The 57,671-nt window shown below is 36.0% G+C and carries 49 protein-coding genes, 1 pseudogene and 1 riboswitch (1 of these 51 running past the window's edge); of the genes and pseudogenes, 37 read left to right on the forward strand and 13 right to left on the reverse strand.

The window, feature by feature from the left end:
• The first annotated feature begins 201 nt into the window (after window positions 1-201).
• From fosM to purD, 14 genes are all read left to right on the forward strand, one after another.
• Window positions 202-624, forward strand: a complete 423-nt coding sequence (fosM, locus tag FS935_RS19630; protein ID WP_146950343.1) for a FosM family fosfomycin resistance protein — start codon at window positions 202-204, stop codon at window positions 622-624.
• Between the two features lie 300 nt (window positions 625-924).
• Complete coding sequence (locus FS935_RS19635) at window positions 925-1,125, forward strand: NETI motif-containing protein (protein WP_146950344.1); 201 nt, start codon at window positions 925-927, stop codon at window positions 1,123-1,125.
• A gap of 85 nt (window positions 1,126-1,210) precedes the next feature.
• Window positions 1,211-1,312, forward strand: a riboswitch (purine riboswitch).
• A gap of 118 nt (window positions 1,313-1,430) precedes the next feature.
• Complete coding sequence (gene purE / locus FS935_RS19640; protein WP_146950345.1) at window positions 1,431-1,919, forward strand: 5-(carboxyamino)imidazole ribonucleotide mutase; 489 nt, start codon at window positions 1,431-1,433, stop codon at window positions 1,917-1,919.
• Complete coding sequence (gene purK / locus FS935_RS19645) at window positions 1,906-3,033, forward strand: 5-(carboxyamino)imidazole ribonucleotide synthase (protein WP_146950346.1); 1,128 nt, start codon at window positions 1,906-1,908, stop codon at window positions 3,031-3,033. The genes purE and purK overlap by 14 nt, the downstream gene beginning before the upstream one ends.
• A 15-nt stretch (window positions 3,034-3,048) precedes the next feature.
• Entirely contained in the window at window positions 3,049-4,341 is a 1,293-nt protein-coding gene (purB, locus tag FS935_RS19650) for an adenylosuccinate lyase (protein WP_146950347.1), read from the forward strand.
• A 126-nt stretch (window positions 4,342-4,467) separates the two neighbouring features.
• On the forward strand, window positions 4,468-5,199 hold the full coding sequence (gene purC / locus FS935_RS19655) for a phosphoribosylaminoimidazolesuccinocarboxamide synthase (protein ID WP_146950348.1): 732 nt from the start codon (window positions 4,468-4,470) through the stop codon (window positions 5,197-5,199).
• Window positions 5,187-5,441 (forward strand): phosphoribosylformylglycinamidine synthase subunit PurS, encoded by a 255-nt coding sequence (purS, locus tag FS935_RS19660; protein WP_146950349.1) that lies wholly within the window; start codon window positions 5,187-5,189, stop codon window positions 5,439-5,441. The genes purC and purS overlap by 13 nt, the downstream gene beginning before the upstream one ends.
• Entirely contained in the window at window positions 5,438-6,121 is a 684-nt protein-coding gene (gene purQ, locus FS935_RS19665) for a phosphoribosylformylglycinamidine synthase subunit PurQ (protein WP_146950350.1), read from the forward strand. The genes purS and purQ overlap by 4 nt, the downstream gene beginning before the upstream one ends.
• Window positions 6,105-8,333 carry a phosphoribosylformylglycinamidine synthase subunit PurL gene (gene purL / locus FS935_RS19670; RefSeq protein ID WP_146950351.1) on the forward strand — a complete coding sequence of 743 codons (2,229 nt, stop codon included), beginning with the start codon at window positions 6,105-6,107 and terminating at the stop codon, window positions 8,331-8,333. Before purQ ends, purL begins: the two co-directional genes overlap by 17 nt.
• Complete coding sequence (purF, locus tag FS935_RS19675; protein ID WP_146950352.1) at window positions 8,309-9,721, forward strand: amidophosphoribosyltransferase; 1,413 nt, start codon at window positions 8,309-8,311, stop codon at window positions 9,719-9,721. Before purL ends, purF begins: the two co-directional genes overlap by 25 nt.
• Window positions 9,722-10,099: 378 nt before the next feature.
• Complete coding sequence (gene purM, locus FS935_RS19680; RefSeq protein WP_146950353.1) at window positions 10,100-11,140, forward strand: phosphoribosylformylglycinamidine cyclo-ligase; 1,041 nt, start codon at window positions 10,100-10,102, stop codon at window positions 11,138-11,140.
• A complete protein-coding gene (gene purN, locus FS935_RS19685) occupies window positions 11,137-11,703 on the forward strand; it encodes a phosphoribosylglycinamide formyltransferase (protein WP_146950354.1) in 567 nt (188 codons plus the stop codon). Before purM ends, purN begins: the two co-directional genes overlap by 4 nt.
• Window positions 11,704-11,721: 18 nt before the next feature.
• Entirely contained in the window at window positions 11,722-13,260 is a 1,539-nt protein-coding gene (purH, locus tag FS935_RS19690; protein WP_146950355.1) for a bifunctional phosphoribosylaminoimidazolecarboxamide formyltransferase/IMP cyclohydrolase, read from the forward strand.
• Window positions 13,261-13,275: 15 nt separating this feature from the next.
• The gene (gene purD, locus FS935_RS19695; RefSeq protein WP_146950356.1) at window positions 13,276-14,547 is read left to right on the forward strand and encodes a phosphoribosylamine--glycine ligase; all 1,272 of its coding nucleotides are present in this window, start codon (window positions 13,276-13,278) and stop codon (window positions 14,545-14,547) included.
• Here purD and FS935_RS24405 read toward each other — a convergent pair.
• Together FS935_RS24405 and FS935_RS19700 are read right to left on the reverse strand one after the other, a co-directional pair.
• A complete protein-coding gene (locus tag FS935_RS24405) occupies window positions 14,525-14,629 on the reverse strand; it encodes an EYxxD motif small membrane protein (protein ID WP_338036586.1) in 105 nt (34 codons plus the stop codon). The two genes, purD and FS935_RS24405, sit on opposite strands and share 23 nt — an antisense overlap.
• Window positions 14,630-14,861: 232 nt before the next feature.
• On the reverse strand, window positions 14,862-15,143 hold the full coding sequence (locus tag FS935_RS19700; RefSeq protein ID WP_146950357.1) for a YgaP family membrane protein: 282 nt from the start codon (window positions 15,141-15,143) through the stop codon (window positions 14,862-14,864).
• Between the two features lie 112 nt (window positions 15,144-15,255).
• On the opposite strand from FS935_RS19700, the gene FS935_RS19705 reads away from it, so the two are divergent.
• The 9 genes from FS935_RS19705 (at window position 15,256) to pruA (ending at window position 28,008) form a co-directional block, all read left to right on the forward strand.
• On the forward strand, window positions 15,256-16,998 hold the full coding sequence (locus FS935_RS19705; RefSeq protein ID WP_146950358.1) for an adenine deaminase C-terminal domain-containing protein: 1,743 nt from the start codon (window positions 15,256-15,258) through the stop codon (window positions 16,996-16,998).
• A 73-nt stretch (window positions 16,999-17,071) separates the two neighbouring features.
• Window positions 17,072-18,082, forward strand: coding sequence for a DUF3048 domain-containing protein (locus FS935_RS19710; protein ID WP_146950411.1), 1,011 nt, complete (start codon window positions 17,072-17,074; stop codon window positions 18,080-18,082).
• A 13-nt stretch (window positions 18,083-18,095) separates the two neighbouring features.
• Window positions 18,096-18,407: a YerC/YecD family TrpR-related protein gene (locus tag FS935_RS19715; RefSeq protein WP_146950359.1), complete on the forward strand. Its 312-nt coding sequence runs from the start codon at window positions 18,096-18,098 to the stop codon at window positions 18,405-18,407.
• Window positions 18,408-18,967: 560 nt separating this feature from the next.
• A complete protein-coding gene (locus FS935_RS19720) occupies window positions 18,968-19,327 on the forward strand; it encodes a DUF3888 domain-containing protein (protein WP_146950360.1) in 360 nt (119 codons plus the stop codon).
• Between the two features lie 498 nt (window positions 19,328-19,825).
• The gene (pcrB, locus tag FS935_RS19725) at window positions 19,826-20,509 is read left to right on the forward strand and encodes a heptaprenylglyceryl phosphate synthase (RefSeq protein WP_146950361.1); all 684 of its coding nucleotides are present in this window, start codon (window positions 19,826-19,828) and stop codon (window positions 20,507-20,509) included.
• An 85-nt stretch (window positions 20,510-20,594) separates the two neighbouring features.
• Window positions 20,595-22,832: a DNA helicase PcrA gene (gene pcrA / locus FS935_RS19730; protein WP_146950412.1), complete on the forward strand. Its 2,238-nt coding sequence runs from the start codon at window positions 20,595-20,597 to the stop codon at window positions 22,830-22,832.
• A gap of 99 nt (window positions 22,833-22,931) precedes the next feature.
• A complete protein-coding gene (gene ligA, locus FS935_RS19735; protein ID WP_146950362.1) occupies window positions 22,932-24,938 on the forward strand; it encodes an NAD-dependent DNA ligase LigA in 2,007 nt (668 codons plus the stop codon).
• 15 nt (window positions 24,939-24,953) lie between these two features.
• Window positions 24,954-26,147: a CamS family sex pheromone protein gene (locus FS935_RS19740; RefSeq protein WP_146950363.1), complete on the forward strand. Its 1,194-nt coding sequence runs from the start codon at window positions 24,954-24,956 to the stop codon at window positions 26,145-26,147.
• 313 nt (window positions 26,148-26,460) lie between these two features.
• Window positions 26,461-28,008, forward strand: a complete 1,548-nt coding sequence (pruA, locus tag FS935_RS19745; protein ID WP_146950364.1) for an L-glutamate gamma-semialdehyde dehydrogenase — start codon at window positions 26,461-26,463, stop codon at window positions 28,006-28,008.
• Window positions 28,009-28,096: 88 nt separating this feature from the next.
• Here pruA and FS935_RS19750 read toward each other — a convergent pair whose 3' ends face one another.
• Entirely contained in the window at window positions 28,097-28,534 is a 438-nt protein-coding gene (locus tag FS935_RS19750) for a hypothetical protein (protein WP_146950365.1), read from the reverse strand.
• Window positions 28,535-29,090: 556 nt separating this feature from the next.
• Between FS935_RS19750 and putP the strand changes: the two genes are divergently transcribed.
• The 6 genes from putP to FS935_RS19780 all read left to right on the forward strand — a co-directional run bounded on the left by putP (window position 29,091) and on the right by FS935_RS19780 (window position 35,339).
• A complete protein-coding gene (gene putP, locus FS935_RS19755) occupies window positions 29,091-30,554 on the forward strand; it encodes a sodium/proline symporter PutP (RefSeq protein ID WP_146950366.1) in 1,464 nt (487 codons plus the stop codon).
• Window positions 30,555-30,672: 118 nt separating this feature from the next.
• Window positions 30,673-31,050: an Hsp20/alpha crystallin family protein gene (locus tag FS935_RS19760; protein WP_158638664.1), complete on the forward strand. Its 378-nt coding sequence runs from the start codon at window positions 30,673-30,675 to the stop codon at window positions 31,048-31,050.
• Window positions 31,051-31,389: 339 nt separating this feature from the next.
• The gene (gene gatC / locus FS935_RS19765; protein ID WP_146950368.1) at window positions 31,390-31,680 is read left to right on the forward strand and encodes an Asp-tRNA(Asn)/Glu-tRNA(Gln) amidotransferase subunit GatC; all 291 of its coding nucleotides are present in this window, start codon (window positions 31,390-31,392) and stop codon (window positions 31,678-31,680) included.
• Window positions 31,681-31,693: 13 nt separating this feature from the next.
• Window positions 31,694-33,151 (forward strand): Asp-tRNA(Asn)/Glu-tRNA(Gln) amidotransferase subunit GatA, encoded by a 1,458-nt coding sequence (gene gatA / locus FS935_RS19770; protein WP_146950369.1) that lies wholly within the window; start codon window positions 31,694-31,696, stop codon window positions 33,149-33,151.
• A gap of 15 nt (window positions 33,152-33,166) precedes the next feature.
• On the forward strand, window positions 33,167-34,597 hold the full coding sequence (gene gatB, locus FS935_RS19775; RefSeq protein WP_146950370.1) for an Asp-tRNA(Asn)/Glu-tRNA(Gln) amidotransferase subunit GatB: 1,431 nt from the start codon (window positions 33,167-33,169) through the stop codon (window positions 34,595-34,597).
• A gap of 259 nt (window positions 34,598-34,856) precedes the next feature.
• Entirely contained in the window at window positions 34,857-35,339 is a 483-nt protein-coding gene (locus FS935_RS19780; RefSeq protein ID WP_146950371.1) for a hypothetical protein, read from the forward strand.
• Window positions 35,340-35,422: 83 nt separating this feature from the next.
• Here the strand turns inward: FS935_RS19780 and FS935_RS19785 are convergent, their stop codons facing one another.
• From FS935_RS19785 to FS935_RS19805, 4 genes are all read right to left on the reverse strand, one after another.
• The gene (locus FS935_RS19785) at window positions 35,423-36,934 is read right to left on the reverse strand and encodes a potassium/proton antiporter (RefSeq protein ID WP_146950372.1); all 1,512 of its coding nucleotides are present in this window, start codon (window positions 36,932-36,934) and stop codon (window positions 35,423-35,425) included.
• A 17-nt stretch (window positions 36,935-36,951) separates the two neighbouring features.
• Window positions 36,952-37,509: a tyrosine-type recombinase/integrase gene (locus tag FS935_RS19790; protein WP_146950373.1), complete on the reverse strand. Its 558-nt coding sequence runs from the start codon at window positions 37,507-37,509 to the stop codon at window positions 36,952-36,954.
• 147 nt (window positions 37,510-37,656) lie between these two features.
• The gene (locus tag FS935_RS19795) at window positions 37,657-38,310 is read right to left on the reverse strand and encodes a hypothetical protein (protein WP_146950374.1); all 654 of its coding nucleotides are present in this window, start codon (window positions 38,308-38,310) and stop codon (window positions 37,657-37,659) included.
• Between the two features lie 299 nt (window positions 38,311-38,609).
• On the reverse strand, window positions 38,610-39,368 hold the full coding sequence (locus FS935_RS19805) for an AAA family ATPase (RefSeq protein WP_146950376.1): 759 nt from the start codon (window positions 39,366-39,368) through the stop codon (window positions 38,610-38,612).
• A 309-nt stretch (window positions 39,369-39,677) separates the two neighbouring features.
• On the opposite strand from FS935_RS19805, the gene FS935_RS19810 reads away from it, so the two are divergent.
• The 3 genes from FS935_RS19810 (at window position 39,678) to FS935_RS19820 (ending at window position 44,246) form a co-directional block, all read left to right on the forward strand.
• Complete coding sequence (locus FS935_RS19810; protein WP_146950377.1) at window positions 39,678-40,589, forward strand: diacylglycerol kinase; 912 nt, start codon at window positions 39,678-39,680, stop codon at window positions 40,587-40,589.
• A 435-nt stretch (window positions 40,590-41,024) separates the two neighbouring features.
• Window positions 41,025-42,413, forward strand: coding sequence for a 23S rRNA (uracil(1939)-C(5))-methyltransferase RlmD (rlmD, locus tag FS935_RS19815; protein WP_146950378.1), 1,389 nt, complete (start codon window positions 41,025-41,027; stop codon window positions 42,411-42,413).
• Between the two features lie 222 nt (window positions 42,414-42,635).
• A complete protein-coding gene (locus FS935_RS19820; protein WP_146950379.1) occupies window positions 42,636-44,246 on the forward strand; it encodes an ATP-binding protein in 1,611 nt (536 codons plus the stop codon).
• 630 nt (window positions 44,247-44,876) lie between these two features.
• On the opposite strand, the pseudogene FS935_RS19825 reads toward FS935_RS19820, so the two are convergent.
• From FS935_RS19825 to FS935_RS19835, 3 genes and pseudogenes are all read right to left on the reverse strand, one after another.
• Window positions 44,877-45,302 (reverse strand): annotated as a pseudogene (locus FS935_RS19825) (ATP-binding cassette domain-containing protein); the annotation flags it as partial.
• The gene (locus FS935_RS19830) at window positions 45,299-45,856 is read right to left on the reverse strand and encodes a methyltransferase (protein ID WP_338036939.1); all 558 of its coding nucleotides are present in this window, start codon (window positions 45,854-45,856) and stop codon (window positions 45,299-45,301) included. The pseudogene FS935_RS19825 and the gene FS935_RS19830, both read right to left, overlap by 4 nt.
• 144 nt (window positions 45,857-46,000) lie before the next feature.
• Window positions 46,001-47,554, reverse strand: coding sequence for an ABC-F family ATP-binding cassette domain-containing protein (locus FS935_RS19835; protein WP_146950380.1), 1,554 nt, complete (start codon window positions 47,552-47,554; stop codon window positions 46,001-46,003).
• Window positions 47,555-48,052: 498 nt separating this feature from the next.
• Between FS935_RS19835 and FS935_RS19840 the strand changes: the two genes are divergently transcribed.
• Together FS935_RS19840 and FS935_RS24300 are read left to right on the forward strand one after the other, a co-directional pair.
• Window positions 48,053-49,036, forward strand: coding sequence for a tRNA dihydrouridine synthase (locus FS935_RS19840; protein WP_146950381.1), 984 nt, complete (start codon window positions 48,053-48,055; stop codon window positions 49,034-49,036).
• A gap of 338 nt (window positions 49,037-49,374) precedes the next feature.
• A complete protein-coding gene (locus FS935_RS24300; protein WP_275669636.1) occupies window positions 49,375-50,439 on the forward strand; it encodes a pectate lyase in 1,065 nt (354 codons plus the stop codon).
• Between the two features lie 149 nt (window positions 50,440-50,588).
• Here the strand turns inward: FS935_RS24300 and FS935_RS19850 are convergent, their stop codons facing one another.
• The 3 genes from FS935_RS19850 to FS935_RS19860 are packed head-to-tail and all read right to left on the reverse strand — an operon-like array spanning window position 50,589 to window position 54,379.
• Entirely contained in the window at window positions 50,589-51,680 is a 1,092-nt protein-coding gene (locus FS935_RS19850; protein WP_158638665.1) for a GerAB/ArcD/ProY family transporter, read from the reverse strand.
• Window positions 51,681-51,693: 13 nt separating this feature from the next.
• Window positions 51,694-52,890 (reverse strand): Ger(x)C family spore germination protein, encoded by a 1,197-nt coding sequence (locus FS935_RS19855; protein WP_146950384.1) that lies wholly within the window; start codon window positions 52,888-52,890, stop codon window positions 51,694-51,696.
• Between the two features lie 10 nt (window positions 52,891-52,900).
• Window positions 52,901-54,379 carry a spore germination protein gene (locus FS935_RS19860; RefSeq protein ID WP_146950385.1) on the reverse strand — a complete coding sequence of 493 codons (1,479 nt, stop codon included), beginning with the start codon at window positions 54,377-54,379 and terminating at the stop codon, window positions 52,901-52,903.
• A gap of 316 nt (window positions 54,380-54,695) precedes the next feature.
• On the opposite strand from FS935_RS19860, the gene FS935_RS19865 reads away from it, so the two are divergent.
• The 3 genes from FS935_RS19865 to sstT all read left to right on the forward strand — a co-directional run.
• Window positions 54,696-55,427, forward strand: coding sequence for an MEDS domain-containing protein (locus tag FS935_RS19865; RefSeq protein ID WP_158638666.1), 732 nt, complete (start codon window positions 54,696-54,698; stop codon window positions 55,425-55,427).
• Window positions 55,428-55,997: 570 nt separating this feature from the next.
• The gene (locus tag FS935_RS19870; protein WP_146950387.1) at window positions 55,998-57,173 is read left to right on the forward strand and encodes a cation:proton antiporter; all 1,176 of its coding nucleotides are present in this window, start codon (window positions 55,998-56,000) and stop codon (window positions 57,171-57,173) included.
• 347 nt (window positions 57,174-57,520) lie between these two features.
• Window positions 57,521-57,671, forward strand: the 5' end (the start) of a protein-coding gene (gene sstT, locus FS935_RS19875) for a serine/threonine transporter SstT (protein ID WP_146950388.1). 1,088 nt of this gene lie beyond the right edge of the window; only the first 151 of its 1,239 coding nucleotides appear in the window; its start codon is at window positions 57,521-57,523; the stop codon falls past the right edge of the window.

Consider the following 57,671-nt stretch of genomic DNA (forward strand, 5'->3'; position numbering starts at 1 on the left):
AGCGCCGATGGTAGTTGGGGGTTTCCCCCTGTGAGAGTAGGACATCGCCAAGTAAAGAGTGGGAAAGATCAGTAGAGATACTGGTCTTTTTTTGTTTCTAAAAAAGCATTAACATAGTAAATTAATAATAATGAATTACAATAATATACTCTATATTTTTTCTTGGAAAATTACCCACAAACTAAAAAAGAAGGTGAACAGATGAAAATTAAAGGTATTAATCATTTATTATATTCCGTATCTAATTTAGATAAGTCGATCGAATTTTATAAACAGGTTTTTGATGCAAAGCTATTAGTCAAAGGAGTATCAACTGCTTATTTTGATTTAAACGGATTATGGCTTGCTCTTAATGAGGAAAGTGATATTCCACGTAATGAGATTGAACATTCTTACACTCATTTAGCATTCACGATTGAAGAAAAGGATTTTACAGCTATTTATAACAAATTGGTTGAATTAAAGGTGAATATATTAACAGGTCGTGAGAGAGATAAACGAGATAAGAAATCTATATATTTTACTGATTTAGATGGACATAAGTTTGAGTTTCATACTGGTACTTTACAGGATCGATTAGATTATTATCAAAATGAAAAATCTCATATGCAATTTTATAATTGAGGTTATCGTACAAGGCGCTATACTCCATTATTCCTTCTGTTGTTGGTTAACACTATAGTGAAGCGTATTGAAATGATTTCATTTCTACTAACTTAAAGTATAAAAAACAAGCAATAATCAAATACTAAATTTATTTCGTAGAAAAGCACAAGGGAATTTGTTAGATGTTGTTGATTTTGAGGATAGTAATTGTTACTCTATATAAACTAAAGTGAAGACAACTATCTACATACTATTAATACCAAGGGAAATCTATAATGATTTATACATAATCAGGATCAGATAAAGGGAGTAGAAAAGATGACAAGTAAACCAAGTAAGAAGAAATTTATTGTTGAAGAAAATGAAACAATTGATGATTGTTTGCAAAGAATGAGTGATGAAGGCTATTTTCCTGTGAGAAGAACTGAGCAGCCGATATTCAAGGAAGAAATGAAAGAAAATATGGTAGAAAATGTACCATGTGGTAGAAAGATCGTTTTTGAAGGAAAGTTAGTGTAAAAGACGAACATTAAATTATATATTAAATAAATCGTTCGATTTTACGTTGACATCGAATAGCTTCATTGTTAATATAAAACATGTAAATAATAATTAACGGTAACCTCATATAAAATTGGGAATATGGCCCAGAAGTTTCTACCCGCTGACCGTAAATCATCGGACTATGAGGGAAAGTGTAAGTATAAACGATTCGGTATTTAGTTAGATCCGAGCCCGATATACTAGCTTTCTCTTTTTTTATGAGAAAGTTAGGTATCGGGCTATTTTTATAGGATGAAGATATGTAAAAGGTGGGGAATAGATTGGATCCGGTTGTTGGAGTTATTATGGGAAGTACATCTGATTGGGAAACAATGAAGCATACTTGTGACATACTTGATGAATTAAATGTTCCTTATGAAAAAAAGGTAGTTTCTGCTCATCGTACTCCTGATTATATGTTTGAATATGCTGAGACTGCTAGAGATAGAGGATTAAAGGTTATTGTTGCTGGTGCGGGTGGTGCAGCACATTTACCAGGAATGGTTGCAGCAAAAACGACGTTACCAGTTATCGGAATTCCGGTTCAGTCAAAAGCATTAAATGGTATGGATTCATTGCTTTCAATTGTTCAGATGCCTGGTGGTGTACCAGTTGCAACTGTAGCGATTGGTAAGGCAGGTGCTACAAATGCAGGCTTGTTAGCAGCACAATTTCTCTCAGCGTTTGATGAGCAATTAGCAGCTGTATTAGATAATAGAAGAAACGAGCTGCGTGTAAAGGTACTAGAAAGTAGTGATGAGCTTGAATAAGCAAATTCTACCTGGTCAAACAATAGGAATCATTGGTGGCGGTCAATTAGGTCGTATGATGGCAATTGCTGCTAGACAGCTAGGTTATAAGATTGCTGTACTAGATCCAACAGAGGATTGTCCTTGTGGCCAACTAGCAGATATAGAGATTACTGCAAGTTACGATGATTTAGCTGCTATAAAAAAATTAGCGAGCGTAAGTGATGTGATCACATACGAGTTTGAAAATATAGATTATACAGCACTGAAATGGTTAGAGGAGCATGCATATCTTCCTCAAAAAAGCTCTTTATTATTATTAACTCAGGATCGTGAAACTGAGAAGGCTGCGATTGTAAATGCTGGCTGTGAAGTAGCTCCTTACCGAATTGTTCAAAATGAAGATGAATTAACTGACGCTGTAGAGCTTCTTCAATACCCAAGTGTGCTTAAAACGTGCAGAGGTGGCTATGATGGTAAAGGTCAAGTTGTTCTCCGTTCAGACCATGATTTAGCAGAAGCAATCCAATTACTTAACCAAGGAACTTGTATTTTAGAAAAATGGGTTCCTTTTGAAAAAGAAATTTCAGTTATTGTGACAAGATCTGTTAATGGTGAAACAAAAACATTTCCGGTGGCTGAAAATATTCATAAAGAAAATATTTTATATCAAAGTATTGTACCAGCTCGTGTTGAAGAAGAGGTTATTTCTAACGCAGAGAAGCTAGCAATTAAGCTTTCACATAGCTTTGAATTAGTAGGGACATTGGCAGTTGAAATGTTCTTGACGGAGACTGGAGAGCTTTATATTAATGAATTAGCTCCACGTCCTCATAATTCGGGTCATTATTCGATTGATTTATGTGAAACAGATCAGTTTGAACAGCATGTTCGTGCTATTTGTAATCTACCATTGGGTCATACTACGTTAAGACAGAGTGGTGTGATGGTGAATTTGTTAGGTGACGATTTATCGGTGGTTAATGAACATCTTTACTTATTGGAAAGATCTAAGCTTCATCTTTATGGTAAAAAAGAGCCAATCGCTAAGCGTAAGATGGGACATATAACGGTTATGAGTGATTTTATTGAAAAAGAAATAGAATTGATAGATCAAATTTGGGGTTTAAAATAGGACGGAGGCAAATTAATGATTGAGCGTTATACTAGACCAGAAATGGGTGCAATTTGGACTGAAGAAAACAAATTTAAAGCATGGCTAGAGGTTGAAATTTTAGCATGTGAAGCTTGGGCAGAGTTAGGTGTTATTCCTAAAGAAGATGTTGAGCTTCTTCGTAAAAATGCATCATTCGATGTGGATCGTATTAATGAAATTGAATTAGAAACTCGTCATGATGTTGTGGCATTTACTAGAGCAGTTTCTGAAACACTTGGAGAAGAGCGTAAATGGGTACATTATGGATTAACATCAACTGATGTTGTAGATACAGCTCTTTCTTATTTATTAAAGCAAGCAAACGACATTCTTTTAAAAGATATTGAGAACTTTGTGCAAATCTTAAAAGAAAAAGCTCAAGAACATAAATATACAGTGATGATGGGCCGTACTCATGGTGTTCATGCAGAGCCTACTACTTTTGGTTTAAAGCTTGGTCTTTGGTATGAAGAAATGAAGCGTAATTTAGATCGCTTCAAGCGTGCAGCAACTGGCGTAGAGTTTGGGAAGATTTCTGGAGCAGTTGGCACATATGCAAACATCGATCCATTTGTTGAAAAATATGTTTGTGAAAAATTAGGTACACAACCAGCACCAATTTCAACTCAAACATTACAACGTGATCGTCATGCAGAATATATGGCAGCTATCGCATTAGTTGCAACATCTATTGAAAAGTTTGCTGTAGAAATTCGCGGATTACAAAAAAGTGAAACGCGTGAAGTGGAAGAAGCATTTGCTAAAGGTCAAAAAGGATCTTCTGCAATGCCACATAAACGTAATCCAATTGGCTCTGAAAACATGACAGGTCTTGCACGTGTGATTCGTGGCTATATGTTAACAGCTTATGAAAATGTTCCTTTATGGCATGAAAGAGATATCTCACATTCATCTGCTGAGCGTATAATCTTACCAGATGCTACGATTGCTCTTAACTATATGTTAAATCGTTTTGGAAACATCGTGAAAAACTTAACAGTATTCCCTGAAAATATGAAGCGTAATATGGATCGTACACAAGGGTTGATCTACTCACAACGTGTGTTACTTGCTTTAATCGATACAGGCATGACAAGAGAAGAAGCGTATGATCTTGTTCAACCAAAAGCAATGGAAGCTTGGGAAAAGCAAGTTCCATTCCGTGGACTAGTTGAAGGAGAAGAGAAAATCACTTCTCGTTTATCTGCTGAAAAAATAGAAGATTGCTTTGATTATAACTACCATCTAAAAGGTGTAGACGCAATTTTTGAACGTCTAGGTCTTTAAAACAGAAATAGCAAGGGTCTACGAAAGCCCTTGCTATCTATTTGATCAAAAAACTTGGTTAGAAAATGTAACAGTATCATCATTTTTAAAGTGAATGTTCCCAAAATTCTGTTTAGGAGGGCTTTTATGAACACAGAAAAGCTTGAATTATTATACGAAGGAAAAGCAAAGCGTATTTATAAAACAAATGAGCCTAATATTTTACTAGTTTCTTATAAAGATTCTGCTACAGCCTTTAATGGTGTGAAAAAAGAAGAAATTACTGGTAAGGGTCGTCTAAACAATGAGATTTCAACATTGATTTTTGAAAAGCTTACAGCGAACAATATTGAAAATCATTTTGTGAAAAGATTATCTGAAACAGAGCAGCTTGTGAAATCAGTAACGATTATCCCACTTGAAGTTGTTGTAAGAAATGTTGTGGCAGGAAGTCTTTCTAAGCGAATTGGAATTGAAGAGGGAACAGAAATTAAAAACCCACTTGTTGAGTTTTACTATAAAGATGATGAATTAGGTGATCCATTGCTTACTGAGGATCATATTGCACTTTTAGAAGTGGCAACACCTGAGCAAGTAGCAACATTAAAAACACTTGCTAGAAAAGTAAATGACGTGCTAAAAGCACATTTCCAAGCTTGTGATGTTCGTTTAATTGACTTTAAGCTTGAGTTTGGTATCACTGAGGATGGAAACATTATTTTAGCTGATGAAGTTTCACCAGACACATGTCGTTTATGGGATATCAATACAAATGAGAAATTTGATAAAGATGTTTTTAGAAGAGATATTGGTAGTTTAACAGATGCATATGAAGTTATTTTAACTAGACTTGGAGGACAATCAACATGTACAAAGTAAAAGTTTATGTCACGTTAAGAGAAAGTGTATTAGATCCACAAGGAACAGCGGTTAAGAGTGCTCTACACAGTATGTCATATAATGAAGTACAAGACGTTCGTATCGGTAAATATATGGAATTAACAATCGAGAAAGCTGATCGTGATTTAGATGTGATTGTTCGTGAAATGTGTGAGAAATTACTTGCTAATACAGTGATTGAAGACTTTAGCTATGAGGTACAGGAGGTTGTCACAAAGTGAAATTCGCTGTGATTGTTTTCCCAGGATCTAATTGTGATGTTGATATGTACCATGCTATTAAAGATGAGCTAGGTGAAGAAGTAGAATATGTATGGCATGATGCAACAGACTTAAGTGACTTTGACGGAATTCTTTTACCTGGTGGTTTCTCTTATGGAGATTACTTACGTTCAGGTGCTATTGCTGGATTTTCTAATGTAATGAAGGAAGTGGTAAAAGCAGCTGAAGCTGGTAAGCCAGTTCTAGGTGTGTGTAATGGATTCCAGATTTTATTAGAAGTAGGTCTGCTTCCTGGTGCTATGAAAAGAAATGAAAATTTAAAGTTTATGTGTAGACCAGTTCATTTAAAGGTTGCAAATAATAACACTGCCTTTACTTCAGCTTATGATAAGGATGAGGTTATCTCAGTTCCTATCGCACATGGAGAAGGGAATTATTATTGTGATGAAGAAACACTTCAAACGCTTAAAGAAAACAATCAAATTGTGTTTACGTACGAAGAAAATCCAAATGGCAGTTTAGTAGATATTGCTGGAATCACAAATGAGCGCGGAAATGTATTAGGGATGATGCCACATCCTGAGCGTGCAGTTGATGAATTACTTGGAAGTGCTGACGGATTAAAATTATTTCAATCGATCGTGAAAAACTGGAGGGAATCTCATGTCACTACTGCTTGAACCAACTAACCAGATGATTAAAGATGAAAAAGTTTACAGACAAATGGGTGTAAGTGATGACGAGTTTGCTCTGATTGAAAAAATAATTGGTCGTTTACCAAATTACACAGAAATCGGTATTTTTTCTGTTATGTGGTCTGAGCACTGCAGTTATAAAAACTCTAAGCCTATTTTAAAGAAATTTCCTGTTACAGGTGAAAAGGTTCTACAAGGACCTGGAGAAGGAGCGGGGATTGTCGATATTGGTGACAATCAAGCGGTTGTTTTCAAAATTGAAAGTCATAACCATCCATCAGCTATTGAGCCTTACCAAGGAGCTGCAACGGGTGTAGGTGGAATAATCCGTGATGTATTCTCGATGGGAGCAAGACCAATTGCAATCTTAAATTCTCTACGTTTTGGAGAGCTAAAAACTCCACGTGTGAAGTATTTGTTTGAAGAGGTTGTTGCTGGTATTGCAGGATATGGTAACTGTATTGGAATTCCAACTGTTGGTGGAGAAATTCAATTTGATGATTCTTATGAAGGAAATCCCCTTGTTAACGCTATGTGCGTAGGGTTGATTAACCATGAAGATATTAAAAAAGGTCAAGCAAAAGGTGTTGGCAATACTGTGATGTATGTTGGTGCTAGAACTGGTCGTGATGGAATTCATGGTGCAACATTTTCTTCTGAAGAGTTATCCGACGATTCTGGTGCAGATCGTTCAGCAGTCCAAGTTGGCGATCCATTTATGGAGAAGCTATTATTAGAAGCTTGCTTGGAAGTTATTAAAAATGATGCGTTAGTTGGGATCCAAGACATGGGAGCGGCTGGATTAACAAGTTCTTCAGCAGAGATGGCAAGTAAAGCTGGTTCTGGTATGGAAATGGACCTTGATCTTATTCCACAACGTGAAGCAGGAATGACTCCTTATGAAATGATGCTTTCTGAATCTCAAGAAAGAATGCTACTTGTTATTGAAAAAGGCAGAGAGCAAGAAATCGTTGACCTTTTCGAAAAATATGATTTAGAAGCAGTTTCAGTTGGTAAAGTAACAGACGACAAAATGCTTCGTCTTTTCCATAATGGTGAAGTGGTATGTGAGCTTCCAGTAGATGCATTAGCTGAAGAAGCACCTGTTTATCATAAACCTTCAAAAGTACCTGCGTATTATGAAGAGTTCCAGCAAATGGACGTAGCGCCTATTACAGTAGATAACTATAAAGAAACTCTTATCAATTTATTACAACAACCAACAATTGCAAGTAAAGAATGGGTTTATGATCAGTATGATTATATGGTTCGCACAAACACAGTTGTTGCACCAGGATCAGATGCTGCCGTTGTTCGTATACGTGATACAAAGAAAGCTTTAGCAATGACAACTGACTGTAACTCTCGTTATCTTTATTTAGATCCAGAGGTTGGTGGAAAAATTGCCGTAGCAGAAGCTGCTCGTAACATCGTATGTTCAGGTGCAACACCACTTGCGATTACAGATAACTTAAACTTTGGTAATCCTGAAAAGCCTGAAATTTTCTGGCAGATTGAAAAATCAGCAGATGGAATCAGTGAAGCATGTCGCGTGTTAGATACACCTGTTATTGGTGGAAACGTATCTTTATACAATGAAACAAACGGAACAGCAATCTATCCAACACCTGTAATCGGTATGGTTGGTTTAATTGAAGATACAGATTATATTACAACGCAAGACTTTAAAGAAGCTGGAGATCTTATTTATTTAATCGGTGAAACAAAGCCTGAGTTCGGTGGAAGTGAGCTTCAAAAGCTTACTTATGGTAAAATCTTTGGTCAATCTCCAGAGCTTGATTTAGCAAAAGAAAGAAAAACGTTGAATCAGCTACTATCAGCGATTCATGCTAAAACTGTCGCATCAGCTCATGATGTTTCAGAAGGTGGAGTAGCTGTTGCACTAGCAGAGCCATTATTTGGTGCTAAAAACTTAGGAGCTGAAGTGACACTTACTGGTGATGCAACTGCAGCACTATTCAGTGAATCACAAACTCGTTTTATCATATCAGTGAAAAAAGAAAATCAACAAGCATTTGAACAATTGGTTGATGCTGTATGTATTGGTGAAGTAACTGATTCTGGCAAGCTTGTTATTACAAACACAAACAATGAAACTCTTGTAGATGCATCTGTAGAAGAACTTAAGGCTGCATGGAAAGGGGCTATCCCGTGCTTACTGAAATCAAAGGATTAAATGAAGAATGTGGTGTCTTCGGAATTTGGGGTCATAAAGACGCTGCTCAAATTACGTATTATGGCTTACACAGTCTACAGCATAGAGGTCAAGAAGGCGCAGGGATTGTTACAACTGATGGTGAAAAGCTAACAAGTGCAAAAGGTCTAGGTCTGATCTCAGAGGTTTTTGCTAATGGAAGACTAAATGAATTATCAGGTAAGGCAGCTATTGGTCATGTTCGTTATGCAACGGCAGGTGGGGGCGGTTATGAAAATGTTCAGCCCCTTTTCTTTAAATCACATAGTGGTGGCTTAGCGCTTGCTCATAACGGTAATCTTGTGAATGCTACACAGCTTAAGCATCAGCTTGAGAGCCAGGGGAGTATTTTCCAAACAACTTCAGATACAGAGGTGTTAGCTCATCTTATTAGAAGAAGTGGCTATCAAGATATGAAGGAAGCTGTGAAAAGTGCATTAACAGTCATTAAAGGAGCATATGCTTTTTTAATCATGACAGAAACGGAAATGATGGTTGCGCTAGATCCTAATGGATTGCGCCCATTGTCTATTGGAGTTTTGGGAGATGCTTATGTGATTGCTTCTGAAACATGTGCATTTGATGTAGTTGGAGCAAAATATGAAAGAGATGTTCAACCAGGTGAATTATTAATAATTAATGACGAAGGAATTCGCTCTGAGCGTTTTTCAATGAATATTAATCGTTCAATTTGTAGTATGGAATACATCTATTTCTCTCGTCCAGATAGCAATATTGATGGAATTAATGTTCATACAGCACGTAAAAACTTAGGCAAACGTTTAGCGGTTGAATCTGAGGTTGCTGCTGATGTTGTGACAGGTGTTCCTGATTCAAGTATATCAGCTGCGATAGGGTTTGCTGAATTAACAGGCATTCCATATGAGCTCGGATTAATCAAGAATCGTTATGTTGGTCGAACGTTTATTCAGCCTTCACAAGAACTACGTGAACAAGGTGTGAAAATGAAGCTTTCAGCCGTTCGTGGTGTTGTAGAAGGAAAACGTGTTGTTATGGTTGATGACTCAATTGTCCGTGGCACAACAAGTAAACGAATCGTAACAATGCTTCGCGAAGCAGGTGCTAAAGAGGTTCATGTTCGTATTAGTTCACCACCAATTGAAAATCCTTGTTTTTACGGAATTGATACATCAACACATGAAGAATTAATTGCTTCAAATCATTCAGTAGAAGAAATTCGTAAGCTTATCGGTGCAGACAGCCTTGCCTTTTTAAGTGTAGAGGGATTATTAGAAGGAATTGGTCGTCCATATGAAGGTGAATTCAAAGGACAATGCTTAGCATGCTTCACAGGTCGTTATCCTACTGAAATTTACCCAGATACAGTTTTACCGCACGAAAAAGCTTAAATAGAAAAGCGGAAGCGCCTTGATCAGCTCCGACAAGCATAAGAAGCACATGAAAGGAAGGCGTTCTTTGCCTGCCATTCATGTGAAGCTTATGACCTCGAGGAGCTAGGCGCTGGAGCTGGACAAAATAGAAAAGCGGAAGCGCCTTGATCAGCTCCGACAAGCATAAGAAGCACATGAAAGGAAGGCGTTCTTTGCCTGCCATTCATGTGAAGCAAATGACCGCGGGGGAGCTAGGCGCTAGCTAGACAATAGAGAAGCGGAAGCCATAAGGTTTTCACAATAATAAAAAATTGATAGGAATCGATATTTCGATTCCTGTTCTACATTAGATGAGAGTTAGTTGTATTTACTAAGGTTTTTAAGGAGGAAGCAGGCATGTCTGACGTTTATAAGCAAGCTGGTGTCGACATTGAAGCAGGCTATGAAGCTGTTTCAAGAATGAAGAAGCATGTTGAAAAAACAATGCGTTTAGGTGTAATGGGTGGTCTTGGCGGTTTTGGTGGAATGTTTGATTTAAGTGAGTTAAATTATAAGAAGCCAGTACTTGTGTCTGGTACAGATGGTGTCGGGACGAAGTTAAAGCTTGCTTTTATGGCTGACAAGCATGATTCCATAGGTGTTGATGCTGTTGCTATGTGTGTCAATGATATATTAGCTCAAGGTGCGGAACCACTATTTTTCTTAGATTATTTGGCTTTAGGTAAAGCGATCCCAGAGAAAATCGAGCAAATCGTTAAAGGAATTGCTGATGGTTGTGAGCAATCTGGTTGTGCCTTAGTTGGTGGCGAAACTGCTGAAATGCCTGGGCTATATGAAGAAGATGAATATGATGTGGCAGGATTTTCTGTGGGTGTTGTTGAAAAAGACAATATTGTAACAGGACAGAATATTGAACCAGGTCATGTATTAATTGGTCTTACATCAAGTGGTATTCATAGCAATGGTTTCTCATTAGTTCGTAAAGTTTTATTAGAAGATCAAAAGCTCGATTTACAAAAAGTATATGAGCCGTTCACTGAAACGTTAGGTGAAGTGCTACTCACACCAACGAGAATTTATGTTAAACCAGTTCTTGATGTGATTAAAAAGTATCAAGTTGATGGTATGGCACATATTACTGGTGGCGGTTTTATCGAAAACATCCCAAGAATGTTACCTGAAGGAACGGGTGCTGAAATCGATTATGGTTCATGGCCAATACCGAAGATTTTCGATTTCTTAAAAGAACAAGGACAGCTTAAAGGTGAAGATTTATTTAATGTCTTTAATATGGGAATCGGTTTTGTTCTTGCGATAAAAGAAGAGCTTTTACATGATGTGATTGGACAATTAGAGGAAAATGGTGAGAAGGCTTATATAATTGGTCGTGTGACAAAGGGCACTGGTGTTACATTTGGCGGAGGCTCGATTGCATGAAAAAACTAGCTGTTTTTGCATCAGGAAATGGCAGCAATTTTCAAGCAATTTTTGATTCGATAAAGCTTGGTGAAACAGACGCAGAGATTAGTCTTGTTGTTAGTGATAAACCACAAGCTGGTGTGATTGAGCGAGCTAAATCTGTCAATGTTCCTGCGTATTGTTTTATTCCTAAAGAATACGAAGCAAAAGCGGATTACGAACATGCAATCTTATCTGTTTTAGAAAACAACAAGATTGATTTTGTGATTTTAGCTGGGTATATGAGGTTAATTGGAGATACTCTTTTAAATGCCTACGAAAATAGAATTGTCAATATTCACCCTTCCTTATTGCCTGCATTTCCTGGTAAAGATGCTGTAGGACAAGCATTTCAAGCCGGTGTAAAGGTAACAGGTGTTACGGTTCATTTTGTTGATGCAGGAATGGACACAGGCCCGATTATTGCCCAAAAAGCAATTGAGATTGAAGCTGAAGATACAATAGAAGCAATAGCTAAGAAGATCCATAAAGTTGAACATATGTTATACCCTAAGGTTATCAAAGAATTGGTGTCAAAATAAAGCTAGAGGTGAAAAAATATGTCAGTGAAACGTGCGCTTGTTAGTGTGTCTAATAAAGAAAATCTTGTTCCTTTTGTAAAAGAATTAATCGATTTAGGTGTTGAGGTTATCTCAACTGGTGGGACGAAATCATTACTTGAGGAAAACGGATTAAACGTAATCGGTATTTCTGAAGTAACTGGATTCCCAGAAATTATGGACGGACGTGTTAAAACACTACACCCTAATATTCATGGTGGATTATTAGCTGTTCGTAACAATCCTAGTCATATGGATCAATTAAAAGAAAACAACATTGAAACAATTGACTTGGTTGTTGTGAATCTTTATCCATTTAAAGAAACGATTTCAAAGCCTGATGTTGAGTTCCAGGATGCAATTGAGAACATCGATATCGGTGGTCCTTCAATGCTACGCTCTGCTGCAAAAAATCATGAAGATGTAACAGTACTTGTTGATCCACAAGATTACAGTGGAGTTTTAGAAGAATTAAAAGCTTCTGGAGAAGTTTCATTAAATCAAAAGCAACGTTTAGCAGCAAAGGTATTTAGACATACAGCTGCATACGATGCTTTAATTGCTGAATTCTTAACAAATAAAATTGGTGAAGAAGATCCAGAAACAGTTACATATACGTTTGAGAAAAAGCAATCTCTACGTTATGGTGAAAATCCTCATCAAAAAGCAACGTTCTATCAAAAGCCATTTGTTCCAGTAGCATCAATTGCAAATGCAAAACAGCTTCATGGAAAAGAGCTTTCTTTTAACAACATTAAAGACGCAGATGCTGCTTTACAAATTGTTCGTGAATTTACAGAGCCAGCAGCAGTTGCCGTTAAGCATATGAATCCATGTGGAGTTGGTGTTGGAACATCAGTGTTTGAAGCATTTACTCGTTGTTATGCTGCAGATCCAACATCTATTTTTGGCGGAATTGTAGCAGTAAATCATGAGGTTGATGCCCAAACAGCTCATAAGCTTCATGAAATTTTCTTAGAAATCGTTATTGCTCCATCATTTAGCCAAGAAGCATTAGATATTTTAACAAGCAAGAAAAACCTTCGTTTGTTAACAATTGATGTAACGGCAGCTTCTAAGGCAGATAAACAGCTTCAATCAGTTCACGGTGGTTTACTAGTACAAGACGAGGATACACTTTCACTTGATGATGTAGAAGTAACAATTCCAACAAAACGCGAGCCTTCAGAAGATGAGTGGAAGGATCTTAAGTTAGCTTGGAAGGTTGTTAAGCATGTTAAATCAAATGCGATTGTGTTAGCAAAAGATGAAATGACAGTTGGTGTTGGTGCAGGTCAAATGAATCGTGTAGGCGCAGCGAAAATTGCGATTGAACAAGCAGGTGAAAAAGCACAGGGTAGTGCACTAGGCTCTGACGCATTTTTCCCTATGAGTGATACAGTTGAAGCGGCAGCTAAAGCTGGGGTTACAGCTATTATTCAACCAGGTGGATCAATTCGTGATGAAGATTCAATTCGTATGGCTGATGAATATGGAATAACAATGGTCTTTACAGGAGTACGTCATTTTAAACATTAAGAAGAGGTGTAAAGCATGAAAGTACTGATTATTGGACAGGGCGGACGTGAGCATGCACTTGTTTGGAAAGCCGCACAAAGCAAGCTTGTAGAGGAAGTATTTGTTGCTCCAGGAAATGATGGAATGAATGAATTTGCAACAAGAGTAGAAATTAGTGAAAATGATAATGAAGCTCTTTTAGCTTTTGCAAAGAAAGAAGAAATTGGTTTAACAATCGTAGGACCTGAAGTACCCTTGTTAAACGGAATTGTTAATGACTTTGAAGAAGCTGGTCTTAAAGTATTTGGTCCAACAAAAGAAGCAGCTCTTATTGAAGGAAGTAAAAACTTTGCAAAGGAATTAATGATTAAATACAATATCCCAACGGCTGATTATCAAACATTTACAGATGTTGAGCAAGCAAAAGCGTATATTAATGAAAAAGGTGCACCAATTGTTATAAAAGCTGATGGATTAGCTGCTGGTAAAGGTGTAACCGTTGCTGAAACTCTTGATGTAGCATTAGAAAGTGTCACAGACATGCTAGAAAATGAAAAATTCGGTGATGCATCAAGCTCAGTTGTTATTGAAGAATTTTTAGCAGGTGAAGAATTTTCATTAATGGCATTTGTTAAAGGTGAAAAAGTCTACCCAATGGTTATAGCGCAAGATCATAAACGTGCATATGACAATGATGAAGGACCAAATACTGGAGGAATGGGTGCATATTCTCCAGTTCCACAAATATCTGAAACAGTGGTCCAAACAGCAGTAGAAACAATTTTAAAACCAGCAGCAAAAGCTCTTATAAGTGAAGGACGTTACTTCACAGGAATTTTATATGCAGGTCTTATCTTAACGTCTGAAGGACCAAAGGTTATTGAATTTAATGCAAGATTTGGTGATCCTGAAACACAGGTAGTATTACCAAGACTTGAATCTGATTTAGTTGAATCACTTTTAGCCATTCTTAATGATCAGCCAGTTGAACTTAAATGGTCTTCAAAAGCTGTTTTAGGTGTTGTTTTAGCTTCAAAGGGTTATCCAGATGACTATGAAAAAGGCCAACCAATTGGAAAGTTAACGGAAAAGGCAGACGATGCCGTTATCTTCCATGCTGGAACAAAAAAAGTGGATGATCAATTTGTTAATAATGGTGGTCGCGTTTTAGTTGTATCAGGATACGGTGAAACAATTAGTGATGCACAAGCACATGCTTATAAGCTAGTCGATCAAATTGCTTGTCCTGCTCTTTTTTATCGTAAAGATATCGGCAACAAGGCAATTAAGTCCGGCGTTTCTTCTTAATATAAGCAAAGCATAATGCGACAATTCCACCGATTAGCGCAATAAAAATGAATGACATATCTGTTAAATATTCTAGAAACATAGTAATACCTCCATATTTAAATTGTATGGTGATTGTTGCTACCGACTTTTAGGAAACGTTGTATAGTATATGAAAGAAAAGGGGCTGGTGTTAACCAGTCCCATTTTTTACTTAGTTCGATGTCTAGCTCCAGCTGAAGGGAAAAATAAAGAAATAGCTTAGGGAGCCAGCTATTTCAAAGAGCGATTTTTCCTGCTTGTCGGGGCTGTTTAAGGTGCTTGTGCTTTTATTATTAAGAAGGATTGTATGACTCTTCAAATTCTTCATCTTCCTCATCATCATAATCATCGTCTTCATCTACGAAAAATGTTTCTGTGTTGTTTTCGAATAAATATGTGATCGGACAGAAGCGGAGGATCCCTTCGCCAACTTTCATTGCAGCAAGAACGATAACAATGATATATGAATCTCTCCAAGGCTTCTTGCAATACTTGGATGTAGCCCAAGATAGTAGTGAAAGTCCACATGTTATTCGGATTAATGCGTTAACTATACCAATGTTTGGTCTAATCATATTACAATCCTCCCAGAAATTTGTCATGAAAATGCAATAAAACGTTAATGCGTTAATAATTTCCATATGTTAACATAGTAATAAGCTACAAACTACAAATGGAGGGTTTACTATGCCCGAAAAAAAATTCAGATGGAAAAACAGTACAATACGGAAACAAATTGATGTTTTATCAAATAAATTAGCACCAACTGTTGTATTGAAAAACGCAACATATTTGAACTCTTATTTACGACAATGGATAAAAGCAAATATTTGGATCTTAGAAGATCGTATTATTTATGTGGGAAACAATTTTCCTGAAATCACAACTAATACTGAGGTTATTGATTGCTCAACAAAAGTCGTAGTACCAGGATATATTGAACCACATGCTCATCCATTTCAATTATATAATCCCCATACTTTAGCAAGTTATGTGTCACAAACAGGGACAACAACATTAATCAATGATAATCTTTTTTTACTTTTACAATGCCAGAAAAAGAAAGCGCTTACTTTAATCGATGCTTTAGAGAAGCATCATTTTCATTATTATTGGTGGGCACGCTTCGATTTGCAAACAGAAATCCATTCAGAAGAAAAAGTACTCTCACATGATTTTGTCAAGAAATGGCTAGAACATGACTCCGTTTTACAAGGTGGAGAATTAACAGGATGGCCAAAGCTGGCCGATGGTGATGATTGGTTTTTATACTGGTTACAAGAAACAAAGAGAAAGGGAAAAAGAATGGAAGGACACTTCCCAGGGGCTTCAGAGAATACATTAACGAAGATGAAGCTTTTTGGTGTAGATAGTGATCACGAATCATTGACTGGTAAAGATGTAATTAAGCGGTTGAAAATGGGCTATACAGCTGCTTTAAGACATTCTTCTATACGTCCTGACTTAGAGAAATTATTAATGGAACTTGAGAATGAAGGATTAACAACTTATGATTTCTTGTATTATACAACAGATGGAGCAACTCCTTCTTTTTATGAAGAAGGAATGATTAATCGTTGTATAGATATTGCATTAGAGTGCAATGTGCCTTCAATAGATGCGTATAATATGAGCTCTTTTAATGTGGCAAAATATTATCAAATTGACGACCAAATTGGTGTGATAGCTCCTGGTAAAGTGGCAACACTAAATATTTTATCAAGCATTGATCAACCTGATCCAATAAGTGTTATGTCAAAAGGAGTTTGGCTTCGTAAAGATAACGAAAAAATAGAAGAGAAAGAAGAATTTAATTGGGGAGATTATGGATTACAGAAGGCAGATATAAATTGGGAGCTAACATTAGATGATTTACAGTTTTCTATGCCTTTAGGTATGAAAATGAGAAATGCGGTCATCATGGAACCATACTCAATTACAATTGATGGATCTGCAAATGACCTATCATATCATCATGATGAAAGCTTTTTAGCACTCATTGATCGATATGGTGAATGGAGAATCAACACCTTTATTAAAGGCTTTGCTAATAAAGTGCAAGGCTTTGCAAGCTCCTATTCAACAACTGGTGATATCATTATTATAGGTAAAAATAAAAAGGAAATGGTATTAGCTTTTCGTCGGATGAAAGAAATTGGTGGTGGGATTGTCCTAACTGAAAATGATGAAGTGATCTTTGAAATGCCATTGCATTTAAATGGAAGTGCATCAAATGATCAGCTTAAAGATGTGATTCACAAGCAGAAAGAATTGAACGCACTTTTGATTGATCGAGGCTATACATTTGATGATCCGGTATATTCTTTGTTGTTTTTATCATCAACACATCTACCATATATAAGAATTACACCAAGAGGTATTTTTGATGTGATGAAAAAAACGGTACTCTTTCCATCGATAATGCGTTAAAATATAAAAGTGGAAAAAACGATAAGGTTGTGTTAGTTTGTTTAAGGGAAAATTATCTTTTATTATTCTTTCTATGCTCATAGTGAGTGCATGTAGTAATGATGAGGAAAAAACCTCCACTAAAGAAAAAGAACCGATTCAAGTGAAGGAAGAACCGGTAGCAGTTGAAGTTGAAGAAAGCGTTTCATTTCCTCTAACAGGATTAGAAGCAGATGAACAAGAGCTGACTCAGCGTCCTGTAGCGGTAATGATTAATAATCATCCTAGCGCAAGACCACAATCAGGTTTATATAAAGCTGATGTTGTGTATGAAGTTCTTGCTGAGGGTAATATAACGAGATTTTTAGCTGTATTTCAAAGTGAAATACCAGATATTATAGGACCTGTTAGAAGTGCAAGAGATTATTATATTGATTTAAGTAAAGGATTTAATTCTCTATATGTTAGTCATGGATGGAGCCCAGATGCAAAAGAGATGCTTGAAGCTGGAGAAGCGGACTATATAAATGGTTTGTTTTATGATGGCACTCTGTTTTGGAGAGCAGATCACCGTAAAGCACCACATAATTCATATATTTCAAAAGAAAACATCTTAAAGGGTGCAGATAAATTAGGTTATGAAGTAACTGCAGAAGTTGAGCCTTTTGAGTTTCTTTCAAAAGAAGATGTGGAAAATGTACAAGGAGAAGCTCTGAACAAGTTTGTCATAAAATATGACAACTCCGCTACATGGCAAGCAACTTACGAGTATAATCAAGCTGAACAAGTCTATACCCGTTATAGTGGTGATGAACAATCAATCGATTTGGAAAGTGGAGAACCTGTTACATTAGCAAATGTGTTCGTTGTTGAGATGGAACACAGAATTATAGATGATTATGGTAGAAGAGGACTTAATTTAACTTCTGGAGGAAATGCAATTCTCCTTCAAAATGGAACAAAACAGGAAATACAATGGGAAAACCACGATGGACGAATCGTTCCTGTTAAAGACGGAGAAGTTGTGAAACTAGCTCCAGGTAGAACGTGGATCAATATTGTCCCTGATTTAACGAAATCATTTATATCACAATCGCAAAATTAAAAGGAGAATGAATATGCAAATAGAAAAGCTACGTGGCAAAGAACTAGATCAGCTTTTTCAATCTGTTTTATCTTTAAAAGATTTAGAGGAATGCTATCGTTTTTTTGATGATCTTTGTACAGTTAATGAGATTCAATCTTTAGCTCAAAGACTTGAGGTTGCTAGAATGCTACGTGACGGAAATACGTATCATAAAATTGAAACAGAAACAGGTGCTAGCACAGCAACAATTTCTCGAGTGAAGCGTTGTTTGAATTATGGTAATGATGCTTATACAATGGCGTTAGAGCGTGTTCATGGGGAAAAGGAAGTTAAAGAAGAATAGAAAGCTCATGTTGGTTTGAGTTTATATAGAGGGAGCAAGGAGCATTAGGTTGATAATGCTTCTTTTTTATTGTTAATAAAAATTTTAAAAAACAATTATTGGATTGGTACAGGGGTTGTGAAACATTTAAAGTGTTTAGCAAACTTAATAAGTTGTTATTAGATAGAAATAAATCCGTTGCATTTCGCTGCAGACACTTGCTTTCCGCGGGGAGGAAGTCAAGCCTCCTCGGCTGCGCCTGCGGGGTCTCGACCTTTCCTCTGCACCCGCAGGAGTCAAGTGTCTTCCGCTGCATTCCACTATAGTGTACTTTACAAGGATATAATCTTTGAAAAAACAACTTTCATTTATTAGTTATTGTTATATTAGGGAAATATACTACACAAGTCGTGTGATTATTAAATTGTTATGTAGCAACAAATAAGCTTAATTTGCTTATTGCTCCACTATGTGTGTACTTACAAGCTCAACCTGTGAAGAACAGCTCAAATTAAAAGTCAGTTGCATATCTGTTATTAGTAGTTGAGATATTAGAAAGAAAAAGACAAGGTGGATAACAAATGAAAAAGTGTCTTGTTATTTCTTTAATGGTAATAAGCTTAATATTACTTTCACCAACTAATTTGAAAGCGGAAAATGATGAGTTCATACTTCCCGATGCATTTCTTACCACACTATCCCCACATATAGACAATGCTGTAGTTGAACATTATGGAGGACTTACTCAATATGCTCTTTACGATATAGAAATAATTAGTATCCAAAGAATGCAGGTTGGGAGGTCCTTTAGTTTTACAGTAGCTATAAAAATATTCCCCTTTGAGAAAGCACACAACTATATTGGAGAGGATACATTAACTCTAGAAATTGTACCTTCAGGTATAAATGTTACGAGTTATAAACATCAAAAATATAAATAGTTATTAATACCAAGTTGTTACTATTAAAAATTAAGAAAGTAATAGTAATTCTTTTTTCTTGGTTAAACATATGTGTGTCGTTGAACTTGTATCTTATTAACCTCTGTACATTGTAAAAAGTTGTGAATAATTTTATATATTGAATGCTTAATACTCTATATCAGCACTATGTTGATTGTAGTGGAAGGTGTGAGACTCCTGCGGGATTGCGAGTCAGAGGGAGACCCCGCAAGTGCAAAGCACTGAGGAGGCTCCCGGACCGCCCGCGGAAAGCGAACACCTGCAACGGAAATCAACAGGCAAATTTAAGCGAGCTAAAAAAAGTAAGCCTGCTTTTGGTTGTAAAGTAATAGATTGTTTGCTCATAAAACTTTACGTTCTACTAAAATGAACAAACTTAGCAAATTATCCATTTAATACATCTCTATTTAAGTTTTTGTGCCTACTAGTAATTTGCTATAATAAAAATTGGATGTTTTTGAATGGAGGAGTCCAGCAATGTATGATATTAACGAGTGGAAGCATGTCTTTAAACTCGATCCCGATAAAGAAATCAGTGATGAAGACCTAGAAAAAGTATGTGAATCTGGCACAGATGCTATTCTTGTTGGTGGAAGTGACAATATTACAGAAGATAATGTGTTAAACTTAATGGCTAGAATCAGACGGTATTTAATACCTTGTGTTTTAGAAGTTTCAACTGTAGAATCTATTCTTCCAGGCTTTGATTTATACTTTATCCCATCTGTCATGAATAGTAACAGCACAAAATGGCTAATCAATTTACACCAAGAAGCAGTTAAAGAATATGGTGAAATTATGAACTGGGATGAAATTGTAGTTGAAGGCTATTGTATATTAAATCCTGACTGTAAAGCTGCAAAACTAACAGAAGCCGCAACAGATCTATCAATAGAAGACGTTAAAGCATATGCCCGTGTCGCAGAAAACATGTTTCACTTACCAATCTTCTATTTAGAATACAGTGGGAAATTAGGAGATTTAGAAGTTGTGAAAGAAACAAAGAAGGTACTATCTAATACAAAGCTATTTTATGGTGGAGGAATATCATCTGCTGATGAAGCAAAAAGCTTTGCAGAGCATGCTGATGTAGTGGTGGTAGGAAACGTAATTTACACCGATTTGAAAGCTGCGTTACAAACTGTTTCAGCTGTAAAATAGAATTTTATGGTAAAACATTGAACATAGATTAGAAAAAGGGTAAAATCAATTATAGAACATACGTTTGATTAAGGTGGTGGAGAAGTTGCAATTCCTATCAAATCAATTACTTTCAGGTTTGAATGACATGCAACAAAAGGCAGTAAAAACAACCGACGGCCCATTATTATTAATGGCAGGTGCCGGTAGTGGGAAAACACGTGTTTTGACACATCGAATTGCTTATTTAATGATAGAAAAACAAGTAGCTCCTTGGAATATCCTTGCGATTACTTTTACAAATAAAGCGGCAAGAGAGATGAAAGAAAGAATTCAAGGAATCCTTGGACCTGGTTCAGATGATATATGGATCTCAACATTTCACTCTATGTGTGTGCGAATATTACGTCGAGATATTGATAGAATGGGGATAAATCGTAACTTTTCGATCCTAGATACGACAGATCAATTGTCTGTAATAAAAACAGTATTAAAGGAAAAGAATTTAGATCCCAAAAAGTATGATCCTAGAAGTATGCTAGGTGCTATTAGTAGTGCAAAAAATGAACTGATTACACCTGAAGAATATGATAAAACAGCTAGTAGTCATCATGAGCAAATGATAAGTGATATTTACAGAGAATATCAAAAAAAGCTTCGTAAAAATCAATCACTAGATTTTGATGATCTTATTATGACGACAATCCAGTTATTCCAACGCGTGCCTGAAGTACTTGAATCTTATCAACGAAAATTTCAGTATATTCATGTTGATGAGTATCAAGATACAAATAGAGCACAATATATGCTTGTAAAGCTTATGGCTGCACGCTTTAAGAATCTATGTGTTGTTGGTGATTCAGATCAGTCAATTTATCGCTGGCGTGGAGCTGATATTGCCAATATTCTTTCGTTTGAGAAGGATTATCCGAATGCAAGCGTGATTTTACTTGAACAAAACTATCGATCAACGAAGTTAATTTTACAAGCAGCAAATGAAGTAATAAAAAATAATTCAAATCGTAAGCCGAAGAAGCTTTGGACTGAAAATCAGCAGGGTGCAAAAATTACTTATTATCGAGCTGACAGTGAATCAGCTGAAGGTCAATTTGTTGCAGGTAAAATCAAGCAGCTTATTGATTCAGGTGAAAAGAAGCTTTCCGAAATTGCGATTCTTTATCGTACAAATGCACAATCTCGTATTATAGAGGAAGTTCTTCTTAAATCTAATTTGAATTATACAATTGTCGGCGGTATTAAGTTCTATGATCGTAAAGAGATTAAGGACTTGCTTGCTTATTTAAGATTAATATCAAATCCAGATGATGACATTAGTTTAACAAGAGTAATCAATGTACCAAAACGTGGAGTTGGTTCCACTTCTTTTGATAAAATTGCGAACTATGCTGTTAATAATGATTTATCTCTTTTCAGTGCATTATATGAAATCGAGCAAATTGGTGTAAGTGCAAGAGTAACAAATGCCATTATTGAATTTAGAGAAATGATTAGTAACTTAGTAAATATGCAGGACTATTTATCAGTAACAGAGCTTGCAGAAGAGATTATTGAAAAATCAGGCTATCGTGAAATGCTTAAGCAGGAAAAAACACTTGAAGCTCAAAGTAGACTAGAGAATATTGATGAGTTTCTGTCTGTAACACAGTCGTTTGAGAAAACAAATGATGACAAAAGTCTTATTGCCTTTTTAACTGACTTAGCACTTGTAGCAGATATAGACAAGCTAGAGGAAGATGATCAAGAGCAAAAGGATTCTGTTGTATTAATGACTCTCCACTCTGCTAAAGGGCTGGAGTTTCCTGTTGTCTTCTTAATAGGACTTGAGGAAGGTGTTTTCCCTCATAGTCGTTCGTTAATGGAAGAGGACGAGATGGAGGAGGAACGCCGTCTTGCATATGTTGGAATAACTAGAGCTGAAAAAGATCTGTTTATTACAAATGCACAAATGCGTACTTTATTTGGTCGGACAAGCATGAATCCAGAGTCTCGCTTTATTTCTGAAATTCCTAGTGAGTTAATTGAGAACTTAAATGAAAAAGTAAAAGCTGCTGCTAAGCAATCTAGGCAGTCTACCTCTTCTCCTTTCAGTTCATCACGAACTACTGAAAAACGTCCGCCTGTATCAAGACCAATTGCGGCTTCAACAGGTGGAGATGAAATTGGTTGGGCAGTTGGCGATAAAGCGGCACACAAAAAATGGGGTACAGGAACAGTTGTAAGTGTTAAAGGAGCTGGAGAAGGAAAGGAGCTAGATATTGCCTTTCCAAGTCCAGTTGGTATAAAGAGACTACTTGCAAAATTTGCTCCAATTTCTAAAGTTTAATAGAACCTAATATAACCATCATTCGTATATAAGAATGGTGGTTATATTGAACCTACGTTTAAGTAAAATTAAGCTCAGTAGAAAGGGTTGGACATCTGAATGGATAAACAATCAGCAACAAAAAGAGCAGAAGAACTTCATGCGCTCTTAAATACATACAACTATGAATATCATGTACTAGATAAGCCAAGTGTACCTGATACTGAATATGATCGTCTTATGCAGGAGCTAATCTTAGTTGAAACTAATTTTCCAGAATTAAAAACGGCTGATTCTCCAACTCAAAGGGTTGGTGGCGTAATACTGGATGCTTTTAATAAGGTTGTTCATAAAACACCGATGTTAAGTCTGGGAAATGCATTCAATGAACAAGATCTACGTGATTTTGATAGACGTGTTATCCAAGCTGTAGGTGAGGATGTTCAATATGTTGTTGAATTAAAAATTGATGGATTAGCTGTATCGTTACGATATGAAAATGGCTTATTTGTTCAAGGTGCAACACGTGGAGATGGCACCACTGGTGAAGACATAACGGAGAATTTGAAAACCGTTCGTTCAATTCCATTAAGACTAAAAAATGAGCTTTCATTTGAAGTTCGTGGTGAAGTATTTATGCCGAAGAAGTCATTTGAAAAGCTAAATGAACAACGTGAAAAGCTTGAAGAAGAGCCATTTGCTAATCCACGTAATGCTGCAGCAGGTTCAATTAGACAGCTTGATCCAAAGATTGCAGCTAAGAGAAATTTAGATATTTTTGTTTATAGTATTGCTGATCTTGGTGGTACAGGTATTGAACGACATAGTGAAGCATTAGATTTACTTGAAAAAGAAGGCTTTAAGACAAATCCTGAACGAAGAAAATTTGCTTCTATTGAAGAAGTGATTTCTTTTATCGAGGGATTTTTAGAAAAAAGATCCAAGCTGTCTTATGATATAGATGGTATAGTGATTAAGGTAGATTCACTAGCACAGCAGGATGAGCTTGGATTTACAGCAAAAAGTCCGCGTTGGGCAATAGCTTATAAGTTTCCTGCAGAAGAAGTGACAACAAAGCTACTCAATATCGAATTGAGTGTAGGTCGAACAGGGGTTATTACTCCGACTGCGATTTTAGAGCCTGTTCGAGTGGCTGGAACAACAGTTCAGCGTGCTTCACTTCATAATGAAGATTTGATTAAGGAAAAAGACATTAAAATTGGTGATACGGTTGTTGTAAAAAAAGCAGGTGATATTATCCCAGAGGTAGTAAATGTACTTGTTGAGCAACGAACAGGTGAAGAAGAAGCCTTTACAATGCCAACACATTGTCCTGCTTGTGAAAGTGAGCTTGTTCGAATTGAAGGCGAGGTAGCTCTTCGCTGCATTAATCCACAATGTCCAGCACAAATCACAGAAGGTTTGATTCACTTTGTTTCAAGAAATGCAATGAATATTGATGGTCTTGGTGAACGTGTTGTGATTCAGTTATTTCAAGAAGGATTAATTAAGGATGTTGCAGATTTATATCGTTTAACAAAAGATCAGCTAATGCAGCTTGAACGAATGGGTGAAAAATCCACAGATAATTTATTAAAAGCCATTGAGCAATCTAAGGACAATTCACTTGAGAGAATGTTGTTTGGGTTAGGTATTCGTCATGTTGGTGCAAAAGCAGCGAAAACATTAGCACAAAATTTTGAGACGATTGAAAAGCTTCAGCAAGCATCAGTAGAAGAGCTTATTGCGATTAATGAAATTGGCGATAAAATGGCTGATAGTGTCCATACATATTTTGCTAATCCAGATGTTCAAGAGCTTATTTCTGAGCTTCAGTCACTAGGTGTTAATACGAATTATAAAGGTCCAAAACTAGTTAAAGTTGAAGATAGTGACTCTTATTTTGCTGGTAAAACGGTTGTGTTAACAGGGAAATTAGAGCAGCTTTCAAGAAATGAAGCAAAAGAAAGAATAGAGGCTTTTGGTGGTAAGGTAACTGGAAGTGTGAGTAAAAGCACAGATTTAGTTGTCGCAGGGGAAGCTGCTGGAAGTAAGTTGAAAAAAGCCGAAGAGCTAAATATAGAAGTATGGGATGAATCTAAGCTTGTTGAGGAACTAAATAGATAAGAGGTGTGTAATCACTTGAAGAAAATATCATTTATGGTGCTCGCTAGTATTCTGTTATTATCAGCTTGTGCACCTAATTTTGGAGAGCAAGAAGAAATCGTGCAGGAAACAGAAGATGAGTCAAAGGAAAAAGCGATTATCCCAAAGTACAATATTTCTGATTCGTACTATAAGATGATTTTGCCTTTTAAGCCTGGGGAAGCTAGAGGACTTGTGTCAAAGCAATTGAATACAAGGTTAGATATTGATGAATTTGAAACAGGATTAATGAGAGTCGCTCAAGATACATTTTCACCAGATAATTATGTGTATCAAGAAGGTCAATATATTAAGAGTGATGTGATCAGAAGCTGGGTGAGCCGTAAGAAAACGGGTGAAGCTCTAAAAATTGCTCAAGCAGAGGCAAAAAAGGCTGGAAAAGAATACAAAGAGCTTGGGTTAAATCCCGCATTACCGGAGCCTGCTAATGGCGCTGGCTTAGAAGAGCTTAATTCTGAAAATCCAATTTATTTAGCTCATATGTTAGAACACAATTACTTAATTCGTAAAGATGAAACAGCAGAATTAGGTGGTGTTGTTATTGGTCTAGCAATGAATTCTGTTCATTATTATAAACAGGAAGATGGGTATGCACGTGAGTATAACATTGATCGCGCAGAGCTTTTATCTAAAGGTAAGGAGATAGCTCAGGAAGTGATTAACCGTGTGAGAAGCACGCAAGGTTTAGAGAAAGTTCCGATTACGATCGCTATTTTTGAACAAGAAAAGAAATCATCGATCGTTCCAGGGAATTTTGTTGCAAAGGCAGTTGTAAAAGAAGGTAGTAGAGATCTTGGTAAATGGGTTGATGTTGATGAAGAATATTTCTTTTTTCCTTCAAATGACGCAACAAGTGCTTATCGAGATGACGCCCAAATGTTTAATCGATTTAAATCAGATATAGAGGAATTTTTCCCGAATTACACAGGTGTGATCGGTAAAGCCTTTTATAAAAATGGTGAGCTAAGTCATTTAGATATTGAAATCCCAATGCAATTTTACAGTAAAGCTGAGGTTATTGCCTTCACTCAGTTCGTAACAGGCAAGGTAATGGAGTACTTTCCAGATTATATTGATTTAGAAGTGAACGTGATGTCAACAGATAACCAAGAAGCGCTTATTCTAAAAGAACCAAATCAAGAAGAGCCGACTGTTCATATTTATAAATAGAATAACTAAAAAGGATGACTTAAAGTATGTATCAACTTTGAGTCATCCTTTTTTTATTACATTAAAGATAAAGCACAACCAAACACTTGCGCTAATAGATTTCCATTGTTTCTAAAAGTTAATCATTTCTAAATAACAATAAGCATACGAATGAACCAAGAATGATAAATAGCCAAACCAAAAAGCTTTTTGTCATTTGTGGATTGATATGTAGGCTTTTTGTGTGTGCTCTCGTTTTGTTTAAAGGTAAAAGATGATTGACTGAGAAGGAATCGAAGAGGTTTTTCTCACTATCTACGGGGAGGCGAAGGAAATGGTTGTACCTTACAAACATGAACCGTTTACTGATTTTAAAGTTGAAGAAAACAAATTGGAATTTGAGAAAGGATTAATGGTGGTCCAATCTTATTTAAATAAGAATTATGATTTAGTGATCGGTGGCGAGCGGATTTCAACAAAGGATAAAATTGTATCGGTGAATCCAGCAAACAAACAAGAAGTAATAGGTACAGTTTCTAAGGCAACACAAGAGCATGCTGAAAAAGCAATGAACATTGCTGATGAAACCTTTGAAGTGTGGAGAAAATCAAAGCCTGAGATGAGAGCTGATATATTATTTCGTGCGTCTGCTATTGTTCGTCGACGTAAACATGAATTTTCAGCGCTTTTAGTAAAAGAAGCTGGAAAGCCATGGAATGAGGCTGATGCGGATACAGCTGAGGCAATTGATTTTATGGAATATTACGGGCGCCAAATGCTATCACTGAAGAACGGAGTGAAAATTGAAAGTCGCCCTATTGAGTATAACCGGTTTAATTACATACCGTTAGGCGTCGGTGTGATTATATCGCCTTGGAATTTTGCGTTTGCGATCATGGCTGGTATGACAGCTGCAGCAGTGGTTTCTGGCAATACAGTTCTTTTAAAGCCAGCTAGTACAACACCAGTAGTTGCAGCTAAATTTATTGAAGTACTAGAGGAAGCGGGTCTTCCCGCTGGTGTTGTTAATTATGTACCAGGAAGTGGTGCGGAGGTTGGGGATTATTTAGTTGACCACCCACGAACACGCTTTATAAGCTTTACAGGCTCTCGCGATGTAGGAGTGAGAATTTATGAAAGAGCAGCGAAAGTACATGAAGGTCAAATCTGGTTAAAGCGTGTTATTGCAGAGATGGGTGGAAAAGATACGGTTGTTGTTGATTCATCTGCTGATATAGAATTAGCTGCTCAATCAATTGTTGCGTCAGCGTTTGGTTTTTCTGGCCAAAAATGCTCGGCTTGTTCGAGAGCAGTTATATTAGAAGATGTGTATGATCAGGTGTTAGATCGTGCTGTTCAATTAACGAAAAATTTATCATTAGGTGAAACGATATCTCCATCTGTTTATATGGGACCTGTTATTGATCAAGCAGCTTTTGATAAAATCATGAGTTATATTGAAATAGGGAAAAAAGAAGGAGAATTAGTTGCAGGAGGTCATGGTGATAATTCACAAGGTTTTTTCATTGAACCCACTATTTTTGCTGATGTGGATGAAAATGCACGGTTAATGAAGGAAGAAATTTTTGGTCCTGTTGTGGCTTTTTGCAAAGCAAAGGACTTTGATCATGCGCTAAAGATAGCCAACAACACAGATTATGGCTTAACAGGTGCAGTGCTAACAAACAACCGAGCTCATATTGAGAAAGCAAGAGAAGACTTCCATGTAGGAAATCTTTATTTTAACCGTGGCTGCACAGGAGCAATTGTTGGGTATCAGCCGTTTGGTGGCTTTAATATGTCTGGAACTGACTCTAAAGCAGGCGGACCAGATTATTTATTGCTTCATATGCAAGCAAAAACAACATCTGAAATGCTTTAAAGTTTAACTAAAAAAATCCTTAGTGCACCATGTAATGGGAGTACTAAGGATTTTTTCTTGGAATGTACTAATTCTTTGCACTTTTAGTTCACCCATTCCAATACAAACGCTCGTCCTTTTTTTGTTCAGTTTCATCAAGGTCAGAAGTAGTAGTAGTAGTAGTAGTAGTAGTAGTATCAGAGTTCAGTTTAAGGTTATCTGGCTTAGACTGAGGTGTGCTTTTTTCAATGATCTCTTTTGTACTTAACTGCTCAGATAATACCTGTATGAGCTGTGAATTTAGCTCATTACGCTTTTGATATTCGTGTAAAAAGGCGGAAAGAGCAATAATGATACCTCCACCTATTATAAGTGTTATGTAAGGGCCCATTGAGCCGATAAGCTGGAGCATCATAAATTCAAAAGATCCGCCGTACATTTCTTGCTCTTCTTGAACAGCTTTAAAGGTCATTGATATATGATTAACGATACCGCCTGCTCCAATTAAAATTAATATAGCACCAAAGCTGATTAAAAATTTCTTCATCATATCCACTCCTGATTTTATTAATCTTGTACAAATTTTATCATGTAATCATATTTTCTTCTATAATTTCAAAAAATCCCCATCTTATATTGAGATTATTTTAAGAAAATTATGGTGCAAAATTTTTAATTTTTTTAAGGTGGATCTGACATGAATCTGCAAAAAAATAATGGGTTTTTATAGATTTTGTAAATTTAATTTTATTAATTTTTATGAATAGATATAACTTAAAATAGGCTATTATGCCTAAATAATTCGTTTTTGTGTATATTTATGCAATTTGCATTTTTTTAACAAGCCTTTGATTTGTTGTGCTTGTCAAATTGTGTTACGATTATTAAGGGTTATGCCAATGTGGTACTACTAATCTATTTTTTATCATCCATCATTAAATTGCATAAGCTTGCATAGAGATTTGTTGACAGCAATTTTAGGAGGTGACTACTCAATGGATTACGCACTTACAGGAGCAACTTGGTTTTGGTTATTTGTACCAATGTTAGTGTTAGTTGTAATTTCAATTATTACAAACTTTACGGAGAGGAGTGACTAATTAGTGGAAACAGGTGTATTAATTACGTTTATAATTTATTTAGTGGGTATGTTAGGTATCGGTGTCGCTGCCTACAAAATGACTAGTAATCTTTCAGACTATGTATTAGGTGGAAGAAGATTAGGTCCTGGTGTTGCCGCACTAAGTGCTGGTGCATCAGATATGAGTAGTTGGTTATTATTAGGTTTACCTGGTGCAGTATACGCATCTGGTGGTATGAATCAAATTTGGATTGCAGTAGGTTTAGCTGTCGGTGCTTATCTTAACTGGCAATTTGTTGCAAGACGTTTACGTAGCTATACGGAGGTTGCTAATGACTCTATTACAATCCCGGATTTCTTTGAAAATCGATTTAAAGATGGATCAAAGCTTTTACGTGTTATCTCAGCTTTAGTTATTTTACTATTCTTTACGTTCTACACGTCATCAGGTATGGTTGGGGGAGCGAAATTATTTGAAGCTTCATTTGGCCTATCTTATACACAAGCACTTTGGATTGGTGCAATTGTTATCATTTCGTACACATTCCTTGGTGGTTTCTTAGCAGTTAGTTGGACTGATTTTATTCAAGGAATTCTAATGTTCTTAGCATTGATCATTGTTCCAATCGTAGCAGTTAATAAAATTGGTGGTTGGAGTGAAACAGTTAATCAAGTAGGTGAAATTGACCCAATTTATCTTGATGCATTTTCAGGAATGTCAGCATTAGCGATTATTTCTTTACTTGCATGGGGATTAGGTTACTTTGGTCAACCACATATCTTAACTCGTTTTATGGCATTACGTTCTGTTAAAGATGTACCTAAAGCACGTATGATCGGTACAATCTGGATGGTATTTGCTTTATTCGGAGCAATCTTCACAGGATTTGCAGGTATTTCATACTTCGCAGATAATCCAATTGCAGATGGAGAGCAAGTATTTATTCTCTTCACACAAGTATTATTTGACCCTTGGGTTTCTGGTATTCTATTAGCGGCAATTTTAGCTGCAATCATGAGTACAATTGATTCTCAGCTATTAGTTTCATCAAGTGCTGTAGCAGAGGATTTCTATAAAGCTATTTTAAAGAAAGATGCTTCTGAGAAAGAACTAGTATGGGTTGGTCGTATTTCAGTTGCGGCGATTGCATTAATTGCGATTTTACTAGCTTCAAATCCAGATAGCTCAGTATTAGATTTAGTAAGTTATGCGTGGGCAGGATTCGGCGCTGCATTTGGTCCTGTAATCATTCTCTCTCTTTTCTGGAAACGTATGAATCGTTGGGGAGCTCTGGCAGGAATGATCGTAGGAGCAGTTACAGTAGTAGTATGGAAGCAATTAACGACTTCAGGGGCTATTGGATTCAGCCTTTATGAAATCGTACCAGGATTTATCTTCGCATGGATTGCAGTAATGGTTGTGAGCTTAGTAACAGAAGCTCCATCAAAAGAAATCGAAGAAGAGTTCGAGCAAGCCAAAGCATAATCTTAAATAATAGGAGGGGTCAGACACCTTTATGGGGTCAGACCCCTTCTTTTTTTGAGGCAAAATCCCACTTTCTTCATATTATATAGGAAGTAAGGATATGAGGAGGATATGTGGGATGTCGGATCCAATGAAAATGATGAATGATTTTTTTCAAAAGCGACCTAAGCGTACGCTTTTAGATACGATAGATGGCGCTTTTAGAAAGCCTGATTATGCTAGTTTTGGGGTTGAGATTGTAGAAACTGATTCTAAATTTAAAGTTCTAGCGGAACTACCAGGTGTAGCGAAAGAAAGCATTGATGTGGAAATTCGCGGTGATGAATTAGTTATTAAAGTGAAAGAAAGGGCAGATCAAACACGGAAAATAGGCGGTGTGCGTGAGGTTCATTTGCCTGATTATGTGATTAAGCGAAATATGAAGGCTGTTTATCGTCATGGATTACTTGAGATTACATTAGATAAGAAGAAGCCGACGAAGATTGAGATTGAGTAGAGATAGGAAGTGTAGTGCTCTGCCGCTAGCTGAGCTAGCGGTGAGCGTGAAACTAATGTGGTGATGGGTGTTGGTCGGATTGTGTCGAAAAACTAATATATTGCGGGATTGAGCAAATATAACGCTAAAAAGGGCAAATATAGTATGAGAAGCAGCAAATATATAAGTCCCAACAACAAATAAACATTACAAATTAGCAAATAAGTCGAAATCCACAATTTAATTTCAACCCAGCTCCTCATTAAATGCAGGCTTTTTATACGAATTGTTGATTAACTATGCACTATTTTGGTATCATCAGAGTATTGTGATTGTACGATTTTTTGGAGGTGAGAGGAAATGTCTAGAATTTCAACAGATCAAGTAAAACACGTGGCAAATTTGGCTCGTTTAGCAATTACTGATGATGAAGCAGTGCTTTTAACACAACAATTAGATGCGATCATTACATTTGCTGAACAGTTAAATGAAGTGGATACAGAAAATGTGAAACCAACATCTCATGTTTTAGATATGAAGAACATCATGCGAGAAGATATTCCGAAAAAGGGATTAGATAATGAAGAGGTTGTGAAAAACGCGCCAGATCATGCTGATGGTTATATTCGCGTACCATCAATTTTAGAATAAGGGAGGGACAAGCATGGAGCTTTTTGATCGTAAAATATCTGAATTAAAAGAACTTTTACATAAAAAAGAAATTACAGTTACTGATTTAGTTGATACTTCTTATAAACGTATTCAAGAGGTTGATGACAAGGTTGGAGCATTTTTAACATTAAATGAAGAAAATGCACGTACATATGCGAAAGAATTAGATGAGGCACTAGATAGTCGTAGTGAATTCGGACTTTTATTTGGAATGCCAATCGGTGTGAAGGATAATATTGTAACGAAAAATCTACGTACAACTTGTGCAAGTAAAATTCTAGAAAACTTTGATCCTATTTATGATGCAACTGTTGTAAAACATCTGAAAAGTGCTGAGACCGTAACAATTGGTAAATTAAATATGGACGAGTTTGCGATGGGTTCTTCTAATGAAAACTCAGGTTTTAAGCCTACGAAAAATCCTTGGAATCTTGAAACTGTTCCTGGTGGATCTAGTGGTGGGTCAGCAGCAGCTGTTGCAGCAGGAGAAGTCCTATTTTCTTTAGGATCTGATACTGGTGGTTCAATTCGTCAGCCTGCATCATTTTGTGGAGTTGTTGGATTAAAGCCTACATATGGTCGTGTATCACGCTTTGGTTTAGTAGCGTTTGCATCTTCTTTAGATCAAATTGGACCAATCACACGTAATGTAGAAGATAATGCCTTTCTTCTTCAAGCGATTTCAGGTGTGGATGAAATGGATTCCACTTCTGCAAATGTTGATGTACCTGATTTTCTTTCTTCATTAACAGGTGATGTGAAGGGCTTAAAAATTGCTGTACCTAAAGAATATTTAGGTGAAGGTGTTCAAGAAGAAGTGAAGCAATCTGTATTGAATTCGTTAAAAGTGTTAGAAGGACTTGGTGCAACATGGGAAGAGGTTTCATTACCACACTCGAAATATGCTCTAGCTACCTACTATTTACTTTCTTCATCAGAAGCTTCAGCAAACCTTTCTCGCTTTGATGGTGTTCGTTATGGACATCGCTCAGATAATGCTGAAAACTTAATAGATTTGTACAAGCAAAGCCGTGCAGAAGGCTTTGGTAACGAAGTGAAGCGTCGTATTATGCTTGGAACATTTGCTTTAAGCTCTGGTTATTATGATGCTTACTATAAAAAAGCACAAAAAGTACGTACTTTAATTAAAAAGGATTTCGAAGATGTGTTTGAAAAATATGATGTCATCATCGGACCTACAACACCAACACCTGCATTTAAGATTGGTGAAAATGTAAAAGATCCATTAACAATGTATGCAAACGATATTTTAACCATTCCAGTAAACTTGGCGGGTGTACCAGGAATTTCAGTACCATGTGGTTTATCAAACGGATTACCACTAGGCTTACAAATTATCGGAAAGCATTTTGATGAAAGCACAATCTACCGCGTTGCACATGCATTTGAGCAAGCAACAGATCATCATAAAGCAAAACCTGAACTTTAAAAGGGGTGAAAAACAATGGAATATGAAACGGTCATCGGACTTGAGGTCCATGTTGAGTTAAAAACAGAATCTAAAATATTTTCAAGTGCACCAAACCACTTCGGTGCTGAGCCTAACACAAACACAACAGTTGTTGAGCTAGGTTATCCTGGTGTATTGCCTGTTTTAAATAAAAAGGTTGTTGATTTTGCAATGAAGGCTTGTATGGCTCTGAATTGTGAAGTTGCAACAGAAACAAAGTTCGATCGTAAAAATTACTTTTATCCAGATAATCCAAAAGCATATCAAATTTCTCAGTTTGACAAACCAATCGGAGAAAATGGCTGGATTGATATTGAAGTAAACGGTGAAACAAAGCGTATCGGAATTACCCGCATTCATATGGAAGAAGATGCAGGTAAGCTTGTTCACTCTGGTGATGGCTATTCATTAGTTGACTTAAACCGTCAAGGTACTCCACTTGTGGAAATTGTATCTGAGCCAGATATTCGCACACCTGAAGAAGCATATGCTTATTTAGAAAAATTAAAGGCGATCATTCAATACACAGAGGTTTCGGATTGTAAAATGGAAGAAGGCTCACTACGTTGTGATGCGAATATTTCATTACGTCCAGTAGGACAAGAAGAGTTCGGAACAAAAACAGAGCTTAAAAATCTAAACTCATTTGCATTTGTACAAAAAGGCCTTGAGTATGAAGAAAAGCGTCAAGAAAAGGTGCTTCGCTCTGGTGGAGTGATTGATCAAGAAACACGTCGTTATGATGAAGCTACGAAAAAGACAATTTTAATGCGTGTAAAAGAAGGCTCTGACGATTATCGTTATTTCCCAGAACCAGATCTTCTTGAGCTATACATTGATGACGAGTGGAAAGAGCGTATCCGTGCTTCAATTCCTGAGCTTCCAGATGCACGCCGCAAGCGTTATATGAGCGACCTTGGTTTACCAGAATATGACGCACAGGTATTAACAATGACAAAAGAAATGTCTGATTTCTTTGAGCAAACTTTAGCAGCAGGTGCTGAAGCTAAGCAAGCATCAAACTGGATCATGGGTGAAGTGTCAGCGTATTTAAATGCTGAAGGAAAAGAGCTTAAAGATGTTGCTCTAACAGCAGAAGGATTAGCAGGCATGATCAAGCTAATCGAAAATGGCACAATTTCGTCTAAAATTGCTAAGCAGGTTTTCAAAGAGCTAATTGAAAACGGTGGAGACGCTGAGAAAATCGTCAAAGAAAAAGGATTAGTCCAAATTTCTGATGATGAAACTCTACGTAAATTTGTAAACGACGCACTTGACGCAAATCCTCAATCTGTTGATGATTTCAAAAATGGTAAACAAAAAGCAATCGGCTTCCTTGTTGGCCAAATTATGAAAGCAACAAAAGGACAAGCCAACCCACCATTGGTGAATAAGCTGTTGATGGAAGAAATTCAAAAAAGATAAGTTAGAGGGGATGAAATCTTAGTGATTTCATCCTTTTTGGTTTGGTGGGATCCTGATGTGTGTGTTTCGTTTTTTGTCGAAAAACTAATATATTCCGGAAAACAGCAAATAAAAGAGCTGGAGTAGCAAATAAAAAGGGGGAAGCAGCAAATATATGGATCAAATCAGCAAATAAAAAGGTGAAAAGAGCAAATAAATAGAATCAAGACTACAGCTAGGAATAGAATACACGCCTAAGTATGAGCATTAGGAGGACAAAATGAATACAGAAGACAAAAAAGCTGCTTTAAATGTACTAAATTTCCTATGTAAAGGAGCAACAATTGAAGGTCTTAATTTTTACGGACTGAAATTACTCCTTTCAGAAACAGAAACAAATTCCGAGAGAATAAACGGTCAGGTGTATCTGAATATTGAGAGTGAATTTTGCCTTTATCAAACAATGCCGAAAGATATTCCTCATCTTAATGAATTGCCGAAGCTAGATTGGGTTGACTCAGCCAAGGTACTTTGTGAGTTACGATTGAAAAAAATTACCGAGGTTTCATTACATGATGAAAGTCCACATCTTTTTTTTACGTTTGAATCTGGTGAAGTCCTTTTTATATGGGGGCATCATCATAAATATGAAAGCTGGCAGGTTGATATTATGAAGGAATCAGGTGAGGAGACTTGGTTAGTGGTTGCATGTCCGGGAGATCAACTGGCGGTTTGGGGAGCTGAGGATGTTATTGGACAGTAATAGAAGGTGAATTTTAAGTACATTGCTATTTTCTAAACTCGAAATAAAAAGAGCTCGGACTACTCCAAGCTCTTATCAATTAATCAGATTCTTTTGTTTTCCTCAACTCCCTCAACTTCCTGCTCCTTCTTTTCCTCAAGAAGCTTCTTCAACGACTGCTTACTTTTCTTCGACGTCAGAATATAGAGGAAATCACCAGGTTTAATTTTCGTATTACCTGTTGGGGTGATGAGCTGGTCATAACGAATGACCGCATTTACGATTGCCCCTTCAGGAAACTCGATATCGAGCAATGTTTGGCCGGCGATCACGGAGTCTTCTTCGATTTCGTATTCGATCATTTCTGTGTTCACTTTTCCTAATGACACAAGTTCGAGTGAATGCATCGGTGTTGTTTTTTTAGGACCTGTTAAGCCTAGCTTTTCAGCAAGGTTGGTGATTGTTGCACCTTGGATAAGACAGCTTGTTAAAACAACGAAGAACACAACGTTGAAGATTAATTGGCTACCTTCTATGCCTGCTAATAATGGGAATGTGGCAAGAACGATTGGTACTGCACCTTTTAACCCTGCCCATGATAGAAAAATAAGCTCTTTGTTTGTATATTTCAAATTGATTGTTGAAGCAAATACCGCGATTGGTCTCGCGACGAAAATAAGAATAAATGAAAGTAATAATCCTTTTAAAATAACATCCCATGTAAATAGATCAGAAGGGAAAACGAGTAGTCCTAGTATCACAAACATTGAAATCTGCATCATCCATGCAAAACCTTCGGAAAAACGGAAAATAGAATGTCTGTAGGCAATTTCTGAATTACCAATCACGATCGCTAAAATGTAAACAGCAAGTAATCCACTACCATTCATAAATGCGGTTACTCCATAAGTGAGTAGAGCAAAGGCAATTGCAAAAATTGGGTAAAGACCACTCGAATCCAGATTGATACGGTTTAATGCTTTTACGACTAACTTTCCGGCAAGAAAACCAATAATCACACCTAATCCCATTTGTAAAATAAATGTGCCAATTAACGAAATGATACTCGTATCAGGCATTGTGATGAGCTCGATCATAGCAACGGTTAGAAACACAGCCATCGGGTCATTTGAGCCAGATTCTGCTTCTAATGTTGTGCCAATTCGTTCATTTATGTTTTGGTCTTTTAACACCGCAAATACGGCAGCGGCATCTGTTGATCCTACGATTGCACCAAATAATAACGATTCAAGCAAGCCTAAATCTAAAATAAACCAAGCAGCACTAGCAACGATTCCAGAGGTTAACAGAACTCCAAATGTTGCTAAAGAAAGTGAAGGTAAAATCACAGGACGTAATGTTTTCCACTTCGTCTGCAAACCACCCTCAAACAAAATGATCACAAGAGCAAACACACCAATCATTTGTGCGGTGCTTGCATTATTAAAATGAATAAATCCTAATCCATCACTTCCCATGACCATTCCGATCACGATAAAGAGAACAAGTGCTGGAACACCGAGTCTAGCAGAAAACTTGGTTGTTACAACACCGGCAATTAAGAGGATACTTGTTAATAATACAAATGTGTCTGTGTGAATGATTTCTTCAAACATTTACAACAACTCACTTTTTATAAATTTACATCAAGTCTGATTTCAATAGAAGAATCGTTCATGATCCCAATGTATTGTTTTGTTTCGGAGGGAGATGATTGCTGAAGTCGCTTTTGTATCAATGAAATAGCGATACCCTTTTTATATGCGTGATAACCAAATGTTTTTCTTAATGTATGTGTACCGATTGCTTCAGTAAGACCTGCTTGTTTTGCTGAATCATTAATAATTCGGTAGGCCTGCTGTCGTGTAATCGGCTCTGAAGTCTTTTTTGATTTAAATAAATAATCTTCTGGCTGAAGAGATCGATGTGATATACAAGCAACAACTGCGTCACGTACTCTTTCATTAAGATAAATAGGAGGGCTTTTATAAGTTGAATAATATAAAAATTCATTGATTTCATGATCTTCGTTTAAAAACTCATCCACACGAAGGTGCAAAAGATCATAAATTCTTATTCCTGTATTAATGCCTAACAAAAGTAAACAATAATCACGATGAGAACGAGCTTTTAAATAAGCTTGCATAGAAGCTAGTTGTTCTTCACTTTTTATTGCTTCAACGTTTTTCATTATGAAAACTCCCTTATGTTACATATTATGATTATACAATAGGGTTATGTTACATCAAAGGAATTTGCTTCAATTAAAAAACCCAGAGTTCATGGCTCTGAGCTTCTGTTTGTTGTTTTATGTAATGATCATAGAGCTAATAGAGGCTTATAAAATGCGGGAAGACTTCCCATCAATAAGTTTGATATTGATATAATATGATGTTCCACTATGGATATGATTGGGAACATCATATAATTCGAGGTATTCCTTCATTTGAAGTGTCTCTTTATGATTGGCTTCAATCGTAATCATATGCGGTCCATTTATATTCATTAGAGATTCCATTCGCAGATCATCTTCAAAATGATAGGAATCTAAAAATTCTAATTCAAAGGATATCGCTTCATTACTACGGTTATGTAGGACAAGTTTACATTCCCCATTTAATACGTCATCTTTTACAGAATCAAAATTGCATGTCCCATTGCCATCATATGAAACAGCTGAAATACCACTTGCAAAAGTTTCTTGGTAAATCGATATGAGGAAATTAGGTAAAATTGAGTAAACAATCATAACTAATACTATCGTTCGGAAATGATATTTCTTCATACCTATAACGAGTAAAATCAAGGCGATTAAAAATAATAGTGACCCAATTATACCAAGGGGCAGATAGCCATCCTGATTTCTGATTGGGAAGGACATGACTGTTTCACGTGCATCTAATGTTTGGTTGTTAGGAAACGGGAAGTATAAACACATACATACACTGAAAATCACAGCTGAAGCAATGAGGGCGGCTTTATTTCTTATCATTTTGATATCTCCTTAAAAAAGTTATCCTTTTTGTTTATAAGGTATACTATCGAAAATCTTGTTAATTAGTAGGTAACTAAAAAATAGACCTAGAAATCCTAAAACAAGGTACCAAATGTTTTTTGGCATAAAGATATCAAGGTAATAAAGAAATGCTACTGCCCATATGAATATTGTTGAGTATTTAAACGTTTTTCTCAGTTTTATCATCCTTAATGTTAAAAATTGGTTATTATTTATTATTGAATTGAGAAGATACTTTGTCAATCTATTTTAAAGTCATCGTGCTATCTACCTTTTCATTCTCTTAGCAAATGATGAAGCATCCGATCTTTGTCATCAAAAAATTGCTTCATAATTGTATAGTGATTAGTGTCTTCGAGCTTTGTTTCACGAAGACCTGTTTCTGTTAATTCGATGATTTTTGCAGAAGGGAAGGCCATAATAATTGGTGAGTGTGTAGCGATAATAAATTGAGATTTTTCCTTCACTAGATCTTGAATTCTTGTTAACATGGACAATTGTCTTAGTGGAGAAAGTGCTGCTTCTGGTTCATCTAAAATATATATGCCGTTTCCACGAAATCGATTGTTAAAGGTGGCGAAGAAGGCTTCACCATGTGATTGTTCATGAAGAGAGACTCCACCAAATGAATCGATCACACGTGGTCCTTGACCAGGCTCACTATCCATTGCTTCAATACTTGAGGCAACATTATAAAAGCTCTCCGCACGGAGGAAGAAACCATCTTTAGGTCTAGCGATACCTCTGACGATTTTAAGGTAATTTTCAAGGGTTGAGTGGGAGTCATAGGTAGAAAAGTTAAAGTTGAGAGAACCACCTTCTGGATTAAAGCCAATAGATAATGCGATTGCTTCTAACAATGTGGATTTTCCCATCCCATTTTCACCGATAATAAATGTTACATTAGGATGTAAAGCCAATTCTGTAAGAGACTTTATACTTGGTAAATGAAATGGATATGTTTGATATGATGGAACTTCATCTCTTTTTAAATAAATGCTTCTAATGTATTGGGTATTATATTCTCTGTCCATTTACAATCCTCCGCTTAAAAGTGACTAGTTTTATTTTAACAAAAAGTTTAACTATTTGAGTTTAAAGCTTTACATTTATTTTAAAACATGATGATAATATTAATTGGGAATAAAAAGAAATGAATTGATCAATTCAAAAAGATTTCTACAAATTGTAAATTTTACATATAGCCAAGGGAAAATAAATGTTTCATTGTTTGTAAAATAGGACAAAGTAAGATAGAGATACTTGCGATATTTTTACATAGAGGTATAATTATTGCTTGTTCAGTGTTAGAAATACATTCTTAGATAATAGGATGATGGGGAATGAAAAGAGCGAGAATCATTTATAATCCAACTTCAGGTCGGGAGCTTTTTAAGAAACACCTACCAGAGGTTTTACAAAAATTCGAGCAAGCAGGCTACGAAACGTCTTGCCATGCGACAACATGTGAAGGAGATGCAATAGAAGCAGCAAAGATCGCTGCTGAACGTAACTTTGATTTGATTGTTGCAGCTGGTGGAGATGGTACGATAAATGAAGTAATTAACGGGATCGCTAATTTAGATTATCGACCACAGATCGCTGTTATTCCAGTTGGAACAACAAATGATTTTGCCAGAGCGATAGGCATACCATTAAATAATGTTCTTCAAGCTGTTGAAGTGATTTTAAATGGAGAAACGAAGAAAATAGATATCGGTAAAGTGAATGATCATTATTTCATTAATATTGCCGGTGGAGGTCGCTTAACAGAATTAACGTATGAAGTGCCAAGTAAGCTAAAAACAGTTGTTGGACAACTTGCTTATTATTTAAAAGGTATGGAAATGCTTCCTTCGATTCGACCTGCCGAGGTAGAGATTGAATATGATGGCAAGCTTTTTCAAGGAGAAATCATGTTATTCCTCGTTTCGCTTACAAATTCAGTTGGTGGCTTTGAGAAGCTTGCACCTGATTCGAAGCTAAATGATGGGATGTTTGATTTGTTAATTTTGAAAAAAGCTAATCTAGCGGAATTCATTCGAGTGGCGAGTTTAGCACTAAGAGGCGAGCATATTAATGATGAGCATGTGATTTATACGAAGGCCAATAGAGTTAAGGTTTCGAATAAGGATAAAATGCAGCTTAATTTAGATGGTGAATATGGCGGTATGCTTCCGGGTGAATTTGTTAATATGTATCAGCATATTGATATTGTTGTGTCATCTGATAAGGCGAGACAAATGGAAGAGTAGGAAACTTGGCTTAGTGATATTGCCAAGTTTTTTTATAGTTCATTGAAACAAATAAACTATTGTAGCTTTGGTATAGGGAAGGGTTGATTGTGCTCCAGGATGCTCGCTTTCCGCGGGGCGGGCGGTGAGCTTCCTCGGCGCATAGCGCCTGTGGGATCTCACCTGTCCCGCTGCGCCCGCAGGAGTCTCGCACCTTCCGCACAATCAACCCTTGGTATGATACCTAGTCTTAAAAAGCTAAAATATAAAGTAGTCTTTCTTATTGAATATATCAAGGTGATTTATCGATAAGTAGTATTGTTCGAATTTACACATGAGGAAGATTTGAAAAGACTTATATTTAATAGGGCAAATAGACCTTACTCGAAGATTTTTTTATAGAGAATGAGTATGGTAATATAGATGAAAGAAGTAAGGTAGAAAAGGAAGAACATGATGCCAAAAATACAAGCACCAGTAATGAAGAATGAATATTATGATGTGACTTTTGAGGACCTAACACATGAAGGTGCTGGAGTTGCTAAAATAGAAGGCTTTCCAATTTTTGTAGAGAATGCATTGCCTGATGAAAAAGCGAAAATCAAAGTTATCGGTATCAAGAAAGGTTTTGCATTTGGTAAATTGATTGAGATCTATGAAGAAAGTAAAAATCGTATTGAAGCTCCTTGTCCGATTTACTCACAATGTGGGGGCTGTCAATTACAGCATGTGAGCTATGAGGGACAGCTTGATTTTAAACGAAAACAAGTAGAGCAGGTTCTAGCTCGTATCGGAAAGCTAGATTTAACAAAGGTAAAGGTTCATCAAACACTAGGAATGAAGGATCCTTGGAATTACAGAAATAAAGCACAGGTGCCTGTTGGTGAACGTGAAGGTGGACTTGTTGCAGGCTTCTATCAAAAGCGAAGTCATGACATCATTGATATGGAGCGTTGTCTTATTCAGCAAGCTGAAAATGACGAAATCGTTCAATACGTTAAAACAATATGTGAAGAATATGGAATACGTGCTTATAACGAAGAAAAGCACAAAGGCTGGCTTCGTCACATTATGGTTCGTTATGGACTCGTGACAAAAGAATTAATGGTTGTATTCGTTACTAAAACAGCTGACTTTCCACACAAAAATGAAATTCTGTCAAAAATAACAGAGCAATTTCCGCAGATTAAATCAGTTGTTCAAAACATAAACAATAAACGAACAAATGTCATTTTCGGTGACGATACAAAGGTGCTATGGGGCGAAGAATATATTTATGACAAAATCGGTGATATCAAATTCGCCATTTCAGCACGTTCCTTCTACCAAGTTAACCCTGAGCAAACAAATGTGCTTTATGACAAAGCACTAGAATATGCAAAGCTTACAGGTGAAGAATCAGTAATTGACGCCTATTGTGGAATTGGAACGATCTCACTATTTCTTGCTCAAAAAGCAAAAAAGGTATTTGGTGTTGAAATTGTTCCAGAAGCAATTGAGGATGCGAAACGAAATGCAGAGCTTAATGGAATTGAGAACGCTGAGTTTGCTGTTGGTGAAGCAGAGGTTGTTATTCCTGAATGGTACAAGCAAGGCAATACGGCAGATGTGATTGTTGTTGATCCGCCGCGCAAGGGCTGTGATGAGGCACTGCTAAAGACGATTTTGGATATGAAGCCAAAGCGTGTTGTTTATGTTTCATGTAATCCAGGGACATTGGCGAGAGATTTGCAGTTGCTGGAGCAGGGTGGATATGAGACGGTTGAGGTTCAGCCAGTTGATATGTTTCCGCATACGACGCATGTGGAGTGTGTAGCGCAACTCATTTTAAAAGAAGGCAACTAACCCTTGTGGTTGTTGCCCATTCTTGTCCCTCCCCCTTTGTCCATCAGTCTTTATTTCAAAGCAAAACATAAAAAAATATGATTCTTACCAGAAAGAGTCTCTTAATTTATGAGAATTGTTAACCCTTTTGGTATTTATTGCGAGGACAAAATCCCTTGAATAAAAGATAAGTGATTCATGTTATAATACAATTTTCATTTATTATTATTGAGGTGTTACTAGTTGAACGAAAAGGAACCACGTTATATCACACTTTCTAAGCAAAAGTGTAAAGAAATAGGGATGGATCCCGATGAGATCGTTCGTCCCATAGTCACTTTATCCAAACAAGAGATTCAAAGGAGACAAGAAATTTATAATGAAATCTTGTCCGTTGTTCGTTTCTTTTCAGAAAAACTAATTCATTCTTTACCAGAAACTAATATATTAGTCGTAATCTCTGATTCTGACGGTTACTTATTAGAATTAGCAGGGGACGAACAAATGAAAACTAATATCGATCATTTAGGTATCACAATAGGAAGTTTGTTTAGACAAGAAGATACTGGAACTAATGTAGTTAGTTTGGCTTTAGAACAGCGACATCCGGTACAGGTGATTGGTGAGAACCATTACCACACGTTTCTACACGAAATTGCATGTTACGGTGCTCCGTTTCATTACAAAGACGAGGATAATTTACTTGGAAGTATAAGTATCATGGTCCCAATTAACTTTCATAACTCCATGTTTATGCCTATGCTTAGTCAACTAGTAGATTCCATTGAACGAGAGTTGCTATTAAGAAAACAAAATCGAAAGCTTAATATATTTAATCAAGTGATGCTTAGTGGAGCTAGAAACGGAATCATTATTACTAATGAAACTGGGATTATTATAGAGTTTACTGACTTTGCGAAGCAAATCTTTTATCATACTTTTACTAATTCTAGTAGTTATGAACTTCCTATTATAGGAGACTATTTCAAATATGTCCTAACTTCTGAAGTAAGTTATGATAGTAAAGAAGTCGTTTTTCATAACTCTACTGGTGATCCCATCATTTGTCTCTTTGATGCCCAACCTATTTATGAGGGTGAAATGGTTATTGGTGCATACGGACAACTACGTGACATGACTGATCGCTATATAATGGAGGAAAAGATTAAGGCAGCTGAAAAGCAAGTACTAGCAGGCCGAATTGCTGCGGGAATTGCGCACGAAATTCGAAATCCACTTACAACTGTTCGTGGGTATCTTCAATATTTTGAAAAAGAAGTGAGGAGAGACATCGGGCAAATGTTTACCGAATTACTAATTCCCGAAATTGATCGTGCAAATAAAATCATTACTGATTTTCTAAGTATTGCAAAGCCTTCAGAGAAAGCGTTTGAGAAGATTCAAGTTAAATATTTTTTTACAGATTACTTATGGAATTTCCTTAAAAGTGAAGCGCTGCTTTACAATGTAGAATTAGATTTTGATATACCTTCACATGCGGAAAAACACTATATCTTCTGTAATCGTGAAGAACTTCTTCAAGTATTTATTAATTTATTTCAAAATTCATTACAAGCAGAAGGTGATAACCCACTTACTGTAAGAATTTGTACGGACATTAAAGATCACACTATCCAGATTATGTTCAGGGACAATGGGAAGGGTATTCAACCAGCTATTCTGATGAATATTTTTGAACCTTTCTTTTCAACAAAGGACTTAGGCACAGGTTTAGGACTTTCCGTTTCTCAAAAAATCATTGAGAATCATAGTGGTCAAATCACGGCTAAAAGTATTGAAAATACAGGGACAACGTTTGTAATTGAGCTCCCTCTTCACAAGGAAACAAATTAAGATAATCTTAATTTTTAAGCTGACACGATATGATGAATAGAGCATAAGATGCTATGGACTATAATGTTAATTTCTAAGGATTCTCCTAACATTGAGCACCTGTTAAATAAAAAAATATCTATTTATCTATGTGCCTGTTGGAATAGTGATAATAGTTACCAGTCAGACCTTGATTTCGTTAAACAATTTTTACGATTTCGGGTCTTTTTCCTGTTATATCCTTGTCAATTCAATTTTCGTTTAAGGCTATTAAGCAAAACTTTATCATACTGAAACAGCGATATGATCGTTAACGGAATGAGCGATTGTGTTTTGATGCATGGGGACAGTTCTACTGCTTCTGAAACAACAGAACCTTTGCCTCTCTGCGTATGCATTAAGATGTGCTTCCTTTTATTGTAAGCTATAGCTATTATCAAATCACTTTTTTTAATGAATTATATTCTTATGGCTAGTAAGGAATAATGAGGAAACTTTAGTAAACACAGAAGAAACACTAGAACCGTTCATATGTTATACCTATGTTATAAACTAATATTGAAATAAGACAAAAAGGGTACCCCAGTACAATTCAACTGGGACATCCTTAAACTTTATTTAAAACACTTTTGTAGTCCAATCCTCACAATATCAAATATCAGTCGCAATTACACGATAGAAATCTGGATCGTGTGATACCATCGAGATACTTCCGCGGTATGCCTTTAATGCACGCTTCAGTTCTTCTTTAGCGTCCACATCTAAGTGATTGGTAGGTTCGTCTAATATTAATAGATGTGTTTCTGTGTTTAAAATTTCGCATAAATGAATTTTGGCTTTTTCGCCAACAGAAAGGACTTCAACTATATTTTCAGTATGTTTCGTCGTTAATTCACATTTTGCTAGAGCAGCACGGACTTCAGCATGAGTCATACTTGGGAACTCGCTCCAAATCTCTTCAGTACAAGTGTTATAGTTAGACTGATTAACTTCCTGCTCGAAGTAGCCGATTTGTTGATACTCACTGTGTTCAACTTTACCCGAAATTAGATCAATTAAGCCAAGAATACTTTTTAAAAATAGTAGTAAAAGTAAATCTTCGTTTGATATAGATCATTAGCTATAATTGTTTTGTTAGGTTTTCGGTTTGGGAGAGCAAAGGTATGTGAAATGACAATGGTTTCTTTGGTTAGCTGCTTGTGAAATTGTTTTTCTAAACGAGTCATGGCATCAGGATACAAGTAACAAACGATTAAGTGATAATTTGAAAAATCGGCTTTATAAAAATTTTTTCGTGAAACAATCAGATTGTTTTGAGAGAATAAAAATTTTCTAATGACCATAAATGTGTATGGTATGAGTGAATTTTCAAAAGCTGTAATCGTTGCACTAGGATATTTTTTTGTAAGTTGAAAAGCTAATGTTCCCCATCCCGCACCAAGCTCAGCAATTTGAGTTACAGAATGAGAAGGGAGATTAACAACCAAAACCTTCTTAACTTTTGGTGATGTCGGCATAGGTGAAATCCCATTTTTTATGGTCGAATATACAATGGAAATAAATGCGAAAAACACTATAGAAATAACAATGATAGCAAGTATAAACATTTTAGCTCCTGGTTTTTCTCTCATTGTACCAAATGGTCATGTGAAAGTAATAAGATATCAAAAATCCCCCAAAAATTAAGGTGCTGTCGTAGAGGCTAAACCCCATGTTGAAATAAGAGAAAAAGGGTACCCCAGTAAAATCCAACTGAGATACCCCTTAAACTTTATTTAAAATACTTTCGTCGTCCAATCCTCACAATTCCAAATGTCAGTCGCAATTTCACGATAGAAATCAGGTTCGTGTGATACCATCAAGATACTTCCGCGGTATGCCTTTAATGCACGTTTCAGTTCTTCTTTTGCATCTACATCCAAGTGATTGGTAGGTTCGTCTAGAATTAATAAATTCGTTTCTGTGTTTAAAATTTTACATAATCGAACTTTGGCTTTTTCGCCTCCAGAGAGGACTTCGATTTTACTTTCAATATGTTTCGTCGTTAATCCACATTTTGCAAGAGCAGCACGGACTTCAGCCTGATTCAAGCTTGGGAACTCGCTCCAGATCTCTTCAATACAAGTGTTATAGTTGGACTGTTTAACTTCCTGTTCAAAGTATCCGATGTGTTGATACTCACCACGTTCCACTTTACCCGAAATCGGATTAGTCAACCCAAGAATACTTTTTAAAAGGGTAGATTTTCCAATACCGTTTGCCCCAACGAATGCAATTTTTTGTCCACGTTCCATTTTTAAATTCAGTGGACGAGAAAGTGGTTCGTTGTATCCAATAACAAGATCTTCCGTCTCGAAAATCCAACGACTAGCTGCGCGAGCTTCTTTGAAGTTAAACTCTGGTTTTGGCTTCTCTTTACCTAATTCGATAACTTCCATTTTGTCGAGCTTCTTTTGACGAGACATTGCCATATTACGAGTCGCAACACTTGCCTTGTTACGAGCAACGAAATCTTTCAAATCAGCAATTTCTTGTTGTTGACGCTTGTAAGCAGACTCTAGCTGTTGCTTCTTCATTTCATGTATTTTTAAGAAGTTATCATAGTCACCAACATAGCGATTTAACTCTTGGTTTTCCATGTGATAGATCAAGTTCACAACACTGTTTAAGAATGGAATATCATGTGAAATTAAGATAAATGCATTCTCATATTCCTGTAAATATCGCTTCAACCATTCGATATGCTGTTCATCCAAATAGTTTGTAGGCTCGTCTAGTAATAGAATTTCTGGTTTTTCTAGCAAAAGCTTAGCTAGCAAAACTTTCGTACGTTGCCCACCGCTAAGATCATCTATATCTCGATCGAGTCCAACATCGTCTAATCCTAGACCACGAGCAACTTCTTCAACTTTTGCATTAATTTGATAGAAATCATTACTATCTAAAGTTTCTTGTAGCTCTCCAACTTCAGTAAGTAATGCATCGATATCAGCACCTTCTTCACCCATTTTTGCATAAAGTTCATTGATCTCTGCTTCAGCATTAAATAGATATTGAAAAGCAGTACTCAAAACGTCACGCATCGTAGTACCTTTCTGCAGTACAGCATGCTGATCTAGATAACCAACACGAACTTTTCGTGACCACTCCACTTTCCCGTCGTCGGGTTGCAACTTACCAGTAATAATATTCATGAAAGTAGACTTACCCTCACCATTTGCCCCAACTAATCCAACGTGTTCGCCTTTTAAAAGTCGAAAAGACACATCATTAAAAATTGCACGATCACCGAATCCATGACTTAAATTTTGTACGTTTAATACGCTCATTTTTTAACCCCTTATCTTCTAATATCACATGTGGATATCTTACTAGATTTAGACTAGGTTTTCTATCTTGAATTTATTTTTTTGCAAAATTTCATTCAATTCTCGGACTAAATTGAGGTCTGCCCCTTCACTATTATAAGAATAGGTTCACTAAATCAACTACATATATTATAGATTTTAGAGGGACTCTTTTGCTACTAGAAGATAATTACTGCGCATCCTAAATAATTTCTTAAAGTAAAAAAATTGGTTTATTCTTTTAGTGTTTACTTGAGCTTAGAATGCTAGTTAATGGGATAGATGATTGTGTAGTGAAAACAAACATTCCCGATACAACATCCGACTTGGTAAAAACAAACAACCCCAATCCATTTGATAAAAAGCACTCAACCATGGTATAAGTGTAAAAGAAGAAAAATAAGCATAGGCATTTTTCTGTGTAATTTTGGGACAAGCGTTTGTAATGATATCCCATTTTGAGAGGATTTGAATTTAATTATGAAAGAAAATTTCTGGCGTGAATTACCACGACCATTTTTTATATTGGCACCAATGGAAGAAGTGACGGATGTTGTTTTTCGTCATGTAGTGAGTGAGGCAGCGAGACCTGATGTGTTTTTTACAGAGTTTACAAATACGGAGAGTTATTGTCATCCAGAGGGGCGCAAAAGTGTACGAGGACGTTTGACTTTTACAGAGGATGAACAACCGATTGTAGCCCATATATGGGGTGATAAGCCTGAGTTCTTTCGTGAAATGAGTATTGATATGGCGAAGCTTGGGTTTAAGGGAATCGATATCAATATGGGCTGTCCTGTACCTAATGTGACGCAACATGGAAAGGGAAGTGGCCTTATCCTTCGTCCGGAAGTTGCAGCAGATTTAATCCAAGCTGCAAAAGCAGGAGGGTTGCCAGTAAGTGTAAAGACAAGGCTTGGATTCTCAGAAGTAGACGAATGGCGCGACTGGCTGACGCACATCTTGAAACAAGACATTGCGAATCTATCTATTCATCTGCGTACTAGGAAGGAAATGAGTAAAGTAGATGCTCATTGGGAGCTGATTCCTGAGATTAAGAAGCTTCGTGATGAGGTGGCACCAGATACACTTCTGACAATCAATGGAGATATCCCTGACTATCAAACTGGCTTAAAGCTTGCAGAGGAGTACGATATTGATGGAGTGATGATTGGCCGTGGTATTTTCCATAATCCATTTGCTTTTGAAAAAGAGCCGAAAGATCATAGTAGTAAGGAATTGCTTGATCTCTTAAGATTGCATATGGAGCTTCATGATAAATATTCAGGGTTAGAGCTACGTAAGTTCACTGCCCTTCATCGTTTCTTTAAGATATATGTAAAAGGATTTCGAGGGGCTGGCGAATTAAGAAATCAATTAATGAATACAAAATCAACAGATGAAGTGCGTGCATTGCTTGATAATTTTGAATCTAAGAATTTTGATGTAGTGGCGGAACAGTAGAAGTTTCCTCATTCAAAGTAATAGCAAAGTGGCTAGTAAACAAGGGTCTAAAAGAATTGAAGTTTATGTGAATTGGCGGGTGTGAAGGACGGTGTTGAACCGGACTCATTCCCGCCAATTTTTGCTTTATATGTTTGTTATGTAAAAATTTTAAGTGTAATATTTCAGAATATTATAATTATATGATAATCATATTACGAAAACCATTAATTCCCATAATTGTTATATGATAAATATGTAATCTTAACTGGCTAGTAGAGTTTACAATTTATTTGGAGAGGGATGGGAGAATGAAGAAACTTGTTTCAGTATTTGTTGTTTTAGGTTTACTATTATCAATGCTAGTAGTAACAGAACCCGCATTTGCAGCAAGCTACGATCATAGTAAAAAGTACAAGCTTGTGAACCGCCATAGTGGGAAAGCGTTAGAAGTTTATGGGTGGTCAACTGCAAATGGTGGGAACATTGCACAATATGATGACTTGGGTGGTACAAGCCAACAATGGACAGTCATTGATGTTGGTCAAGGCTATCATAAATTTGTAAACGTATTCAGCGGTAAGGCCATGGAAGTAAGTAATTGGGATAATGCCAATGGTGCAAATGTTGCACAATGGACGGATTGGAATGGAGAAAGTCAACAATGGAAAATTGTTGATGTGGGAAATGGTTACGTGAAAATTATTAATCGTTTTAGCAACAAAGTACTTGAAGTTTATGAGAGGTCTATGGCTAACGGTGCAAATGTTGTACAATATGATGATTTAGGTGGAGCGAATCAACAATGGAAGCTTGTTGAAGTAAAGCCAAAAGAAACAATTGTTGTTAACAACACAATTGTAGTAAAAGCCGGAGAAGTATTTGACGGTGCGGGAAATAGATATGTTGCAAATCCTACAACGGTTGGTGATGGAAGTCAAAAAGAAGGTCAAAAACCGGTCTTCCGATTAGAAGATGGAGCAACATTAAAAAATGTAGTATTAGGTGTACCAGCAGCTGATGGTGTACATACCTATGGTGATGCTTTAATAGAAAATGTAGTTTGGGAAGATATTGGAGAGGACGCAATGACGATTAAAGATGAAGGACATGTTGTCATACGTGGTGGTTCTGCTCAACATGGTAGTGACAAAATGTTTCAAATCAACGCACCTTCACAATTAGATATCATAAACTTTACAGCGAGAGATGCGGGAAAAATGATTCGTCAATTAGGCGGTTCTACTTTTCATACAGAGGTTTATATTGAAGGCTCCGTCATTACTGATATGAACGAGGCAATTTTCCGGACTGATAGCAGCACTAGTAAAGTTAGAATGGTGAATACACGTTATTCTAATGTAGGAAATAAATGGTATGGTGTGAAGTATGTATCAGAAAGTGGCAATGTAGAATTCAATTAGTAGAGGTTTAAAAGACTCCATGAACAAACGAGAGGTAACCTAATATAATAGAATGAAATTTATTCGAATAAGCTTTATGTAAAGGACCGCCAATAAGGCTGTCCTTCTTTTTGGCTTCTGTGAAGATAGAAGATAACACTAAATAAACTCTAATTTTTACCTAACTTTAACCTAATATGTAAAACAAAAAACAACAAAATTGGAATGCCAAACTGAAAAGGTAAATGAATATACTCAGGTATCACCTTTAGCCCAATATAAAAATGCTGTGGCAAGCTGGACGAGTTAAACACGGCCATTAAAAATAAGATGCTGGCAAATAGTAAAATTAGTTTCGTTCTATCAAACTTAACTAAAGAGTGTGCGCTATATAATGCTGCTTTAAAAAAGATAGAAACCTTTATAAAGCCTACAAAAAAGAAGGTGAATACAGACAAAATTTCTAAATGCTGGATAAATTCCCATATGTCAATTTGTTCGATTGCTTTCACTAATGGAAATGTATATATTGCTGCTACCTTAGCTCCAAGCATTGCAATTGTGATCTCTGTTAATACAAGGATCAGGAAGGTGACGATTGGAATGGCAATCCATGTTTTTTTTACTAAGGCTTTTTTGTCATTTATTAATGGAAATATAAGAGTGAAGGCAATTAGTTCTCCATACGGGAAAGTAATTCGCTCTGGGAACATGGACTGAAAAATGGCTCCCCAGTTGTTTGAAAAGAAAGGAAGTAGGTTACTCAAATCAAAGGGATCAGATAAAATGCTAAATGCAATTATCGTGAGAAGCATTAATATGACTAAGAAAAGCAGAATCTCAGAGGTTCTAGCTAATGCTTCAATTCCTAACGAGGAACCGTATGCCACAATGCATATAAATGTGATTGAAATCAGCCAAAATTCTACTTGATAGAATAGGATTTGAGCAATGAAATAGGTGAAATCTTTTACAACTCTACTCGCAATATATAAAAAATAGAAAATGTATAAAAAGACAAAGAATTTCCCTATATATTTTCCAAATCCTTTAATGAGTAATTCAGCCAAATTGAGCTCGTGCTTTGCAATAAGATAAATATAAAAAAGTAGAATGAGTATGCCAATTGAAGAAGAAAGTAGAGTCACAATCCATGCATCCTCTTCCACCTCTAATCCTAATCCTAGAACAACCGTACTTCCTAGGAGAAATAAGCAAAGTAGAGCATTTAGTTGGAAAGGGGTAATCGTTTGTTTTTTCATATCAACCCACCTTTTATGGAGATACATTAGACATCGAGTCACCGGTTAAAGGAATATTCACATCTACATTTATCTTTATCGTAGATTCTTTATAGCTTTGATCCCAGTTTTTTACTAATTCCTCCCACTTTTTTGGATTTGCTAAGTAGATACTTTTACCAAAGCCAATGAAATCACTATTCATTTCTTTGCTTTTGGTGATCAGCTGCTCTATATCTTTTTTCATTTCATCTTCATAGCGCTTTTTGATCTTATCTAAATTGGGATAATCAACAGATTTAGAACATTGACTTTCTCTTATTTCTCCTTCTACTTTAACGTCCACAGTAAATGTTGGTTTTGTTGATTCCTCAAAAGTAATTTTAGAATTTAAATCTGTCACATTTAGACCAACAAATTTATCTTCTTCATCTGGATTTGGGCACGTAACTGTTAGTAAGGTTCTAGTTATTTTCTTTTGAAACATGGAATAAATCATACTTTCTTTATCATCAAGAAAACCAATAAGCTTATTTTCTTTGAAGACTGCCATACCACTCAATTTGAAGGTCGTAGAGGGGCTGTATTCCTCAATGTTTTCCTTTTTTAATCCCTTTTCAATATCTCCCTGGATGGTGATATAAGGTAATGCTGTTTGCTTAATGTTATTTAGTAAATCATTTTGCACATTGGATGGATACATTTTAAATGATGTACCTGAATTAAGCTGGTTGTTTGCTACTATTTCTTTAATTCGTAGAGCTGATACTTTTTGTATAGGAGTAACGGTTCTTAATATGGTATTGGCTGTTACATCCTTGCTTACTAGTATTTCTATATTAGAAGAGACGAGTGGATTTAAAATTAAATAGTCAGTAATATCCGTGATTCCCTTCGTTTCTAATAGTTTATCTTGTAAAATCAAAAGATCAGTATCGTCGAAAAATAAGGTCCTCGATATTGAGGTATTCAGCTTACGAAACGCTTCTGTGATTGTTCTCCCTTTTTCTTTATAAACAACCGCACCCAACTCCTCTGATGCACCTTTTTGATCTGAGGAGGGACTTACCACCTGTACACTAACTACATATTGCTCTTCATCCACGTCTACGCCTATAGCGGAAACAATAGCTAGTTTATTTATTAACTGACTTTCAACAGTATTACCGATTACAAAGAAGGCGATTAAGCTAATAAACATGATAATAAATACGATTTTACTATGCTTCATATCACACCACTTATTTGCGTTTTTTTGTTGGTTCTTCTAAAGTGAATTTCTTCGGATTATTCATAATATTATCAAGGTCCATTCTTAGGATATTATCCTTTTGATCTGTCATATTGAACGGAGCGATTGGAGACAAATAGGGAATACCAAATGAACGTAGAGAAGTCAAATGAAGTAAAAGATATAAAATGCCTAGCATGATTCCATATATACCAAGCAACCCTGATAAAATAATAAACCTTAATGTTAGTCGATTAGCTACAGGTCTTAGAGAATATACTGGGATAACACTAGCTAATATATAACTGGCACTCATTACAACCAGTGTCGTAGGTTGAACTAATTTAGCATCAACAACAGATTGTCCAAGAATGATTGCTCCAAAAACAGAAACCGTGAGCACCATAGATTGTGGTAAGCGTAGGGAGCTTTCTGTGATTATCTGTATCAAAATGAAAAAAATCAGAACTTCAAGCACTGTTGGAAAAGGGACGATCTCGCGTTGAGCGACAATACTGATTAGCAGCTTAGATGGGACAAGACCTGGATGGTGAACGGTAAAGGAAATATATAGTCCTGGAAGTATGATGGATAACGCATAAAAGATCACGCGATAAACACGTTTAAAGCTGACCCCTTTTGTTAAAGTGTAGTAGTCTTCAGGAGATTGGAAAAATTGTGATAGTACTGTTGGAAGAGTAATCACAAAGGGACTTCCGTCAACAATGATGGAAGCTTTTCCTTCTAGCAGTTCACTACATACCACATCTGGTCGATCAGAAGAAAGAGTAAGTGGAAAATCTGTAAATACTTCACTCGTCATCATTTCCTCTAAATAGCTAGAATCTAACAGTATCTCTACTTCGACTTCCTTCATTTTTTTCTTAATTTCTTGTAATACTTCAGGTTGAATTTTCCCTTCAATATAAAGAAGAGTAACCTGTGTTTTTACTTTAGAAGAACAAAGATCCGTCTCTACACGAAGCTTGGGATTACGTAATATCCTACGTATCAGGCCTATATTTTGAGAGGTCGACTCATTAAAAGCGACATTTGGTCCTTTTGGAATACGCTGTGCTTGTGGAGCTTCCAGGCTTCTTTCTGGCCATTTTGTCGTATTGGCAATAATACTACTATCAGTGCCATCTACTAAAATAACAGTATTACCAACTATGAGCTCATCAATGAGATCTGTTAGCTTTGACGTGAGCTTAACTGTTTTTGTCTCAACTAATTCAGATAGGTAACTAATTTGGTTTTTACTATCTGTTTGATCTGTCTTATTGTTTCTCAATGGTTTGATCACTTGTTCTTCAATGGTCTCGGAGTTGCTGATGCCATCAATGAAAAGTATTGCGTATTTTATTTTTGCATCAGTTGTCTGCTGATTGCGTATTTGGATATCTTGGCTATTGCCAAACTGGTTTAATATAGTTGTTACATTTTCCGTTAATGATTGATTTAACTCGTTTAAACTAGGACTGCTCATAAAACACCAACTTTTCTAGAAGGTTATTCATAGTATGCGCTAGTAATAGTTGGATAATGTATGTTGCTTAGAAAAATATATAAAATGATGAATCCTTCCTAGTTGATAAATTACATTTAAAATCCTAAAGGTGGTAGTTCAATACATTGAATCTAGCAGTTGAGTACTAATTGTTTTACAAAATGTATATTAGGTTTCTTTATTTTTAATAATGTATACCAATCTGCTTAATAATTTATAGAAAGATAGAAAGGGTATTCTGAGCATCATGGAGAATAAAAAAGAAAGCATTTTATGTAATTTCAGGGGGATCTGTATGAAACCAACTTGTGATGGTTGTAATATTAAAGCTTGGCTAGAAGAAAATAGAAAATCACTAATAAAACTAGTATCTGAAAAAGACAATATACTGAATGAAACGGTAGTTAATAAAAGTCAACTGTTAGACCAATTTATTGTAGAGTGTGTCAAATGTGATAAAAGAAAAATGGATAGCAAAATAATGACTTTAGACGATATCTTTGGCATTCATTCAACATTTTATTATTATGGACGTGAACACCTCTTAATAAATTTATTACCCTATATCAAACACGGGGTAGATAATAATGAACTTATAACTGTCTCCTTAAGTAAAGATATATATGATCAATTGATGGAATTGTTAGATTTCCATGGAATTAGTAGAAGCGGTGTGAAGTTTTTTCCCGTAAAAAACATGGTTATTGCGAATAATAAAAATGGTCTTGAAGGTGTAAGGCAATTGCTGTCGGCTTTATTAGAAGAAGTGGAGAGCAATAAATATAAAGGAGCAAGAGTTATAGGACAACCTTCTTTTGCTATTGGAGAAACCTCAAAAGAAGATTTTCTCGAGCTAGAAAAAGTTTTAACAGAAGCAATTATAGGTTTGAATGCTTCAGGACTTTGCTTATACGATGCATTTGATTATATCCATAATAGAGAGTTTATAGATGAAGATATCATTAATCATTCATTAGAAACACATTCTCATCTTTTATATAGTAACTCTTTATTTAAAATAAATTGAATGATAAAGAGATGCTTTTGTTGCTTGAGAACGTTGAAACAATTAAGCTTAATGGCATGAGGAAACAGTAAAGTGTGCTAATTTCTAATTTAAGGTAGAAGTGAAGTGGGGAGTTTGATGGCCCAAAAAATTTAGAGTTTATACTAATAAGTTAATTGGCTCTTGTGATGGTGGTATAGAATCTGATTCATACCTAACGCTTATATATATATTTTCTATTAAATAATCTTTATAGGGTTATCAATTTGTAAGTTAAAAGTATGCATTATGTGCCTTCCGTCGCCATCGAGGCCATGTGGATTTGTCTCAAGGCTAGAATTGAATTAGGTATGTTATCGAGTAAGCATCTGTACGTTCCATGTATAGATGCTTTTTAGTATTCCAAAAATTAGACAACATTTTTATGTTTTGAAGAACAAATGAATATCAATGATTTTGGAGTTATATTGATAAGGAAATTTAAATAGAGGGTATTGCCATATTAATTGATAAATATGTTAAAAAGCGATTTAGAATATGATTGTGTACGGATGTACCGTTGAATTACTTTAAAAGGCAGGTTAATCATATATGAGTTCTCATCAAATTATTTTACTTGTTTTTATTGGCTATATTGTATTTGCGATTGATAAGAAAAAAGAAGCGTTTCCTGTTCCTGTGGTGTTACTACTGTTAGGGATCTCTTTTTCGTTTATTCCTTATTTTTCCGATTTGAAAATAACGAAGGAGATTATATTTGATTGGTTTTTACCTGCTGTATTATTTGTATCAGCTTATCAATTTCCGATATCAGATTTTAAAAAATATTTTAAAGTGATTACAGTACTTGGAACTTTTGGGCTTATTGGGATGTTCTTGTTATTAGGTGTTAGCCTTTATGGAATTAGTGGATTTTTTACTCAACTTTCATTTCTTGAATGCTTGCTGCTTGCGATCATACTGATGCCTACTGATCCTGTTTCAGTTGTTCCAATTTTGAAAAAGTCCTCTAAATCATCTAAAGTTGCTGATGTTGTAGAGGGAGAATCGATGCTTAATGATGGGACGAGCTTAGTGCTGTTTACAGTCGTTTTAGGAATGCTAGTAACCGGTGAGTCTTTTTCATTTATAAACTTTGTGTCGGAATTTTTCCTCGTATCGTTAGGTGGAATTGGAATTGGAGTTATTTTTGGTTGGTTTGTATTAAAAGGGCTACATTTAACATCACATTCACAATACAAAGTAATGGTCAGCATCACACTTGCATACGGAAGCTTTTACATTGCAGAGCATTTTCATTTTTCAGGGGTATTAGCATCAGTAGCATCAGGAATTATCTTTTCCTGGAAATTAGGACAATCTGAAGAAGAAACAGAGCTAAGACGTTCATTGGATGGCTTTTGGGAGGTTATTGACCCTACAATTTTATCCATTCTTTTTATTGTCATTGGCATCCAAGCAACACAGCATCTAAGCTTAGCATATTGGGAGTTTATATTACTTATTTTCGTTTTAACACTTCTTGTACGATTTATTGTGTTAAAAGTCATTTTTAAGCCAATATCATATTTCACGCTCAATGAAATTTCTTTAATTACATGGTCAGGATTAAAAGGCACGATGTCTATTGTGTTTATATTAAGCTTAAAAGCAAATAGTGTAGGCATTAACGATCTATTAATCTCCCTTTCATTTGGTGTTGTTGTTTTATCTCTCGTTATTCAAAGTGTTTTCATTTATCCGTTATCAAATAAGTTGAAAAGCTGAGGTAGTGAAGGCCGGAAGTGAAATTTTTGCTCCGGTCTTTTGTTCGTTCTATTAGAATGTATAAACGGTAAACTAAGATTTTCTAATCTATTATATTTCAGTAGGTTACCCTATGAACCATGGAAGTATTTTATTGAAATACTAAAAGGAAGATAGATATTTGTGTCACTGTAAGGTATAGCTCTGTAATCGCTTTTAATAATAAGATTATTCTGAATAAATTAAATAGTATTGTAATATATCAACAAACTGAATATAATACTATTTATGCAAAAGACATTTGTGCGCTTACGGTGGACTATTATAATATTTTGTTCGTCTATTGAATAAATCTAGGGGGATATTCTGTGAAAAATATACTAAATACATGGAGTAAATTGAGTTTGGTTAAACAAATAATAATAGGTTTAGTTATTGGGATTATTCTAGCTACAACAATGCCAAACATAGCACAACCTGTGACAATTTTAGGTTCTTTATTTGTAGGTGCATTAAAAG

This window comes from Metabacillus litoralis (assembly GCF_007994985.1).
GTDB classification, from domain to species: domain Bacteria; phylum Bacillota; class Bacilli; order Bacillales; family Bacillaceae; genus Metabacillus; species Metabacillus litoralis.

Bases quoted from the DNA above. Each gene is read 5' to 3' on its own strand.
- fosM (WP_146950343.1), top strand. From the start codon at position 202: ATGAAAATTAAAGGTATTAATCATTTATTATATTCCGTATCTAATTTA.
- FS935_RS19635 (WP_146950344.1), top strand. From the start codon at position 925: ATGACAAGTAAACCAAGTAAGAAGAAATTTATTGTTGAAGAAAATGAA.
- purK (WP_146950346.1), top strand. From the start codon at position 1,906: ATGAGCTTGAATAAGCAAATTCTACCTGGTCAAACAATAGGAATCATT.
- purB (WP_146950347.1), top strand. From the start codon at position 3,049: ATGATTGAGCGTTATACTAGACCAGAAATGGGTGCAATTTGGACTGAA.
- purC (WP_146950348.1), top strand. From the start codon at position 4,468: ATGAACACAGAAAAGCTTGAATTATTATACGAAGGAAAAGCAAAGCGT.
- purS (WP_146950349.1), top strand. From the start codon at position 5,187: ATGTACAAAGTAAAAGTTTATGTCACGTTAAGAGAAAGTGTATTAGAT.
- purL (WP_146950351.1), top strand. From the start codon at position 6,105: ATGTCACTACTGCTTGAACCAACTAACCAGATGATTAAAGATGAAAAA.
- purM (WP_146950353.1), top strand. From the start codon at position 10,100: ATGTCTGACGTTTATAAGCAAGCTGGTGTCGACATTGAAGCAGGCTAT.
- purN (WP_146950354.1), top strand. From the start codon at position 11,137: ATGAAAAAACTAGCTGTTTTTGCATCAGGAAATGGCAGCAATTTTCAA.
- purH (WP_146950355.1), top strand. From the start codon at position 11,722: ATGTCAGTGAAACGTGCGCTTGTTAGTGTGTCTAATAAAGAAAATCTT.
- purD (WP_146950356.1), top strand. From the start codon at position 13,276: ATGAAAGTACTGATTATTGGACAGGGCGGACGTGAGCATGCACTTGTT.
- FS935_RS24405 (WP_338036586.1), bottom strand. From the start codon at position 14,629: ATGTTTCTAGAATATTTAACAGATATGTCATTCATTTTTATTGCGCTA.
- FS935_RS19700 (WP_146950357.1), bottom strand. From the start codon at position 15,143: ATGATTAGACCAAACATTGGTATAGTTAACGCATTAATCCGAATAACA.
- FS935_RS19705 (WP_146950358.1), top strand. From the start codon at position 15,256: ATGCCCGAAAAAAAATTCAGATGGAAAAACAGTACAATACGGAAACAA.
- FS935_RS19710 (WP_146950411.1), top strand. From the start codon at position 17,072: ATGCTCATAGTGAGTGCATGTAGTAATGATGAGGAAAAAACCTCCACT.
- FS935_RS19715 (WP_146950359.1), top strand. From the start codon at position 18,096: ATGCAAATAGAAAAGCTACGTGGCAAAGAACTAGATCAGCTTTTTCAA.
- FS935_RS19720 (WP_146950360.1), top strand. From the start codon at position 18,968: ATGAAAAAGTGTCTTGTTATTTCTTTAATGGTAATAAGCTTAATATTA.
- pcrB (WP_146950361.1), top strand. From the start codon at position 19,826: ATGTATGATATTAACGAGTGGAAGCATGTCTTTAAACTCGATCCCGAT.
- ligA (WP_146950362.1), top strand. From the start codon at position 22,932: ATGGATAAACAATCAGCAACAAAAAGAGCAGAAGAACTTCATGCGCTC.
- pruA (WP_146950364.1), top strand. From the start codon at position 26,461: ATGGTTGTACCTTACAAACATGAACCGTTTACTGATTTTAAAGTTGAA.
- FS935_RS19750 (WP_146950365.1), bottom strand. From the start codon at position 28,534: ATGAAGAAATTTTTAATCAGCTTTGGTGCTATATTAATTTTAATTGGA.
- FS935_RS19760 (WP_158638664.1), top strand. From the start codon at position 30,673: ATGTCGGATCCAATGAAAATGATGAATGATTTTTTTCAAAAGCGACCT.
- gatC (WP_146950368.1), top strand. From the start codon at position 31,390: ATGTCTAGAATTTCAACAGATCAAGTAAAACACGTGGCAAATTTGGCT.
- gatA (WP_146950369.1), top strand. From the start codon at position 31,694: ATGGAGCTTTTTGATCGTAAAATATCTGAATTAAAAGAACTTTTACAT.
- gatB (WP_146950370.1), top strand. From the start codon at position 33,167: ATGGAATATGAAACGGTCATCGGACTTGAGGTCCATGTTGAGTTAAAA.
- FS935_RS19780 (WP_146950371.1), top strand. From the start codon at position 34,857: ATGAATACAGAAGACAAAAAAGCTGCTTTAAATGTACTAAATTTCCTA.
- FS935_RS19785 (WP_146950372.1), bottom strand. From the start codon at position 36,934: ATGTTTGAAGAAATCATTCACACAGACACATTTGTATTATTAACAAGT.
- FS935_RS19790 (WP_146950373.1), bottom strand. From the start codon at position 37,509: ATGAAAAACGTTGAAGCAATAAAAAGTGAAGAACAACTAGCTTCTATG.
- FS935_RS19795 (WP_146950374.1), bottom strand. From the start codon at position 38,310: ATGATAAGAAATAAAGCCGCCCTCATTGCTTCAGCTGTGATTTTCAGT.
- FS935_RS19805 (WP_146950376.1), bottom strand. From the start codon at position 39,368: ATGGACAGAGAATATAATACCCAATACATTAGAAGCATTTATTTAAAA.
- FS935_RS19810 (WP_146950377.1), top strand. From the start codon at position 39,678: ATGAAAAGAGCGAGAATCATTTATAATCCAACTTCAGGTCGGGAGCTT.
- rlmD (WP_146950378.1), top strand. From the start codon at position 41,025: ATGCCAAAAATACAAGCACCAGTAATGAAGAATGAATATTATGATGTG.
- FS935_RS19830 (WP_338036939.1), bottom strand. From the start codon at position 45,856: ATGAGAGAAAAACCAGGAGCTAAAATGTTTATACTTGCTATCATTGTT.
- FS935_RS19835 (WP_146950380.1), bottom strand. From the start codon at position 47,554: ATGAGCGTATTAAACGTACAAAATTTAAGTCATGGATTCGGTGATCGT.
- FS935_RS19840 (WP_146950381.1), top strand. From the start codon at position 48,053: ATGAAAGAAAATTTCTGGCGTGAATTACCACGACCATTTTTTATATTG.
- FS935_RS24300 (WP_275669636.1), top strand. From the start codon at position 49,375: ATGCTAGTAGTAACAGAACCCGCATTTGCAGCAAGCTACGATCATAGT.
- FS935_RS19850 (WP_158638665.1), bottom strand. From the start codon at position 51,680: ATGAAAAAACAAACGATTACCCCTTTCCAACTAAATGCTCTACTTTGC.
- FS935_RS19855 (WP_146950384.1), bottom strand. From the start codon at position 52,890: ATGAAGCATAGTAAAATCGTATTTATTATCATGTTTATTAGCTTAATC.
- FS935_RS19860 (WP_146950385.1), bottom strand. From the start codon at position 54,379: ATGAGCAGTCCTAGTTTAAACGAGTTAAATCAATCATTAACGGAAAAT.
- FS935_RS19865 (WP_158638666.1), top strand. From the start codon at position 54,696: ATGAAACCAACTTGTGATGGTTGTAATATTAAAGCTTGGCTAGAAGAA.
- FS935_RS19870 (WP_146950387.1), top strand. From the start codon at position 55,998: ATGAGTTCTCATCAAATTATTTTACTTGTTTTTATTGGCTATATTGTA.